52 protein-coding genes (2 of these 52 cut by a window edge) are annotated in these 56,376 nt (G+C 64.0%); 14 read left to right on the top strand and 38 right to left on the bottom strand.

Going from position 1 to position 56,376, the window contains the following annotated elements; translation table 11 throughout:
* Both argS and QQL28_RS24230 read right to left on the bottom strand, forming a co-directional pair.
* Window positions 1-968 carry the 5' portion of an arginine--tRNA ligase gene (gene argS, locus QQL28_RS24225; protein ID WP_284269286.1) on the bottom strand. It extends 823 nt beyond the left edge of the window, so the window shows 968 of its 1,791 coding nt (coding positions 1-968); it begins with the start codon at window positions 966-968; the stop codon falls past the left edge of the window.
* Window positions 969-977: 9 nt separating this feature from the next.
* The gene (locus QQL28_RS24230; protein ID WP_284269287.1) at window positions 978-2,186 is read right to left on the bottom strand and encodes a deoxyguanosinetriphosphate triphosphohydrolase; all 1,209 of its coding nucleotides are present in this window, start codon (window positions 2,184-2,186) and stop codon (window positions 978-980) included.
* A gap of 109 nt (window positions 2,187-2,295) precedes the next feature.
* Here QQL28_RS24230 and erpA point away from each other — a divergent pair, with 109 nt between their 5' ends.
* Window positions 2,296-2,625 carry an iron-sulfur cluster insertion protein ErpA gene (gene erpA, locus QQL28_RS24235; RefSeq protein WP_027527378.1) on the top strand — a complete coding sequence of 110 codons (330 nt, stop codon included), beginning with the start codon at window positions 2,296-2,298 and terminating at the stop codon, window positions 2,623-2,625.
* A gap of 150 nt (window positions 2,626-2,775) precedes the next feature.
* Here erpA and QQL28_RS24240 read toward each other — a convergent pair whose 3' ends face one another.
* Window positions 2,776-3,177: a type II toxin-antitoxin system RelE/ParE family toxin gene (locus tag QQL28_RS24240; protein ID WP_348522515.1), complete on the bottom strand. Its 402-nt coding sequence runs from the start codon at window positions 3,175-3,177 to the stop codon at window positions 2,776-2,778.
* The gene (locus tag QQL28_RS24245; RefSeq protein WP_284269432.1) at window positions 3,137-3,424 is read right to left on the bottom strand and encodes a type II toxin-antitoxin system ParD family antitoxin; all 288 of its coding nucleotides are present in this window, start codon (window positions 3,422-3,424) and stop codon (window positions 3,137-3,139) included. Before QQL28_RS24245 ends, QQL28_RS24240 begins: the two co-directional genes overlap by 41 nt.
* 480 nt (window positions 3,425-3,904) lie before the next feature.
* Here QQL28_RS24245 and QQL28_RS24250 point away from each other — a divergent pair, with 480 nt between their 5' ends.
* The 3 genes from QQL28_RS24250 (at window position 3,905) to QQL28_RS24260 (ending at window position 6,286) form a co-directional block, all read left to right on the top strand.
* Window positions 3,905-4,807 (top strand): hypothetical protein, encoded by a 903-nt coding sequence (locus QQL28_RS24250; RefSeq protein WP_284269289.1) that lies wholly within the window; start codon window positions 3,905-3,907, stop codon window positions 4,805-4,807.
* Window positions 4,808-4,963: 156 nt separating this feature from the next.
* Window positions 4,964-5,746, top strand: coding sequence for an alpha/beta fold hydrolase (locus QQL28_RS24255; protein ID WP_284269290.1), 783 nt, complete (start codon window positions 4,964-4,966; stop codon window positions 5,744-5,746).
* 165 nt (window positions 5,747-5,911) lie between these two features.
* Window positions 5,912-6,286 carry a hypothetical protein gene (locus tag QQL28_RS24260; protein ID WP_284269291.1) on the top strand — a complete coding sequence of 125 codons (375 nt, stop codon included), beginning with the start codon at window positions 5,912-5,914 and terminating at the stop codon, window positions 6,284-6,286.
* Between the two features lie 53 nt (window positions 6,287-6,339).
* Here the strand turns inward: QQL28_RS24260 and QQL28_RS24265 are convergent, their stop codons facing one another.
* Entirely contained in the window at window positions 6,340-8,718 is a 2,379-nt protein-coding gene (locus QQL28_RS24265; RefSeq protein WP_284269292.1) for an ATP-binding protein, read from the bottom strand.
* Between the two features lie 198 nt (window positions 8,719-8,916).
* Here QQL28_RS24265 and xth point away from each other — a divergent pair, with 198 nt between their 5' ends.
* On the top strand, window positions 8,917-9,714 hold the full coding sequence (gene xth, locus QQL28_RS24270; protein WP_284269293.1) for an exodeoxyribonuclease III: 798 nt from the start codon (window positions 8,917-8,919) through the stop codon (window positions 9,712-9,714).
* Between the two features lie 69 nt (window positions 9,715-9,783).
* Here xth and QQL28_RS24275 read toward each other — a convergent pair whose 3' ends face one another.
* Window positions 9,784-10,611, bottom strand: coding sequence for a tetratricopeptide repeat protein (locus tag QQL28_RS24275; RefSeq protein ID WP_284269294.1), 828 nt, complete (start codon window positions 10,609-10,611; stop codon window positions 9,784-9,786).
* On the bottom strand, window positions 10,598-12,322 hold the full coding sequence (ilvD, locus tag QQL28_RS24280; RefSeq protein WP_284269295.1) for a dihydroxy-acid dehydratase: 1,725 nt from the start codon (window positions 12,320-12,322) through the stop codon (window positions 10,598-10,600). The genes QQL28_RS24275 and ilvD overlap by 14 nt, the downstream gene beginning before the upstream one ends.
* 441 nt (window positions 12,323-12,763) lie before the next feature.
* On the opposite strand from ilvD, the gene QQL28_RS24285 reads away from it, so the two are divergent.
* On the top strand, window positions 12,764-13,951 hold the full coding sequence (locus QQL28_RS24285; RefSeq protein ID WP_284269296.1) for a DUF418 domain-containing protein: 1,188 nt from the start codon (window positions 12,764-12,766) through the stop codon (window positions 13,949-13,951).
* A gap of 40 nt (window positions 13,952-13,991) precedes the next feature.
* Here the strand turns inward: QQL28_RS24285 and QQL28_RS24290 are convergent, their stop codons facing one another.
* The 4 genes from QQL28_RS24290 to QQL28_RS24305 all read right to left on the bottom strand — a co-directional run bounded on the left by QQL28_RS24290 (window position 13,992) and on the right by QQL28_RS24305 (window position 16,743).
* The gene (locus QQL28_RS24290; RefSeq protein WP_284269297.1) at window positions 13,992-14,204 is read right to left on the bottom strand and encodes a hypothetical protein; all 213 of its coding nucleotides are present in this window, start codon (window positions 14,202-14,204) and stop codon (window positions 13,992-13,994) included.
* 146 nt (window positions 14,205-14,350) lie between these two features.
* Complete coding sequence (locus tag QQL28_RS24295; RefSeq protein WP_284269298.1) at window positions 14,351-14,527, bottom strand: hypothetical protein; 177 nt, start codon at window positions 14,525-14,527, stop codon at window positions 14,351-14,353.
* 197 nt (window positions 14,528-14,724) lie between these two features.
* Window positions 14,725-14,916: a hypothetical protein gene (locus QQL28_RS24300; RefSeq protein ID WP_284269299.1), complete on the bottom strand. Its 192-nt coding sequence runs from the start codon at window positions 14,914-14,916 to the stop codon at window positions 14,725-14,727.
* A gap of 90 nt (window positions 14,917-15,006) precedes the next feature.
* Window positions 15,007-16,743 carry an adenylate/guanylate cyclase domain-containing protein gene (locus QQL28_RS24305; RefSeq protein ID WP_284269300.1) on the bottom strand — a complete coding sequence of 579 codons (1,737 nt, stop codon included), beginning with the start codon at window positions 16,741-16,743 and terminating at the stop codon, window positions 15,007-15,009.
* A 349-nt stretch (window positions 16,744-17,092) separates the two neighbouring features.
* On the opposite strand from QQL28_RS24305, the gene QQL28_RS24310 reads away from it, so the two are divergent.
* Window positions 17,093-19,288 carry a lytic transglycosylase domain-containing protein gene (locus QQL28_RS24310; protein ID WP_284269301.1) on the top strand — a complete coding sequence of 732 codons (2,196 nt, stop codon included), beginning with the start codon at window positions 17,093-17,095 and terminating at the stop codon, window positions 19,286-19,288.
* A gap of 182 nt (window positions 19,289-19,470) precedes the next feature.
* Here QQL28_RS24310 and QQL28_RS24315 read toward each other — a convergent pair whose 3' ends face one another.
* Genes QQL28_RS24315 through QQL28_RS24325 form a run of 3 tightly spaced genes read right to left on the bottom strand, consistent with a single transcriptional unit; the run spans window position 19,471 to window position 20,431 of the window.
* Complete coding sequence (locus tag QQL28_RS24315; RefSeq protein WP_284269302.1) at window positions 19,471-19,848, bottom strand: hypothetical protein; 378 nt, start codon at window positions 19,846-19,848, stop codon at window positions 19,471-19,473.
* Window positions 19,845-20,039, bottom strand: a complete 195-nt coding sequence (locus QQL28_RS24320) for a hypothetical protein (RefSeq protein WP_284269303.1) — start codon at window positions 20,037-20,039, stop codon at window positions 19,845-19,847. The genes QQL28_RS24315 and QQL28_RS24320 overlap by 4 nt, the downstream gene beginning before the upstream one ends.
* Window positions 20,036-20,431, bottom strand: coding sequence for a hypothetical protein (locus QQL28_RS24325; RefSeq protein ID WP_284269305.1), 396 nt, complete (start codon window positions 20,429-20,431; stop codon window positions 20,036-20,038). The genes QQL28_RS24320 and QQL28_RS24325 overlap by 4 nt, the downstream gene beginning before the upstream one ends.
* Before the next feature lie 909 nt (window positions 20,432-21,340).
* Here QQL28_RS24325 and QQL28_RS24330 point away from each other — a divergent pair.
* The 3 genes from QQL28_RS24330 to QQL28_RS24340 all read left to right on the top strand — a co-directional run bounded on the left by QQL28_RS24330 (window position 21,341) and on the right by QQL28_RS24340 (window position 24,742).
* Window positions 21,341-23,605 (top strand): PAS domain S-box protein, encoded by a 2,265-nt coding sequence (locus QQL28_RS24330; protein WP_284269307.1) that lies wholly within the window; start codon window positions 21,341-21,343, stop codon window positions 23,603-23,605.
* Window positions 23,602-24,273, top strand: a complete 672-nt coding sequence (locus QQL28_RS24335; RefSeq protein ID WP_284269309.1) for a response regulator transcription factor — start codon at window positions 23,602-23,604, stop codon at window positions 24,271-24,273. Before QQL28_RS24330 ends, QQL28_RS24335 begins: the two co-directional genes overlap by 4 nt.
* A gap of 82 nt (window positions 24,274-24,355) precedes the next feature.
* Window positions 24,356-24,742 carry a response regulator transcription factor gene (locus QQL28_RS24340; RefSeq protein ID WP_284269310.1) on the top strand — a complete coding sequence of 129 codons (387 nt, stop codon included), beginning with the start codon at window positions 24,356-24,358 and terminating at the stop codon, window positions 24,740-24,742.
* 36 nt (window positions 24,743-24,778) lie between these two features.
* Here QQL28_RS24340 and QQL28_RS24345 read toward each other — a convergent pair whose 3' ends face one another.
* The 16 genes from QQL28_RS24345 to eno form a co-directional block, all read right to left on the bottom strand.
* Complete coding sequence (locus tag QQL28_RS24345) at window positions 24,779-25,750, bottom strand: tripartite tricarboxylate transporter substrate binding protein BugD (RefSeq protein WP_284269312.1); 972 nt, start codon at window positions 25,748-25,750, stop codon at window positions 24,779-24,781.
* Between the two features lie 205 nt (window positions 25,751-25,955).
* Window positions 25,956-27,197, bottom strand: a complete 1,242-nt coding sequence (locus QQL28_RS24350) for a threonine synthase (protein ID WP_284269314.1) — start codon at window positions 27,195-27,197, stop codon at window positions 25,956-25,958.
* A gap of 120 nt (window positions 27,198-27,317) precedes the next feature.
* Window positions 27,318-28,739, bottom strand: coding sequence for a dihydrolipoyl dehydrogenase (gene lpdA / locus QQL28_RS24355; protein WP_284269316.1), 1,422 nt, complete (start codon window positions 28,737-28,739; stop codon window positions 27,318-27,320).
* 145 nt (window positions 28,740-28,884) lie between these two features.
* On the bottom strand, window positions 28,885-30,225 hold the full coding sequence (locus tag QQL28_RS24360) for a pyruvate dehydrogenase complex dihydrolipoamide acetyltransferase (RefSeq protein ID WP_284269317.1): 1,341 nt from the start codon (window positions 30,223-30,225) through the stop codon (window positions 28,885-28,887).
* Window positions 30,226-30,291: 66 nt separating this feature from the next.
* Window positions 30,292-30,744: a nucleoside deaminase gene (locus tag QQL28_RS24365; RefSeq protein WP_284269318.1), complete on the bottom strand. Its 453-nt coding sequence runs from the start codon at window positions 30,742-30,744 to the stop codon at window positions 30,292-30,294.
* A gap of 2 nt (window positions 30,745-30,746) precedes the next feature.
* Window positions 30,747-31,052 (bottom strand): DUF5076 domain-containing protein, encoded by a 306-nt coding sequence (locus QQL28_RS24370; protein WP_284269320.1) that lies wholly within the window; start codon window positions 31,050-31,052, stop codon window positions 30,747-30,749.
* Between the two features lie 3 nt (window positions 31,053-31,055).
* Complete coding sequence (locus QQL28_RS24375; RefSeq protein WP_284269322.1) at window positions 31,056-32,435, bottom strand: pyruvate dehydrogenase complex E1 component subunit beta; 1,380 nt, start codon at window positions 32,433-32,435, stop codon at window positions 31,056-31,058.
* 29 nt (window positions 32,436-32,464) lie between these two features.
* On the bottom strand, window positions 32,465-33,487 hold the full coding sequence (gene pdhA, locus QQL28_RS24380; protein ID WP_284269323.1) for a pyruvate dehydrogenase (acetyl-transferring) E1 component subunit alpha: 1,023 nt from the start codon (window positions 33,485-33,487) through the stop codon (window positions 32,465-32,467).
* A gap of 168 nt (window positions 33,488-33,655) precedes the next feature.
* Window positions 33,656-35,041, bottom strand: coding sequence for a glycerophosphodiester phosphodiesterase family protein (locus QQL28_RS24385; protein WP_284269325.1), 1,386 nt, complete (start codon window positions 35,039-35,041; stop codon window positions 33,656-33,658).
* Between the two features lie 233 nt (window positions 35,042-35,274).
* The gene (gene adh / locus QQL28_RS24390; RefSeq protein WP_284269326.1) at window positions 35,275-36,792 is read right to left on the bottom strand and encodes an aldehyde dehydrogenase; all 1,518 of its coding nucleotides are present in this window, start codon (window positions 36,790-36,792) and stop codon (window positions 35,275-35,277) included.
* Window positions 36,793-37,102: 310 nt separating this feature from the next.
* Window positions 37,103-38,068: a helix-turn-helix domain-containing protein gene (locus tag QQL28_RS24395; RefSeq protein ID WP_284269327.1), complete on the bottom strand. Its 966-nt coding sequence runs from the start codon at window positions 38,066-38,068 to the stop codon at window positions 37,103-37,105.
* 212 nt (window positions 38,069-38,280) lie between these two features.
* Window positions 38,281-38,598: an FtsB family cell division protein gene (locus QQL28_RS24400; RefSeq protein WP_284269328.1), complete on the bottom strand. Its 318-nt coding sequence runs from the start codon at window positions 38,596-38,598 to the stop codon at window positions 38,281-38,283.
* A gap of 196 nt (window positions 38,599-38,794) precedes the next feature.
* Window positions 38,795-39,346, bottom strand: coding sequence for an NADPH-dependent FMN reductase (locus tag QQL28_RS24405; protein WP_284269329.1), 552 nt, complete (start codon window positions 39,344-39,346; stop codon window positions 38,795-38,797).
* A 183-nt stretch (window positions 39,347-39,529) separates the two neighbouring features.
* Window positions 39,530-40,525 carry an MBL fold metallo-hydrolase gene (locus QQL28_RS24410; protein WP_284269330.1) on the bottom strand — a complete coding sequence of 332 codons (996 nt, stop codon included), beginning with the start codon at window positions 40,523-40,525 and terminating at the stop codon, window positions 39,530-39,532.
* Window positions 40,526-40,636: 111 nt separating this feature from the next.
* Window positions 40,637-41,776 (bottom strand): zinc-binding dehydrogenase, encoded by a 1,140-nt coding sequence (locus QQL28_RS24415; protein WP_284269332.1) that lies wholly within the window; start codon window positions 41,774-41,776, stop codon window positions 40,637-40,639.
* 40 nt (window positions 41,777-41,816) lie between these two features.
* Window positions 41,817-43,100 carry a phosphopyruvate hydratase gene (eno, locus tag QQL28_RS24420; RefSeq protein ID WP_284269334.1) on the bottom strand — a complete coding sequence of 428 codons (1,284 nt, stop codon included), beginning with the start codon at window positions 43,098-43,100 and terminating at the stop codon, window positions 41,817-41,819.
* Window positions 43,101-43,275: 175 nt separating this feature from the next.
* On the opposite strand from eno, the gene QQL28_RS24425 reads away from it, so the two are divergent.
* Window positions 43,276-44,253 (top strand): Vgb family protein, encoded by a 978-nt coding sequence (locus tag QQL28_RS24425; RefSeq protein WP_284269336.1) that lies wholly within the window; start codon window positions 43,276-43,278, stop codon window positions 44,251-44,253.
* A gap of 126 nt (window positions 44,254-44,379) precedes the next feature.
* The gene (gene queF, locus QQL28_RS24430; RefSeq protein WP_284269337.1) at window positions 44,380-44,841 is read left to right on the top strand and encodes a preQ(1) synthase; all 462 of its coding nucleotides are present in this window, start codon (window positions 44,380-44,382) and stop codon (window positions 44,839-44,841) included.
* A 53-nt stretch (window positions 44,842-44,894) separates the two neighbouring features.
* On the opposite strand, the gene QQL28_RS24435 is transcribed toward queF, so the two are convergent.
* The 8 genes from QQL28_RS24435 to tpiA form a co-directional block, all read right to left on the bottom strand.
* Window positions 44,895-45,362 (bottom strand): GNAT family N-acetyltransferase, encoded by a 468-nt coding sequence (locus QQL28_RS24435; RefSeq protein WP_284269338.1) that lies wholly within the window; start codon window positions 45,360-45,362, stop codon window positions 44,895-44,897.
* 336 nt (window positions 45,363-45,698) lie between these two features.
* Window positions 45,699-47,792, bottom strand: coding sequence for a methyl-accepting chemotaxis protein (locus tag QQL28_RS24440; protein ID WP_284269340.1), 2,094 nt, complete (start codon window positions 47,790-47,792; stop codon window positions 45,699-45,701).
* 146 nt (window positions 47,793-47,938) lie between these two features.
* Window positions 47,939-49,147 (bottom strand): MFS transporter, encoded by a 1,209-nt coding sequence (locus QQL28_RS24445; RefSeq protein WP_284269341.1) that lies wholly within the window; start codon window positions 49,145-49,147, stop codon window positions 47,939-47,941.
* The gene (kdsA, locus tag QQL28_RS24450) at window positions 49,147-49,995 is read right to left on the bottom strand and encodes a 3-deoxy-8-phosphooctulonate synthase (RefSeq protein ID WP_284269342.1); all 849 of its coding nucleotides are present in this window, start codon (window positions 49,993-49,995) and stop codon (window positions 49,147-49,149) included. The genes QQL28_RS24445 and kdsA overlap by 1 nt, the downstream gene beginning before the upstream one ends.
* A 104-nt stretch (window positions 49,996-50,099) precedes the next feature.
* Window positions 50,100-50,426 (bottom strand): NIPSNAP family protein, encoded by a 327-nt coding sequence (locus QQL28_RS24455; protein ID WP_284269343.1) that lies wholly within the window; start codon window positions 50,424-50,426, stop codon window positions 50,100-50,102.
* Between the two features lie 82 nt (window positions 50,427-50,508).
* On the bottom strand, window positions 50,509-52,140 hold the full coding sequence (gene pyrG, locus QQL28_RS24460) for a CTP synthase (RefSeq protein ID WP_284269345.1): 1,632 nt from the start codon (window positions 52,138-52,140) through the stop codon (window positions 50,509-50,511).
* A gap of 166 nt (window positions 52,141-52,306) precedes the next feature.
* A complete protein-coding gene (secG, locus tag QQL28_RS24465) occupies window positions 52,307-52,696 on the bottom strand; it encodes a preprotein translocase subunit SecG (RefSeq protein ID WP_284269347.1) in 390 nt (129 codons plus the stop codon).
* Between the two features lie 175 nt (window positions 52,697-52,871).
* On the bottom strand, window positions 52,872-53,627 hold the full coding sequence (tpiA, locus tag QQL28_RS24470) for a triose-phosphate isomerase (protein WP_284269349.1): 756 nt from the start codon (window positions 53,625-53,627) through the stop codon (window positions 52,872-52,874).
* Window positions 53,628-53,838: 211 nt separating this feature from the next.
* Between tpiA and QQL28_RS24475 the strand changes: the two genes are divergently transcribed.
* Both QQL28_RS24475 and trpD read left to right on the top strand, forming a co-directional pair.
* Window positions 53,839-55,737 (top strand): peptidylprolyl isomerase, encoded by a 1,899-nt coding sequence (locus tag QQL28_RS24475; protein ID WP_284269351.1) that lies wholly within the window; start codon window positions 53,839-53,841, stop codon window positions 55,735-55,737.
* Window positions 55,738-55,754: 17 nt separating this feature from the next.
* Window positions 55,755-56,376 carry the 5' portion of an anthranilate phosphoribosyltransferase gene (gene trpD, locus QQL28_RS24480; protein ID WP_284269353.1) on the top strand. Its footprint extends 392 nt past the window's final position, so only the first 622 of its 1,014 coding nucleotides appear in the window; the start codon lies at window positions 55,755-55,757; its stop codon lies off the right edge, out of view.

The raw sequence follows: 56,376 nt of genomic DNA on the forward strand, positions 1-56,376 counted from the left end.
TCGCCGTAAGCCGTAGCCCTGAACAGAAGCTGCTCGCGGTCTTCCCAGTCCTCGACCGGCGCGCCCTTCGGCGGCGGCAGGCGGCCCTCGTAGATATCGCCCTTGGCGCGCAGAAAATCGATGGTCTCGGCGACCTTGTTGTTGCCGCTCTCGATCAGCGAGCGCTCGGAGAAGAATACGTCGTGGCGGATGTTGAGGGCGGCAAGATCGCCCTTGATCTCGTCCATCATCATCGCAATCGACTTTACGCGCACGGTCGGAAGCCATTCGGCCTCACTCATGGTGCGCAGCTTGTCGCCATGCTCCTTCGCCAGCGCCTCGCCGACCGGCTTGAGATAGTCGCCGGGATAGAGGCCGTCGGGGATCGGACCGATATCTTCGCCGAGCGCCTCGCGATACCTGAGGAACGCGGAGCGTGCGAGCACGTCGACCTGCGCGCCCGCGTCGTTGATGTAATATTCGCGGCAGACATCATGGCCGGCGAAATCGAGCAGGCTCGCCAGCGCATCGCCGAACACGGCGCCACGGCAATGGCCGACATGCATCGGCCCGGTCGGGTTCGCCGAGACGTATTCGACATTGACCTTCCCGCGCCCGCTCAGGCGGCCGTAGCTGGCCCCATCGCGCAGCAAGGTGCGGAGCGCTTCCGCCCAGGCGGACGGCTTGAGCGTCAGGTTGATGAAGCCGGGTCCGGCGACGTCGACCTTGGCGATCAGCGCGTCGGCACGCAGGCGCTCGGCGATCTGCTCGGCGAGATCGCGCGGCTTCGCCTTGGCCTCTTTCGCCAGCACCATCGCGGCGTTGGTCGCCATGTCGCCATGGGACGGATCGCGCGGCGGCTCGACCACCACGCGCGAAAAATCGATGCCTTCCGGCCAGTTGGCCTCCGCCGCGAGCGCGCGGCAGGCGGCGTGCACGCGCGCGAGCACGTCGGCGAAGAGATGCAGCGATGAGGGTGTGTCGGCCATGGCCGCCGCCTAACGCAAATCCGGGGTCGAGTCAAAGAGCCGCTGGTGCTCGGTCAGGGCGAAACGGTCGGTCATTCCGGCAATGAAATTGCCGATCCGGCGGCCCCTGTCGGCCTCGTCGTCAGCCTCCGCCCCGGCCAGCCATTCCGGCGGCAGCTCGCCGGGCGAGACCTGGTATTTCGCGAACAAGTCGAACAGGATCTGTTCCGCCTCCGCCATCACCCGCATCACCCGCTTGTGACGGTACATGTGCTGATAGAGGAAGGTCTTGATGGCGGCCTCCTCGCCCGCCATCGCCGGCGGGAACGCGATCATCGCGCGGCCCTGCTGGCGCACGTCCTGGGCGGATTGCGGCTGGACCGCCGCAAGGTTGGCCCTGGCCTCGGCGAAGACGGCGCCGATCAGATGCGAGATCAGCTCGCGGACCAGCTCGGCGCCGCGCCTGTCCTGATCGAGGTTCGGATAGTGCGCACCGATCTCGGCGATGATCTCGGCCATCAGCGGGATCGCCTTGAGATCATCGACCCCAAACAGCCCTGCCCGCAGGCCGTCATCGATGTCGTGGGCGTCATAGGCAATGTCGTCGGCGATCGCCGCGACCTGCGCCTCCAGCGAGGCAAAGCTCCAGAGCTCCAGATCGTATGTCTTGACATAGTCGGCGATGCCGACGGGAACGCCGTGCTCACGGTAGCGTCCGACCGGCGCGCCGCCGCGATCGGTCAGCGGGCCGTTGTGCTTGACGATGCCCTCTAGCGACTCCCAGGTCAGGTTGAGGCCATCGAACTCCGGATAGCGGTGCTCGACCGCCGTGACGACGCGCAAGGTCTGGGCGTTGTGGTCGAAGCCGCCACAATCCTTCAGGCAGGCATCCAGCGCCCGCTCCCCGGCATGACCGAACGGCGGATGGCCGAGATCGTGCGCGAGCGCCAGCGTCTCCGTGAGGTCCTCGTCGAGCCCCAGCTGCCGGGCCAGGGCGCGGGCGATCTGGGCGACCTCAAGAGAGTGGGTCAGGCGGGTGCGGTAATGATCGCCTTCGTGGAACACGAACACCTGGGTCTTGTACTTCAGGCGGCGGAAGGCGGTGGAATGGATCACCCGGTCGCAATCCCGCCGGAACGGGCTCCGGGTGCGGCTCGGGGGCTCGGCGACCAGCCGGCCGCGACTGCGATCGGGATCGCAGGCATAGGGCGCGCGGGGGGCAGCCATTCCGACGGACACGGCGAATTTAGTCCCTATCCATTTGATTCTGCGGACCCTTGCACTTAACTATGACGGACGCGGGATACCAAATGAATTGGATATGACGCGGGACTATCGGAGTGGAACGATGACGACTGCCGTGACCATCAGCGACCGGGCCGCGCGCCGGATTGGGGAGATCCTCAAGGGCGAAGGCACGGGCGCAATGCTGCGAATCTCGGTCGAGGGCGGCGGCTGCTCCGGCTTCCAGTACAAGTTCGACATCGAGCGTGATCGCACCGACGACGACCTCGTCATCGAGCGCGACAATGCGGTCGTGCTGGTGGACTCGGCGTCGCAACCGTTCCTGGCGGGCTCCGAGGTCGACTTCGTCGATGACCTGATCGGCGCCTCCTTCCGCGTCAACAATCCCAACGCCACCGCGTCCTGCGGCTGCGGCACCAGCTTCTCGATCTAGCCCGACTCAAAATCTGCAAAACAACCCCATGCAAAGGAGCCGGGGTGCCGGCGAGATGCACTTCTGTTTTTGCGAAAATATTTGACGCGTCGGACAAATCAGGGGTAAAAGTCGGTAGTCGCGAGGTCCGCAGGGAAGTTGCCCCTCGCTTTATTTGCCCTCGTCGGGGGTAGATGGAACGTGGCGCTGAAGATCCATCCTGTCATGAAGGATGCGGACGATTTCGATCGTGCTCCTTGGCGCGACCCGGTACATGAGGAAGTGGCTTCCGCGGCGACCACGTCGCGCAACGTGAAGCGTGCGAAGACCCGGCATGATCTCGTCTCGGGCCTTGGAGCCTGCAACATCGGGGCCGTCGGCAAGTTCGCCAATCGCCCGAACGAGCGTGTCCCGATAGACGCGCGATTGTCGCGCGCCAAAATTCTCAGTGGTCCATTTTAGGATGTTCGCAAAGTCGACTTCGGCGGCGGCGCCGAGGCGGACGCGCCATTTCTGCTCGACCATTAGGACTCTATTCGCCTGCTCCGGTGATGACCTTCTCCGCGAGGTCATTCAGGTAAGCTTGCAGGTCCTCGATATTCCTGAACTCTTTGAATTCGCCTCGGTCCAATGCGCCAACGCCGAGGCGGGCCGCTGCCCGCAGGGCCTTCAGCTTGCCGGCGTCTTCCGCCTCGCGTTGCTCGACCAGCCGCAACCCGTCACGCAGCACTTCGCTGGCGTTCTGGTAGCGGCCGGATTTGACGAGAGCGTCAATGAGTTCTTTCTGTCGCTCCGTGAGCACAACGTTTCTGGTCGGCATTGGCATCCTCTCGGGTCGTTCGAGAAACCTGGCGATTGGCATAATATGCCATCGCGGCCTAATCGCCTCAACCCCAATCTAGGTGTGGTCTTTCAGAGTCCGCGAGTGTCCTAATTCGCGATTTCAAGACTAATCTAGCCGCAACGTCCTCCCCTGTACGGGCGAGCCGACGCATTCGCGTGTCCTCCATCGCTGACGAAAGATCGAGGATCAGCTCCTTAAGCTCTGGCGCGAGGTGCACCGTATTCACGACCTTGATGACGTAAGGAGGCTTGAGGACGTTCATGCCGCCCCCAAAAATTGAATCCAAGAAAGCAGCCACTATATCGCCGTGCCATTCCGGTGCCCCTATTGCTGCCTTAAGGGCTGATCGAAAATCATAAGCAGTTTTCCAACTGCCGGCATCGAGTTCTATTGTCAAAATAGTCATTTGGTGCTGTCCGTATTTACGCCTCGGTACTAACGGTAGCAAATCATCCAATGCGCATTATCGATCGCCTGTTCTCTTGCCTCGTTCTATTTCTTGCAATCGCAGCCGTCCCGGTGCTTCCCGTGCACGCTGCCGAAACCTGCCCGTTCATCGGCGCCCAGGAGCTCGCCGGCGCGATGCCGGCGGTCAAATGGTCGCTGATCTCAAATCAGGACGGCCGCGGCTGCATCTACCAGGCCGGGCGCGGCGACACGATGATGCTGACCGTGTTCCGCAATCCCGACAAGGACCGCGCCAGGGAATTGTACACGACCTTCGTCAAGACGCTTGGCGAGCGCATGCCGATTAGCGCAGTGTCCGGGATCGGCGACGAAGGCCAGGGCGGAACGAGCGCCGTCGACGCGCAGCGCCAGGAGGCCTCGGTCGTCGCCCTGTCCGGCGACTACATTCTGCAGATCAGCGTCTATCCGATCGGCCGGCGTGCCGACAACACGCTGCTCGGACCTGTCACTGAAGCCGCGCGCGTTGCCATCGGTCATGTGAGCAAGACCAGCGAGCGGTTCGGCGATTGCGAATGGCTCACTGCCACGGATGCCGACGGCTTTCTCGACAAGAGCACACTGCAGGTCCAGCGGACCGGCGCGGGCAGCTGCATGATGTTCGATCGCGAGGCCAACACCATGGTCGTCGCGGTGATCGCGATTTCGCGCGACACCGTCATCAACATGATGAAACGCACTGGCCCGTGCAAACACGTGGCGATACCCGAGCTCGGGGGCGAAGCGTTCGGCGAGCATTCCTGCACCAAGGGCAACGGCAACGCCGTCAACATCTTTGTCTGGAAGAACGGCAGGCAGGCTTCGATCCTGTTCGCGCCGGTCAAGCCGCATCCGGAGTCCGGCTCGGTCGAGCGCCTGAAGGCGGTCGCCGGGCGAGTCTATGGAAAATTGTAACGGCGCCGCGTTACCCCCGCGAACAGGAGCAATGATGATAAATTGTCGCGACCAGTGGCGAACGAGTAGTGCCCATCTTCGTCGGCCATGGTGCGCCACTTAGATTAAGCACTCGCCAGAGACACCTGGACATGTCGGTGAATAGGGAGATGACCCATGAAAATCGCACATGACGGCATCCAGCTGTCCTTCGACATCGCCGGGGCGGGACCGCTTCAATTCCTGTTCGTCCATGGCCTGGGCGGGGATCGCACGCATTTCGCGCCGCAGATGGAGTATTTCGCCCGTCAAGGTCGGGCGTTGAATGCCGAGCTGCGGGGGCATGGGGAGAGCGACAAGCCGCAACAGGCGTATTCGATCGAAGGCTTCGCCGATGATCTCGTCTGGCTGTGCAACCGACAGCAGATCACAAAGCCGGTCATCGTGGGTCAAAGCATGGGTGGCAACATGGCGCTCGAAATCGCCGCCCGCTATCCGGACTTTCCTGCAGGCCTGGTGCTGCTCGATTCAGGGGTGCTCTTCCCTGCCTCAGCAGGGACGGTGTTCGCCGGGTATCTGGAGGGCTTAAGGGGCGCGGATTTTGCGGACGAGGTGCGGAAAATCGTGGCGGACTCCTGTCTGCCGACCGACAGATGCCGCGCCCATGTTGAACAGACCTTTCTGGCGACACCACAGCACGTGCTGGTGTCCACGTTTACAAGCCTGTTCCCCTGGGATGTGCATCGGGCGCGTGAGTGCGCCCAGGCGTGCCGGGTCCCGGTGCTCTACATCGAAGCGGCCCATCGGCTCGCGGATCTGGATCGTTTTACGGCGCTCTGCCCGCAACTGGTCACGGCCAAGGCCGTCGGCTCCGGGTATTTCCTGTCGCTGGAAGTGCCCGAGCAGATCAACCCGATGATCGACCGGTTCATCTCGCTCTACGTGCGAAGACCCGGGTAGCCGGGCAGGCTAGGCATCGCTGCGACCGGTCCCCATCGGAAGCCCACAAATCGCTGCCGGGCGAGGACGAAACCCTTTGCCGGCCCGGCGAAGCCGGTCGGAAACAAACCAGTCCTAAGATCCCCCAAGCTGCCGCGTCCAACCCGGCTTAAGGGAGAGGATCTTATGAAAGCAGCCCTTTTGGTACTGTCGCTGCTTGGCCAGCCCGCGATACCGATTTCAGACCGTGTGCCCGTCCTCAACGTGGAAGGCCTTTGCAGGGACGTTTCCGCTGATGACAAAGCGTCGGGGCTCGCCCTGGCGCAGGACGCCGGCGAATGCCTGCGTGACGAGAAGCTTGCGCAGCAGCAGCTCAGTTCGGCTTGGCTGACTGTTCCGGGTCCCGCGCGCGAAAGCTGCGAAGGCGAGGCTACGGCAGGAGGAATAGAAAGCTATGTCGATCTGCTCACCTGTCTGCAGATGGCAGGCTGGGCGAATCCGGCTCCCCCACCGGCGCCCCCGCTCAGGGGAGCGAGCAAGATGCGGAACGCCAAAAATTAGTTGCGCAAGTGCTATCGAGGACTGGACGATTGGCTGTCACTGCAAAATGACGGCTACGGAAGCCGGGTAAGCTGCACGCCATCGACCACCATCTTCCGCGTCCCCGCCTCCAACCCCGGATGCTCAAATGCTGGAAGCACCCGCGCGGCGGCCGGCTCCTGTTCCGGCTGTAGCGGCGCATCGCTTGCGGCCATGTGATCCAGCGCTCGCAACAGCGCCGCGACCAGGGCCGGCTTGCGCAATGGCTTGGCCAAAAAGTCCGACATCCCTGCCTCACGGCAGATCTTGACGTCCTCCGGGAAAGCGTTGGCGGTCAGCGCGACGATCGGCAGGGCCGCGAAGCGACCACCCGGCGCGCGGATCGCCCTCGTCGCGGCAAGGCCGTCCATCTCGGGCATGCGCACGTCCATCAGCACGACATCATAATCGCCGTCCGCGGCTGCCTCGACGGCCTCGGCGCCGTCGGTCACGACGCGCAAGTCGACGTCGAACTCGCCCAGCATCTTGCTCACGACCATGCGGTTGACGGCGTCATCTTCCGCCACCAGCACCTGCAGCGGCCGGTCGAGCGCCGCGATGCGGGCCTTGAGGTCATCGGCTTCGTTGCGATCAGCCTCGCGGTCGGACACCAGCGCCTGGCTCCACGGCAGCACCAGAGTGAAGCGGAAGGTCGAGCCCTCGCCCGGCACTGAGGTGACGCCGATCGTGCCGCCCATTTGCTCGATGATGCGCCGGGATATCGCAAGGCCCAGTCCGGTGCCGCCGAAGCGTCGGCTGATCGAGGCGTCGGCCTGCGCGAAATCGGCGAAGAGCTGACCGACCTTCTCGGGCGCGATGCCGATGCCGCTGTCGGTCACGGTCCACTCGACGGTCGCGAGCAGGTCGCGGCGCGCCTGGCAGGTAGCTGATATCGTCACCTCTCCCGCATCTGTGAACTTGACCGCGTTGGAGGCGAGATTGAGCAACACCTGCCTGATCCGTGCGACGTCGCCGCGCAGCGCCGGCGGCAGGTTCGGATCGAGCGCGACCTTCACCGCGAGGCCCTTGGCCTTGGCACTGGCGCGCACGACGGTGGCAACCGTCTCGACCAGCGCCTGCGGCGAGAAGTCGATCGCCTCGAACTCGAAACGGCCGGCCTCCAGCTTGGAGAGGTCGAGGATGTCGTTGAGGATGCGCTGGAGATTGTCGCCGGACTCGCGGATCGTGGTCACGGCCTCGCGCTGCTCCGGATCGAGCGAGGTCTCGAGCAGCATGCTCGCAAGCCCGAGCACCCCGTTCATGGGCGTGCGGATCTCGTGGCTCATCACGGCGAGGAAGTTCGATTTCGCCCGGTTTTCGGCCTCGGCCTTTTCTGCGCGCCAGCGTTCAGTGACGTCACGGCCGAAGCCGCGATAGCCGAGGAACTGGCCGTCACGATCGTATGACGGTTTTGCCGTCAGCGACCACAGCCGTGCCTCACCGCCGGCGACGACCTTGATGCTGATCTCGTGCAGCGGCTCACGCTGCTCCATCAGGCCGATGATGTTGTAGGCGGTGCTCATGTCCTCGGGACAGAGCATGTCGAGCACGTCGGCGAAATGCGCGCCTTGCAGCAGCTGCAACGGCATCTGCGCGACCGCCGCGAAACGCTCGGGCACGTGCACGAGGTGCCCCTCGGCATCGGTCTGCCACAGCCAGTCGCTGGCGTTCTCCTGGAACTCCTTCAGCAAGAGCGAGATGATCTCGGTCTGACGTTCGAGCGCGAGCTGCGCCTTGAGATTGCCGAGGAACAGATTGCCTTGCGAGACGATGTTGCGCGCCATGAAGAACGCGAACAGCAGCAGGAACACCGCGGTCAGCAGATACGGCCCGCTGCCGCTCAACAACAGCGCACCGGCGCAGGCGAGCGTAATGGTGGCGAGATAGACGAGGCCCGCGCGCGGAAAGGTCGAGAGCGTGACGGCACCGCCCGCGATCATCCCGACCATCAGGCAGGCCAGGATGAGCTGGCTGGTCGGCCCGACCTGGCTGAATAGCGCGAGCGGCAGCGTGCCCCAGATCGCCGCGATGAAAAATGCCTGCCGCGTCATCTGCCGCGTGGCGCGCGGTGAGATCTCCTGCGGCGGATTGACGTGAGAGCGCCGCCACGCGCGCAACGCCAGCTCGGCAACCGCCGTGATCGTCAGCCCCCAGAGGACGAGGAATCCGTTCCAGCCCCTGCCCCAGAACAGGATCAGCACGATCGCGACCGTAAGCATGTTCACGGCCATGGTCACCGGGATCAGTTGCGTGACCGCGTCGACCTGCTTGGCCCGGATCCGGCGCATCTCGCGCTCGCTGAGATCGGCCGTCAGGCCGTCCTCGATCTCGAAGCCGCCGAGCCAGTAGAGGAACGCGCCGATCAGGCCGTTGCGCGGCTCATTGGTGTCTGGGGAATTGCCGGGCCATCCCATGCATCAGGACCTTTTCCGGCATAAATGACCCAGCGCCCGCTTAAGCCGGGTTAATTTCTCAGGATATTTTCTTGGGAGATTTTCTTGGGAGATTTTTTTGGGAGATTTTTTTGGGAGATTCTGTACTTCCGGCTCGGCCGTTCTTGACTGCCGCGTTTGCAGTTTGTTCTAACGGTGCCCCAGCCTGGAGTCCCCCTCATGACGATCCGCATCGCCACCTGGAACGTGAACTCGGTCCGGCAGCGGATTGAGCATCTCATGACGTGGTTGAAGGAGTGCTCGCCCGACATCGTCTGCCTCCAGGAGATCAAATGCGTCGACGAGGCATTCCCGCGGCTCGAGATCGAGGCACTCGGCTACAACGTCGTCACCCATGGGCAGAAGACGTTCAACGGCGTGGCGCTGCTGTCCAAACTCAAGTTCGACGAGACCAAATCGGGGCTAGCCGGCGACGATGAGGACGCGCACGCCCGCTTTCTCGAGGGGGTGGTGACGCTGAAACAGGGCGTCCTGCGGATCGCCTGCCTCTATCTGCCCAATGGCAACCCGGTCGGGACCGAGAAATATCCCTATAAGCTCAAATGGATGTCGCGGCTTCTTGAATATTCGAAGGAGCGTCTCAAGGCCGAGGAGCCATTGATCCTCGCCGGCGACTTCAATGTGATCCCCGCCGCGCGCGACGTCCACAATCCCGCCGCCTGGACCGAGGACGCCCTGTTCAAGGCCGAGACGCGCGAAAGCTTTCAGTCCCTGCTAGGCCTTGGGCTCACCGACGCGCTGCGGGCGGTCACCGACGAGCCCGGGCTCTACACCTTCTGGGATTACCAGGCCGGCGCCTGGCAGAAGAACCAGGGCTTGCGGATCGACCATCTCCTGATGTCGCCGCAGGCGAGCGACAAGCTCGCCAATGTCGGCATCGACAGCTATGTGCGCGGCTGGGAGAAGCCGTCGGACCACGTGCCGGTGTGGGCGGATCTGGAGTTCGAGGCGGCCTAAAGCGGGCCGGGAAAAACATGGTGGGCACGGCGCTTACGCGCCTTTGCCCACCCTACCGATCAATCCCGATTATTCCCGGCGCCCCTGCACCCACTGCTCCAGCATCTGGAGGCACATGGCGCGGTCGTCGTCGGAGGCCTTGGCGACGGCGCGGTTGTAGCTTTCCTTGATCCAGGTCTCGTCCGTGCCGGCGCTGTCGCGGGCCAGCGTCAGCCACATCAGGCCGCGCGCGGCCTGCCGCGGCAGGCGATCGCCGTTGAACAGCATCTGCCCGAGCAGCGCCTGAGCCTCGTGCTGGCCCTTCTGTGCGGCGAGGCCCAGCCAGCGCGCGCCCTGCGTGAAGGCATCGCGAGAGGCGTCCGGCGACTTCAGATAGAGCCGGGCGAGATCGTACTGCGCATCGGCGTTGCCGAAATAGGCCGCCGCGTAGGAGAACAGTTCGCGCGCCCGCTCCGGATCCGGCTTCACCTTGGAGTTCGGGATACCGTTGAGATAATAGCGGCCGAGCGCGACGAAGGCGTTCGCCACCATCGGCGCCTGCGGCAGCGACGGGCTGTCGGTCGCATGCGCGTTCACCAGCCGGCTGAAATAGTCGAAGGCACGCAGATCGTCCTGGGCGACGCCGTCGCCATTGGCGTACATCCGCCCGAGCTTCCACTGCGCGATAGGGTGACCGCCCTCGGCGGCATATTGCAGCGCGGTGAAGGACGTGTCGGGATTGGTCGCAGCCGGCGGCACGGCCTTGCGCAGCGTTCCGGCCGCACCCGGTGCCGGCGAGACCACCGGGATGGTCGCATCCTGCGGATTGACCGGCGCACCGTCGAAGGCAAGCGCCGGCGCGGCCAGCGCGGAAGCCCCCAACACAAACGCAACTATGGTACGCCTAGATGTCCGCATAGCACTGTTTCTCGTGCGCGCCGCCCGGATGGGTCACTGCCCCACCGATCGCTGGTCCTACTTGCTGAGCGTATTTCCAGAGCGCACCCGACGTATGGTTAGTCGCGCGGGAACGCCATTTGGTCTTGCGTTGAGCCAGCTCATCGTCGCTCAACTTTACGTTAAGAGTGCCGGCGACCGCGTCGATCTCGATGATGTCGCCGTCCTCGAGCAGCCCGATCGGGCCGCCGATCGCCGCCTCCGGCCCGACATGGCCGATGCAGAAGCCGCGGGTGGCGCCGGAGAAGCGGCCGTCGGTAATGAGCGCGATCTTGCCGCCCATGCCCTGGCCGGTCAGCGCTGCGGTGGTCTGGAGCATTTCCCGCATGCCGGGACCGCCCTTCGGCCCCTCGTAGCGGATCACGATGACTTCGCCTTCGCGGTAGGTGCGCTTCTGGACCGCCTCGAACGCGTCCTCCTCCCGGTCGAAGCATCGCGCCGGACCGGTAAACCTGAGGTTGGACATTCCCGCGACTTTCACGATCGCACCTTCTGGCGCCAAATTTCCCTTCAGACCCACCACACCGCCGGTGACGGTGATTGGCTTGTCCGCCGGATGCACCACGTCCTGGTGCGGATTCCATTTCACGCTCTTGAGATTTTCGGCGATCGTGCGGCCCGTGACGGTGAGGCAATCACCGTGCAGGAAGCCGTTGTCGAGCAGCGTCTTCATCAGAAGCGGGATGCCACCAACTTCAAACATGTCTTTGGCGACATAACGGCCACCCGGCTTCAAATCCGCGACATATGGTGTCTTTTTGAAGATTTCGGCGACGTCGAATAAGTCAAACTTAATGCCCGCCTCATGCGCGATCGCAGGCAGGTGCAGCGCAGCATTGGTCGAGCCGCCGGAGGCCGCAACCACGGCCGCGGCATTTTCCAGGGCCTTGCGTGTGACGATGTCGCGCGGCCGGATGTTCTCGGCGATCAGGTCCATCACCTTCTCGCCCGCGGTCATGCAGAAGGCATCGCGGATCTCGTACGGTGCCGGGGCACCGGCCGAATACGGCAGCGCGAGCCCGATGGCTTCCGAGACCGTCGCCATGGTGTTGGCGGTGAACTGCGCGCCGCACGCGCCCGCCGAGGGGCACGCCACGCGCTCGATCTCGTCGAGATCCTCGTCCGACATGGCGCCGACCGAGTGCTTGCCGACCGCCTCGAACATGTCCTGGACGGTGACCTGCTGCCCGCGGAAATTGCCGGGCAGGATCGAGCCGCCATAGATGAAGATCGAAGGCACGTTGAGGCGGATCATTGCCATCATCATGCCCGGCAGCGACTTGTCGCAGCCGGCAAGGCCGACAAGGGCGTCATAGGCGTGGCCGCGCACGGTGAGCTCGACGGAGTCGGCAATGCATTCGCGCGACGGCAGCGAGGAGCGCATGCCGTCATGGCCCATCGCGATGCCGTCGGTGACGGTGATGGTGCAGAACTCGCGCGGCGTCCCGCCGGCCGATGCCACGCCCTTCTTCACCGCCTGCGCCTGGCGCATCAGGGCGATGTTGCAGGGAGCGGCTTCGTTCCAGCAGGAGGCGACGCCGACGAAGGGCTGGTGGATCTGCTCGGTGGTCAGACCCATGGCGTAGAAGTAGGAGCGATGGGGCGCGCGCGCAGGGCCTTCCGTCACGTGACGGCTCGGCAGCCTCTGCTTGATGTTCGTCTTGGCGTCCATCGCGAACCAGTTTCCTCGGTCAACCCTTGTCCAACTCGGAAAACGACACCCAAGATTTGAATGAACCCTGGGATTTTTTCCTTCGCTGTTGCGAGCGCCGCAGCCCTGAAGAATTTATGGAGATTTTATTCATGGAGGGGTGTGGCCAAAAAGCGGCGCGGATGAGAACGGACTGCAACGAAGGTTTAATCCGGAATGAGTGTTGCGCAGAGAGCACAATCGTGGCGCATGGGACACGGCCAGGGCCACCATGATACCGCTACGACGTCCCCTACTGACAACCTCTGATGCTAGGATGAACTGGGCGCATCCAGACTCACGCCGCCATGCCCAATATTCCTCTGGCTGAGTCGCAACTCATGACGGATGATCAGGATAGGACGAGCCTGCTCGTTCTCGCGGCGTGCTTCCTCCATCGCCGCTGGCCCCATCAACGCCGCCGTGGAATCCGCAACCAACCTCACAATGGCGAACGCGCCGACGGATCCCGCTCATCGGGTGGGGGCGATCGACGCGTTGCGCGGGCTGGCGCTGTTCGGCGTGCTGGCGATCAACCTGGAAATGGAGTTTCGCGTCTCGATTTTCCGGCAGCTTCTTCCCGCAAGCCCGGACCCGACACTGAACGGCGTCGTCGACGCCGCACTTGCGCTGTTCGTAGACATGAAGGCGTTCGCGCTGTTCTCGTTCCTGTTCGGCGTGGGCCTCGCCATCCAGTTCGACCGGCTCAGCACCTCGCCGCGGCGAACGCGCCTCCTCATCCGGCGGCTGCTCGCGCTGCTGCTGTTCGGCGTGATCCACCTCGTCCTGATCTGGAACGGCGACATCCTGACTGAATACGCACTGGCCGGCCTCGTCGTGCTGCCTTTTTTGTTCGCGCCGCGCTGGGTGGTCACGATCGCGGCGGCGGTCATCCTGACCTTCTATGTGCTGCAACCGGTGCTGCCGAGCTTCATCAGCTTTCCCAATCGGTACATGCTGGCGGCGTTCGTGGAGGCAGCGAACCAGACTTACGCAAATGGGAGCTTTGCAGAGGTGCTGGCGCTGCGGGTGAAGGAGCTCCCTGCCCTGCTGCCGCTGCATCTCTACGTGTTTCCGCGCACGATCGGCCTCTTCCTGGTGGGCGTTCTCTGCTGGCGAGGCGGGCTGTTCACTGAGCTGGCCGGACGATGCCGAAACCTGCTGGCGATCGCGGGCTTCGCGGCCGTCGCGGGCGGCGTGCTGCTGGCGCGCTTCACACACCCGTCCGCGGCTTTGGCAAACCCCATCATCCTGGCGTCAGGATATGCCGCCCTGGTGATCGCCATCGAACAGACGCCAGCCGGCGCAAGGCTGCTCCGCTTCGCCGAGCCGGTCGGACGCATGGCCTTCACCAACTACATCGTCCAGTCGGTCGTACTCGGCTTCATCTTCTACGGCTACGGCCTCGGGCTGTTCGGCAGGCTCGGCTCGGCGGCCGGCCTGCTTCTTGTCGTGGCGATCTACGCTGCACAGGTGGTGGTGAGCCGGCTTTGGCTCGCACGCTTCGCCTATGGTCCGATCGAATGGCTGTGGCGTAGCCTGATGTATGGACGCGCGCCGCTCTTCCGGATCGAAGGCTACCCTCGAAAAGCACCCTTCGCTCGTCTTTGATGAGGAGAGCTCTTGCCGGATCAGGTGTGCGCCGCGCCCCTTACCGCGCGCCCTTCAGCGTGCAGGAGGTGGTGCAGGTCACGGTCGTGCCGCGGTCGCACGACTTGCAGGCGGCGACGCACTGATTCATGTCCCTGGCATTGTAGGAGCTGTAGTTGCGCAGCGGGCAAGCGGCGGTCGTACCGGTGATGTCCTGCTCCGGCTCGCAGGCCGCCGTCATGAGTGAAAGCAATATGATCACGAGAGCCCGCATGGGATGACCTGCAAAGCGACAGTTCCTGGAGCCGTTGTACGGCAATGGCCTCCAGCATTCCCACCTGTGAGGAATCGCGGCACGCGACCAGCCCTCACATCCCAAGAGGATGCGCGCCAAGTGTTAAGAACGGCTTGCGGCTGGCGTCACGCCGCCGCTTTGGGCGAAATCGCCCGCCGCGCGTCGGCCGCCAGCTCGTAGTAGCGTTCCGCGAGCTTGAGATAAAACTCCCGCTTTGCACTGTCGGTCGCGAGCTTGGCGATCAGCTCGCACTCCGCGGTGAGCGTCTCAAACCGTTCCAACCTGTCCTGAAGTTCCGTCATCGGCGTGTCCCCATAAAACGCCTTCGAAGAAACACGAGGGTAAGCCCGCGAAATAGGTCACGGCGAACATCTTTATCTGACTAAATCAATTTTTTGCCCGACGCGGTCTCGCCAACCACGCGTCGGGACTTGCGGCATCTTGGGACGACGACGCAGGGCACCGGCACGACACGATTGTCAGCCGGAGGACGCGGATCTTACGCGCGGATCCCCTTCATCGAGGGCTGGATCGTCAGACGGTAGGCCACAAAGGCGAGACCATCGAACTTCTCCACGACCTCGTCGCAGGCCGGGCAGCGGTACTCCCCGGTCGTGGGCGGCTCCGTCGCCAGCTCAAGCCGCCGAAAGCCGGCCTTGCAATGCGGACAGGTCACATCGCCCTTCTTCATGGATCACCCTGTAATATTACGGGCGCATTCATAGCACAGCTTGAGCCGGAACTTGGACCGGCTCAGCTCATTCGGAGCAACGCGTTTGGATCATTTATGCTCCATCCGCCAGGCGCCATCCCAATCCGCGGCCGGCGGATTGGCCTGGAGCTGCTCGAGGCGGGTGAGCAGCGTGCGTGATGGACCATCGCCGGGAACCCTCTCCAGCGCAGCGTTGAAGGCGTTCCGCGCCTCGTCCCAGCGGCCAGCTCGATACGCGGCAAGCCCTTCGGCGTAGCGCGCCCGCAGGCTCACCTGCTCCTGTGGGAGCGCACCGGCCTTGCCCATCACCTCGAACACGGGCTGCGGCAGGCTCTGCCCTGCAACCGCGAGGCGGTCGATCTCGCGCAGCTCGAGGCTCGCGCCGAGGGCAGCGGCCGTCGCCTGCGAGATCAGGATGCGGGTGCCATAAAATTTGTTCGCCGCCTCCAGCCGCGAGGCGAGGTTCACCGCATCGCCCATGACGGTAAAGCTCATCATCAGCTCCGAGCCGATGCTGCCGGTCAGGACCTCGCCGGTGGCGATGCCGATCCGCAGGTCGCAAGGAGCGGGCATGGCGCGGATGCCGAGGAGATCGGGGAGCTGCTTCTGGAGCGCCGGCACCTGGTCGGCCATGTCGAGCGCGGCATGGCAGGCGAGCTGCGCCTGCTCGGCCTCCTCGATGAAGGGCGGGCCCCAATAGGACATGATGGCGTCGCCGATATATTTGTCGATGACGCCGCGATTGGCCCGAATGGGCTCCGACATGACCGTGAAATAGTGGTTCATGACCTTGACGAGACCGCGCGGCGTCATGCCCTCGCTCATCGAGGTGAAGCCGCTCATGTCGCAGAACATGATGGTCATCACGCGCCGCTGGCCGTCGACGGCGACCTCCGGCCGATCGATCAGCCCCTGCACCACCTTCGGATCGATGTAGCGGCCAAAGGTCTCGCGGATGCGCTCGTTGCGGCGCAGCTGCTCGATCATGCGGTTGAACGCGGCGGCGAGCTCGCCGATCTCGTCCTTCGTCGACACGCTGATGGTGTGGTCGAAGTGGCCCGCCTCGACCTCGCGCGTGCCGGCGAGCAACAGCCGCACCGGACGCGTGATGCCGCTGGAGACCAGGATCGCAAAGGCAAGCCCGACGATCGCCGCCAGCGCCGTCACGACGCCCGAGATCACGATCGCCTGGCGCTGGTGACGGATCACCTGCGCCGTGCTCGCGAACACCTGCGCCAGCATGTCGCTGCGAATTGCATCGACACGCTGGGTGAAGAGGTCGCGTAGCGCATCGACATGGACCATCGTATCGCGCGTCGCGGCAAAGTCCTTGGCTTCGAGCTGCCTGAGCAGCTTTGCGTCCGCCTCGGTGAGCTCGCGGCGCAACTCCGACAGCGCACTCTCGATCCTGGCATCGATGCGGCCGAGCGCCGCGTTGTCGGACGGCGTGCTCTCGTCCTCGATGATCGCGTTGATCAGTTTTCGCGCGCCTTCGGCCTCCTTGACGATGAGCGCGTCCGACTCCCGATATTCGCGCAAGCGGCTCGCATAGCCCTCCTCGTCCGGCGGCGTCTGCGTCTTGGCGATCACCATGCGCCGCATCGCCAGCGCCCGCTCCAGCGAGCGGACATTGGCGCGCGCCAGATCGCCATAGGCAGGAATGTACCGGTTGGTCAGCTCATCAAGGAGATGGCCGACCCGGCTCGACATCACCATCGACAGGATCGAGGTGATCACCATCAGCACGATCAGCCCGAGGGCGATGCCGACGATCTTGCGCCTGATCGATTGGTTGAAAATCGGCATGGCGAACTTGGGCAATTGGGATTGAGGAACCTTGCGACCTCCATACACCGGAACCGTTACCTGAAACACGCGCAATCTGGCCTGAAAGGCTGCTTCGCAGGGGTTTTTCGCGACAGTCGCCGGCACGCTCCACGAAGGTTAACGCATATTTACGATTCCATGGAGCGCCCGGTGTCATACGGAGTGTGAGTTGCAAAAGCCTTCCGGTTCGATTTCGGCGGCATTTTTGCCGCAATGTTGCCGGAGCGTGACGTCGATCAAACGAGGCGTGCTATCGTTTGAGTCGCTCAAGCCCGCATCACGTCGCGGATCTTGGTTTGTGCTGATGGTTTCGCAGGGGGACCATGGAATGAACCAGTGCCTACGCTCGCTTGCGTGTTTCCTCACCGTGGCTGCACTCGCACTCGTCTCGACAGAGGCGGCGGCGAAAGGCCATCACAAGCAATCAGGTCCGAAGAAGACGCATGAGGCGAAGGCCGGCAAGCAGCGCAGCGCTGCGGCCGGCAAGCATCGACACAGCAAGCATGCGGACGCGAAACGGAAATCGAAGACGCAGGACGAGGAGCCGTCGGAGAAGCCTTCGCGGCCGCCGCTGACCGGCGATCTCGCCGCGCTGAAGGATGCGATCGATCTGGCGCGCAAGGCCAAGACCGATGACGCCACCGCGGCCAGGAACCGGATCGCCGATCCCGCCGGGCAAAAGCTCGCCGAATGGTTCATCCTGCGGCACTCCGAGACGACCGCCGACTTCAATCGCTACGTCGCGTTCATTGCCGCCAATCCCGACTGGCCGAGCATCGCCTCGTTCCGCCGCCGCGCCGAGGCGCGGCTCTGGCAGGAGAAGAGCGATGCGACCACCGTGCACAAGTTCACCGCCGACCGGCCGCAGAGCGCCAAGGGAAAGTTCGCGCTCGCGCGCGTGCTGCTGGCCGAGGGCAATCGCGACGACGCCGCAAGGCTCGTGCGTTCCGTCTGGCGCAAGGAGGAATTGTCCGAGCGCACGGAGAGCGACGCTTACGAGGCGTTCCGCAATCTTTTGACCGCGGATGATCATCGCGCCCGCATGGACAAGTGGCTCGGCGCCAGGGAATACGGCGCGGCGCGCCGCGCCGCAAAGCGTCTCGGCAACGACGAGCTTGCGATCGTGAAGGCCTGTGCCGCGGTCACCGGCAAGGAGAACAAGGCCAAGGACTATCTGGAGGACGTGCCGGCGGATGCGCGCCGCGATCTCGGCTACACGCTGTGCCGCGCGCAATGGCATCTCCTGAAGGACCACATCGACGATGCGGCGCAGGTGATCCTCGCAGCCTCTGCCGACACCATGGCGCTCCAGGACACCGACGCCTGGTGGCGCGAGCGCCGGCTGCTGGCGCGCAAGCTGCTCGACCAGGGCAAATTCAGGACGGCCTACGACGTGGTGCGCACGGCCGCCGTGCCTGCGATGGAGGTCTACCGCGTCGACTATCACTTCATGTGCGGCTGGATTGCGCTGCGCTATCTCGACGATCCCAAGACGGCGCTGATGCATTTTGCCGCGATTGACGAAGGCTCGGTCAATCCGATCGCGCTGTCGCGAGGGCACTATTGGCGCGGCCGTGCGGCGGAAGTCCTCGGCGGAGCCGCCGACGCGCTTCGGAGCTACCAGGCGGCCGCCCGCTATTCGACCGCCTATTACGGCCAGCTCGCGCGCGCAAGGCTCGGCCTCGAGCGCATCGATCTGCGCGCGCCCTCGCCCGTGCTCGCCTCCGACGCCCAGCCCTCGGACGAGCGCGTGCGTGCGGCCGACATGCTCTACGAGGTCGGCGAGCGCGACGTCGCCTTCTCCTACGTCGCCGATTTTGCCGGAGAGAGCACCGACGTCGCCGCGCTCGAAGCGCTCGGTGAGCTCACGGGCCGGCGCAACGACGCGCACGCGATGCTGGAGATCGGCAAGCTGGCGCTCGCCCGCGGACTAGCGCTCGACCACTACGCCTTCCCGACCATCGGCATTCCCACGCACAAGCAGGTCGCGCCCGAGATCGAGACAAGCGTGATCTATTCGGTGGCGCGGACCGAAAGCGCGTTCGACCAGCGCGACAAGTCGCCGGCCAACGCGGTCGGGCTGATGCAGGTCACCCCGGAGGCCGGGCGCGACACCGCAAAGCGGTTCGGCGTCACCTACGACTGGGACCGCATGGTCTCCGATCCCGTCTACAATACCCAGATGGGTGCGGCCGAGCTCAGCGCGCTGTTGTCGGAATATCGCGGCAACCAGATCATGACCTTCGCCGGCTACAATGCCGGTCGCGGCCGGGTCAGGGACTGGGTGCAGGCGCACGGCGATCCCCGCGACCCCAAGGTCGATCCGGTCGACTGGGTCGAGCGCATCCCGCTGTCGGAGACGCGCAACTACGTCCAGCGCGTGATCGAGAACGTGCTGGTCTACCGCGCGCGGTTCGAGGGGGCCGGTGCCGTAGCGGCAAAATCCGACCAGCGCGTCGTGACGCAGGAGGTCCGCGCAAAGCCCGCGGCGGCAACGCCTGCGAGCTTCACGGGCGCGGATTGACCCTTGCGTATTGACCTTTGGAATTGACCCTTGGAGCCGTGGGTGGGTTAGCGAAACGTGACCCACCACGATGTGGAGGGGGCGTGGTGTGCTACGCCATCTGCTAACCCACCCTCGCTGGTCGACGCCTCCGGGGCTGGACGAGGCGCCTCTCAGGTCTGGTGATGCGGCTCCACGCGGGCTCAATTGCGTGGCTCGCTACCACCTCCTTCCGTAGCCATCAGGTCGTGAACGCCCAAACATGCGTCGGTCAATGCTCGCGAGAGAGCCCACATCTGTATCGTGGAGCTCCAGCACGACACCGCACCCAGGATCGCGAGGACTTCGATGGCGCGGCTGGCGGTGGTCGCGATATTCTCGCTGGCCCGTGTCCCGGTGAGGCCGGGCATCGCCCACTCCATCACCAGCGTCGTGAGCTCGTTTCGGCGGTAGCAATCATGGTCACAGTAGCGGCGCTGCGTCCGCGCATGCCGGATATAGCCGGATTGGAGCGGCTGCGAGCAGGTGCTGCAGGCGGCCTCGCGCGAGGGCGGCTCGTGATTGACCACCACGAACTTCATGACGCCGCCCTCGCGCGCTCCTGCCGCTCCGCCGAGGCTTCACGAAACAGCGCGTAACATTCATAGTCGCAATAGGGCAGATGCGTCCCGATCTCGCGCAGATAGCTGCCGTCGATGCGCTCCAGGCACTGCAAGCACCAGGTTTGCCGGAACGGCGTCCTGTCGTTCACCAAGACGAAGGCGAACCTCATGTGGCACCTCCTAATGCGAAGCAGTAGACGGTATCCAGCGGAGAGAGCGCAGGCGGCGGCGCGCAAAGATGATTGCGGCCATCGGGGTTGTCCCTGTTCCGCTCCACCTTCTGGGCGGGGACCGGGATGTATTTGCCGTCTTCCCTGCGCCGCGCGTAAAGCTTGCCGTCTTCGTACCTGATGTCGGTCGGGTAGCAGTCCGCGCTGTTGCAGCAGCTGAGCGCCGGGTTATCCGGCATGTGCCAGGTCGAATAGAACTTTTCGTGCAGAGCCTGATCCTGAGCAGGATGCTGCCGATGGGCAGCACCTTGCCCAACCTCCTCCGCCTGGACCGCCGCAGTGAGGCCAAGGAGGAGAACGCCTGACAAGAGAAGCTTGCACGATGGATTCACACGCAGCCTCCGGGATCAGAATTTCCGAACCGCCGGCCTCGCCGGCTAAATCTTACGCCACTTGAGCGCGAAACAACCAACGGCGGTCGTGTTCGCTGCGCGCACGGAAACGATCGAGGCACTTCTTGGAACAGAGCGCAGTTCGCCAGGAATAATATCGGATCAAGCCAAACTGCCTGTTACAAACGGCACAGCTATGGTCTGAAGGGCGGCGCTCAGACTGTTCGGACTTGTCGCACATCGTACTCTCCCTCGTTCCGTTGTCGGTTCTCTTCCTTCGAATTCACGTGCGTGCTGGATCGCGGAAATCGCCGTTTCGCCGTCGCAGCGCGCACACAGACGAAACGCGGCACAGGCGTCGTAATGGTCCGCCAGATCCTGCGGAACGTACGGGCAACGGGCGCAGAGCTTCACTCTCATCGCGACCTCCCGAGTAACGCAGCGGCTTGGTCTTTCTTCCTGCGTCTGTCGGTGAGATCGCTCGAACCGTACGCTTGAGACCCGGTTCTTTCGCGATCGCCGCCAGCGGCAGCACAATCGACCTTTCCCGATCGGTCATGAGGCTAGTCCGTCAGCAACGATTTGCTCAATTGTACGGAAGTAAATGACCGACATGACTAGGGATGGGCGAGCTATACCTAGGTTTGTCCCGTAGTTGCCCGGGGCCTTGGACTTGCATTTTCGCAACGAGACGGAGCACGATGTGCCGGTTGCACGGCTTCCGCGAACTCCTGGCCAGCATAGCCGGCGCTTGGTTCGCGGCGACGAGCAGCATGGCGAGCCGCAAGTTCGAAGGCGGCACGTCGTCCCGTCGCCATCGACCCGACTCTTTGGTCGGGGGGAATTGCCGATGCTGTTGCAACGTGGTCTACTTGGATTCACCGCAGAGATGAGCCGGGACCGTCTGCGATGAAGCCTGGCCAGATAGCAAAAATCTGGAAGTCAGCCGCGCAATTCGCCTTTGGTTGCGCTGTGCTCGCGCTGGTGACCGCGGCCTGTTTCTTCCTCCAGATCGGACTCGCCGCGACCGCGTTCTGCTATCTCGTGGTGATTCTGCTGTTCGCACTCCTGGACAGCTTCCTGGCCTCCGGTCTCCTCACTCTCCTCGCCGTTGCGGCGCTCGATTTCTTCGCTGCCCCGCCCCTCTTTGATTTCCGTATCTCCGATCCGCGGGACCACCTCGTGATCGTTCCCTTCCTTCTCGCATGCCTGATCGGGTCGGGGTTGATTCAGCAGGCCCGCAGCGAACGGCGAGTTGGCCCCATCAAGCCGAGCCTCAAATCCAACGATGCGGATTTGCGCGAGGCGGTGAAGCAATGGCAGCAGGTCTTCGAGCACAACCCGGTCATGTATTTCATGGTCGATCCTGCCGGAACTGTGGTGAACGTGAACACGTTCGGTGCCGCGCAACTGGGCTATGCGCCGGCAGAGTTGATCGGCCAATCGGTGCTGGGGGTGTTCTTCGAGGAAGACCGCGACTTCGTCCGCCAGTGCGTTGCGCTGTGCCTTGGGACTGTTGGAGAGGCACACACCTGGGAAATCCGGAAGGTGCGCAAGGACGGCTCGGTGCTGTGGGTGCGCGAGAACGCCAAGGCCATGCTGAGAGCCGATGGCAAGCCGATCGTGCTGGTCGCCTGCGAGAATATCACCGAGCGCAAGGAAACGGAGAATGCGCTGCGACAGAGCGAGGCTTACCTCGCCCAGGCGCAGGAATTGAGCCACACCGGCAGCTTCGGCTGGAAGGCCGCGACCGGCGAGATCACCTGGTCGAAGGAGACGTACCGCATCTTCCAATGCGACGAGTCTGAGAAGCCCACGATCCCATTCATGCTCGAGCGTATCCATCCGGACGACAGGCTCCCGGTGCGGCGAGCCACGGGGTACGCGATGCGCGAGGGTCGCGATTACGATCACGAATACCGGCTCCTGATGCCCGACGGCGCCGTGAAATATGTACGCGCGGTGGCCCGCGCCACGCGAGACGCCGGCGGTAGCGTCGAATTCGTTGGCTCGGTCAGTGATGTCACCCCGGCCAAAGAGGCAGAGCGGCGACTGCGCGAAAGCGAGCAGCGCTTCCGCGACTATGCCGAAACTGCGTCCGACTGGTTCTGGGAGACCGGGCCCGACCATCGCGTCACCCGTGTTTCCGAACACCCTGAAACGGCCGGCATGGCCCCTTCCTGGGCGGTCGGGCTCACACGCTGGGATATTGCTCCAGATGCCGCGCTCCAGCCTGAGAAGTGGCAACAGCATCGGGCGGCACTCGACGCCCACGTGCCGTTTCGCGACCTGGTGTACCGCAGCAAGGACCGGAACGGACACCCGACCTATGTTCGCACCAGCGGCAAACCGTTCTTCGACGCCAACGGCAATTTCCTCGGCTATCGTGGCGTCTGCTCCGATGTGACCGCGGACATCCGCGCCGACCAGGCCGAAGAGGCGTTGCGCAAAGCACAGACCGAGCTCGCCCACGTGACGCGCGTCACGACGCTCGGCGAGCTGACCGCCTCGATTGCTCACGAGATCAATCAGCCCCTCGCCGCCGTGATGGCCAATGCCGACGCGTGCATCGGCTGGCTGCAGCGCAGCCCCCCCGACCTGAAAGGGGCACGCCGGTCGGTGGAGTGGATCATCGAGGATGGCAACCGTGCCAGCGAGGTGATCCGTCACGTCCGGGCACTTGCCAAGAGAACCGACATCGAGATGGTTCCCCTCGACGTCAACCGGGTCGTTCGCGAGGCGGTCACGCTCGTTCAGCGCGAGATGGCCACCCACGCTGTATCGGTGCGAATGGAGTTGAAATCAGTACTGCCCAATATTTTCGGCGACCGAATCCAGCTACAGCAGGTGCTGATCAACCTGATCATGAATGGGATCGAAGCGATGGAAGGCGTCACGGACCGCCCGCGTGAGCTGGTGATCCGCTCCGATCCGGATACAAACGGATCAGTGCTGGTGAGTGTGACGGATCGCGGGATCGGCATTTCTGCCGATACGATTGATCGTATGTTCACACCGTTCTTCACCACCAAATCCAGCGGCCTCGGCATGGGACTCTCGATCTGCCGTTCCATCGTCGAGGCCCACGGCGGACGGCTTTCGGCCTCGCCAAATGAGGGACGCGGCGCGACGTTTCAGATCACACTGCCCTTGCATCAGGAGGAAGCGTCGTGACCGAGCGCCCCGCCCCCTCCTTGCCGCAGGCGGGCGACAATGAGCCGATCGTCCTGGTGGTCGACGACGACCCGTCGGTGCGGCGGGCGCTTACCAATCTCTTTGAATCGGTCGGCCTCAAGGTCGCGGCATTCGGCTCGGCGCAGGAGATCCTGCAAAGCAAGCCGCCGGAGGTCCCCAGCTGCCTGGTGCTCGACATCCGTCTGCCGGGACTGAGCGGCCTCGACCTGCAGGCCGATCTCGCCAAGGCAAACATCCACACACCCATCATCTTCATCACCGGCCACGGCGATATTCCCATGACCGTCCGGGCCATGAAGAGTGGCGCGGTCGACTTCCTGACCAAGCCGGTGCGCGACCAGGACATGCTGGACGCGGTCCAGGCCGCGATCGAGCGCGATCGCAAGCGCCGCGAGATCGAGAAAACCGTGTCGAACGTCAGGTCCCGCTTCGAGTCCCTCACCCCGCGGGAACGGGACGTGCTGTCCCTGGTCGCGTCCGGCAAGATGAACAAGCACGTGGCCGCCGAGCTGGGATTGGCCGAAATCACCGTCAAGATCTATCGTGGCCAGATCATGCGGAAGATGGGTGCCAAGTCGCTGGCCGAGCTGGTCAAAATGAACGAGGCCCTCGGGATTCAGCCCCCCAAGCGGGACGACCAAACCTAAGTATGAGTTCCAAATCTCGCTTGATGGGCCCACCTTGGTTCCTGGTCGCCGTGCGACGGCAAGCAGCTCGGGAGCGGACGTTTTGTCAGCGCCTTCAGTGATTTCGGTGCTCGACGATGATCCCTATGTGCGGGCCGCGATCGACAATCTTCTGGCGTCGCGCGGATACGTCGTCCACACATTCGCCTCGGCCGAAGAGTTCTTGGGCTCGACCGATCTCAACGGCGCCAGTTGCGTGATCGCGGACGTGCAGATGCCGGTCATCAGCGGGATCGACCTGTTGACGCAGATGCGCACCCAGGGCTCGGCCACGCCGTTCATATTCATTACGGCCTTTCCGGATGAGGGCGTGCGCACGCGTGCGCTAAGGGCCGGTGCACTCTGCTTCCTTGGCAAGCCGTTCGCCACCTCGGAGCTGATGCAGTGCCTGGAGATGGCGCTGGGAGGACGCGGGGACGCCACGGCGTGATGCCGTACGCATGAGCCCCGCCTCAATCCACCTTCCTCAATCCACCTTGATGTCCGCCGCCTTGATGATCGGCCACCACTTTGCGATCTCGGCCTTCTGCCGCGCGCCGAGCGCTTCGGGAGTGAGCTGGTCCTGCGGCGGCATTTCGAGGCCGAGATTTTCCATCTGCTTCTTCACGGCGGCATCGCCGAGCGCCTCCACCACCGCGGCGTTGAGCTTCTTCACGATCTCACGCGGCGTGCCCTTGGGCACCCACATGCCCGACCACAGCGTCATCTGAAAGCCCTTCAGTCCAGCCTCATCGGCGGTCGGAATCTCCGGCGCGGACGCGAGGCGCTTGTCGTCGCTGATCGCGTAGGCACGGATGGTGCCGGCGCGGACCTGATTGATGGAGTTGGAGGTCTGGTCGACGATGATGTCGATCTGGCCGGCGATCAGGTCGTTCAGCGCCGGCCCCGTGCCGCGATAGGGTACATATTGCAGCTTGATGCCGGAGGCGCTCTCGAAATAGACGCCGGCGATGTGGCTGCCGGAACCCGCACCGGCCGTGCCCGCGGTCGCGGGCGCCGGGCGCGACTTCAGCCAGGCGAGAAGCTCTTTCAGCGATGTCGCCGGCACTGCGTTCTTGCTGACGACGATCATGGGGTTGCTCGGCAGCAAGACCACCGGCTCGAGGTCGGCGACGAGATCGTAAGGGAGCTTGTAGACCGCGCCGTTGGCCACGTGCGTGCCGAGATGGCCGAAGGAGATCGTGTAGCCGTCTGGCGCCGAATGGACGGCGCGCCCCACCCCGATCGAGCCGCCGGCGCCGGTGACGTTCTCGACCACCACGGCCTGGCCCAGCGTCGCCCGCATGCGCTCGGCCAGCACGCGCGCCATCGCATCAGACGGCCCGCCGGCCGCGAACGGCACGATGATGGTGATGGGACGCGCGGGGTAGGCGCCGGCGCGCGCGGCGCCGGTCAATGCGAGAATACCGATCAGCCCGGCCCAGACGGCCTTCTTCATTGTTCTCTCCCCAGCGATTCCTGTTTTTCTTCACCTCGCCCCGCTTGTGGGGAGAGGTCGAATTGCGAAGCAATTCAGGTGAAGGGGAGCCTCCGCGAGTCCTTCTGCCACCGTGTTTGCGGGAAACAGGCCCCTCACCCCAACCCTCCCAGCGCGAGCGAAGCTCGTCGCGCCCCCGTAAGAACGGGGGAGAGGGAGAAGCAGGTCAGAACTGCGAAAAGTCGATCGGCTTGTGGCGGTCGAGCGTGCGGGTGACCGGCGGCAGCGGATATTTCAGGCCGGTCGCGCAGTTGAACAGCATCACGCGATCATTCTTGGTAACGCGGCCGTCAGCAAGGCTCTGCTTGTAGGCGGCGTAGGTCGCGGCCCCCTCGGGACACAAGAGCAGCCCCTCCTCGCGCGCGACCTCGTTCAGCGCCGACGAAATCTTGTCATCATCGACTGCAATGGCAAAGCCCTTGCTCTCGCGCACGGCACGCAGGATGAGGAAATCGCCGATCGCCTGCGGCACGCGGATGCCTGAGGCAATGGTGTGGGCGTCCTCCCAGCGCGCCGCATGCTCGGTGCCCTCCTCATAGGCCCGCACCATTGGCGCACAGCCGGACGCCTGCACTGCGACCATGCGCGGGCGCTTGGCTCCGATGAAGCCGATCTTCTCGAGCTCATCAAACGCCTTCCACATGCCGATGAGGCCGGTGCCGCCGCCGGTCGGATAGAAGATCACGTCGGGCACGTCCCAGCCGAGTTGCTCGGCGAGCTCAAGCCCCATCGTCTTCTTGCCCTCGATCCGGTACGGCTCCTTCAGCGTCGAGGTGTCGAACCAGCCGACCTTGGCCTTGCCCTCGCCGACGATCTTGCCGCAATCGTCGATATAGCCGTTGACGCGGTAGACGGTCGCGCCCTGCAGCTCGATCTCGCTGACATTCACCTCGGGCGTATCGGCCGGGCAGAAGATCGTGGTCTTGATGCCGCAGCTTGTTGCGTAAGCGGCAAGCGCCGCGCCGGCATTGCCGTTGGTCGGCATCGCCATGTGCTTGATACCGAGCCCCTTGCCCATCGACACCGCCATCACGAGGCCGCGCGCCTTGAACGAGCCGGTCGGCAGCCGCCCCTCGTCCTTGACAATGATCTCGCCGCCGCCGAGCTTTTGCGACAGTTTTGGCAGCCGGATCAGCGGCGTCGTGACCTCCCCGAGCGAAACGATGTCCCGGCATTTGCGCACCGGCAGCAGCTCGCGATAGCGCCACATGTCGCCAGGACGCTGGCTGAGCGCGTCCTTGGTCAGCGCCTTCTTCACCCCAGCGAGGTCATAGCGCACCAGCAATGGCTTGCCGGCCTTGGAGAGGTTGTGGACCTGGTCGGCCGGATAATGATCGCCTTCCATCGCGCATTCGAGATGCGTGACGAAGGTCGGGCGCTCGATGGTGAGGTTGTCGTTGTCGCGCACGGGTTGGTTTCCTTCTTATTCTGTAAACGGCTCTTTCAGCTCGTCATTGCGAGCGAAGCAATCCAGACTGCCTCTGCGGGAAGACTCTGGATTGCTTCGCTTCGCTCGCATTGACGGCGGTCAAATATTCAGCACCCGCCCGTAGGCATCCAGCACGGCTTCCTTCATCATCTCCGACAGGGTCGGATGCGGGAAGACCGTGTGCATAAGCTCTTCTTCCGTGGTCTCCAGATTCATCGCGACCACGTAGCCCTGGATCAGCTCGGTGACCTCCGCGCCGATCATGTGGGCGCCCAGCAACTGCCCGGTCTTCTTGTCGAAGATCACCTTGACGAGGCCCTGGTCCTCGCCAAGCGCAATCGCCTTACCGTTGCCGACAAAGGGGAAGCGGCCGACGCGGATCTCGCGGCCGTTCTCTTTCGCCTTCGCCTCCGTGAGGCCAACGGACGCGACCTGCGGATGGCAATAGGTGCAGCCCGGGATCATGTTCTTGTCCATGGCGTGCGGATGCAGGCCCTTGATCGCTTCCACGCAGATCACGCCCTCATGCTCGGCCTTGTGAGCGAGCATAGGCGGACCGGCGACGTCGCCGATGGCGTAGATGCCGGGGACGTTGGTCTTGCCGTAGCCGTCGATGACGATGCAGCCGCGATCGGTTTTGACGCCGAGCTTTTCGAGGCCGAGATTCTCGATATTGCCGACGACGCCGACGGCGGAGATCACCCGCTCGAACTCGGTCGTGACAGGCTTGCCCTTGCCATCATCGATGGTGGCGACGACGCTGTCGGCCTTTTTCTCGAGCTTCGTCACCTTGGTCGAGGACATGATCTTGATGCCCATCTTCTCGAAGCGTTTTCGCGCGAGACCCGCGATCTCGGCGTCCTCGACGGGCAGGATCTGCGGCAGCACCTCGACCACGGTGACGTCGGAGCCCATGGTGTGGAAGAAGGAGGCGAACTCGATGCCGATGGCGCCCGAGCCGACCACCAGCAGCGACTTCGGAATCCGCTCCGGGATCATGGCCTCGAAATAGGTCCAGACCAGCTTCTTGTCGGGCTCCAGTCCCGGCAGCACGCGCGGCCGTGCGCCGGTCGCAATGATGATGTGCTTGGCCTGATAGGTCCCCTCGCCCAGCGAGCCCTTCGGCCCTTCGACGTCGGACTTCTTCACCGTGACCTTGCCGGGCGCGTCGATCGAGGCCGCGCCCCAGATCACGCTGACCTTGTTCTTCTTCATCAGGAAGCCGACGCCGTCGTTCAGCCGCTTCGAGACGCCGCGCGAACGCTGCACCACCGCCTTCGGATCGAACGAGACCTTCTCCGCCGACAGGCCGTAGTCCTTGGCGTGCTGCATGTAGTGGTAGATCTCGGCCGAGCGCAGCAGCGCCTTGGTCGGGATGCAGCCCCAGTTCAGGCAGATGCCACCGAGATAGGATTTTTCGACGATCGCGGTCTTGAGGCCGAGCTGCGCGGCGCGAATCGCGGTGACGTAGCCGCCGGGACCGGAGCCGATGATGATGACGTCGAAGGATGTGTCGGCCATGCTGTACGCTCGTTCCCATCGTTCAACCGGTTTGATTGTTCCGGTTCGTCATTGCGAGGAGCTCTTGCGACGAAGCAATCCAGTCTGCCGGTCACGTCCTGGACTGCTTCGCTTCGCTCGCAATGACGACGCAAATTCGGGTTCGTCACACCATCATCATGACGGGGTTTTCGATCAGCTGCTTGAACGCGCCGATCAGCTCGGCGCCGAGCGCGCCGTCGATGGCGCGGTGATCGCAGGACAGCGTCACGCTCATCATCTGCGCGATCTCGATCTTGCCACTCCGCACCACCGGCCGCTCCTCACTGGTACCAACTGCGAGGATCGTCGCATGCGGCGGGTTGATCACCGCGGTGAAGTCCTTGATGCCGAACATGCCGAGGTTGGAGACGGCCGTGGTGCCGCCCTGGTACTCCTCGGGCTTCAGCTTGCGCGAGCGCGCACGTGTTGCGAAATCCTTCATCTCGTTGGAGATGGTCGACAGCGTCTTGGTCTCAGCCTTGCGAATGATCGGGGTGATCAGGCCGCCCGGCATCGCCACGGCGACGCCGACGTCGGAATGGTGGTGCTTGACCATGCCGGACTCGGTCCAGCTCACATTGCAGTTCGGGATCTTCTGGAGCGCGACCGCCATCGCCTTGATGACGAAGTCGTTGACCGAGATCTTGTAGAGCGGCTTCTTCTCCTTGTCCTTTGGAGCTGCCGCATTGATCTCCTCGCGCGCGACGAGCAGCTTGCCGATGTCGCAGTCAATGGTGAGATAGAAATGCGGGACGTTCTGGATCGACGCGGTCAGGCGCTGCGCGATGGTGCGGCGCATGCCGTCATGCGGGACGATGTCATAGGAGCCTGGTTCGAACAGCGCCAGAATCTGCTTGTCCGACATGGTCGGCGCGATCGAGGGCGCGGCTGACGGCGCTGCCGCCGGTGCCTTGAGGCCCTTGCCCGACTTGGCCTGCTCGACGTCGCGTGCAACGACGCGGCCGTGCGGGCCGGTGCCGGTGACCATTGAAATCTGGATGCCCGCGTCCTTGGCGAGGCGGCGCGCCAGCGGCGACGAGAACACGCGGCCGCCCTGCCCGTTGGTCTGAGCGGCCGGCGCTGCGGGAGCAGCCGCCGGTGCCGGAGCGGCCTGCGGCGCAGCCGGAGCGGGGGCTGGCGCAGCGGCCGCCGGGGCCTCAGCAGCCTTCGGAGGTGCGGCGGAGGCGCTCGGCTTGGCAGCGCCCGCGGCCTTCACGTCCTCGCCCTCGCCGGCAAGCACGGCGATGACATCGTTCACCGGCACGTCCTGGGTGCCCTCGGGCACCAGGATCTTGGCGATCGTGCCTTCGTCGATCGCCTCGACCTCCATGGTGGCCTTGTCGGTCTCGATCTCGGCGATGACGTCGCCGGATTTGACCTTGTCGCCCTCTTTCTTCAGCCACTTGGCGAGGTTGCCCTTCTCCATCGTCGGCGAGAGAGCGGGCATCAGGATGTTGATGGGCATGCTGACCTCACGAAGAACTTCTCAAAATGTCGTCTCCCGACCCACCGGAAGACGAACAGACCAGGATTAGTTGCCGATGTCGCCCTGCCACAGGCGCTCATTGGCGGGATTGGAACGCCACGTCTTCATCATGGCGATGGAGCGGTCGTCGGCAAGATCGATCCAGGGGATGCCGAACTTGTCGAGAATGTCCTTGGAGCCCGGGAAGGTGACGGACTCGCCGATCACCGCCAGCGAGACCTTGAACAGTCCGAGCGCGCCCGCACACATCGAGCATGGCGACAACGTGGTGTACATGACGGTGTCGTGGAACGAGATTAAGCCCGCATCGCGCAGGCAGCTCATCTCGCCGTGCAGGATGACGTTCTTCTCCTGCACGCGGTTGTTGTGGCCGCGGGCGATGATCTTCCTGTCGCGCGTCAGCACGGCGCCGATCGGCAGGCCGCCTTGCGCAATGGAGGCCTCGGCCTCGCGGATCGCCTCCAGCATGAGATCGTAGTGAAAGGGTTCGATCGCCACGCTCAGTGCCCCTTCTGCCCGCGCGGCGTCGTGGTACCGAGGTCGGTCGGACGCTCGATCTCGGCCTCGAACATGTCGAGGATCCGGCCAAGCGCCTCCTCCTCGCTCATATCGCTCTCACGCGCATAGGCGCGCGCGGCGTGGCGGGCGAGATCGACGAGCAGAAGGCCCCACATGTCGGGCTCCTCGAAGGCACGTTGGAACGCCATCGACAGCCCGCCGTCGAGCACGAACACGCGCAGAATCTCGATCGCGTCCTCGCGTCCAATCACGTCAGGCGGAAGTGGCTGTTCCTTGGGCCCTGCCATGGTCTACCTGTAGCAGACGGCTTTGGCGGCCTCGACCACTTCGGCTGCCGAGGGCAGCGCCAGCTTCTCCAGGTTCGCGGCATAGGGCATCGGCACGTCCTTGCCGGACACGCGCGTGACCGGCGCGTCCAGATAGTCGAAGGCATGCTCCATGATGCGCGCGGCGATCTCGGCGCCGACGCCGCTCTGGGCCCAGCCCTCCTCCACCGTGACGGCACGTCCGGTCTTCTTCACGGAGTTGATGATGGTCTCGGTGTCCATCGGCCGCAGCGTGCGCAGGTCGATCACCTCGGCCTCGATGCCGTCCTTGGCGAGCTCATCGGCAGCCTTGAGCGCATAGGTCATGCCGTTCGACCACGAGATGATCGTGACGTGGCTGCCCGAGCGCACGATGCGCGCCTTGCCGATCGGGATCACATAGTCGTCGAGCTTCGGCACTTCGCCGGTGTGGCCATAGAGAACTTCGTTCTCGAGGAAGATCACCGGATTGGGATCGCGGATCGCGGCCTTGAGCAGGCCCTTGGCATCCGCGGCCGAGTACGGCGCGATCACCTTGAGGCCCGGAATGTGCGAGTACCAGGACGAGTAATCCTGGCTGTGCTGGGCGGCGACGCGCGCAGCGGCGCCGTTGGGGCCGCGGAACACGATCGAGCAGCCCATCTGGCCGCCGGACATATAGAGCGTCTTGGCGGCGGAGTTGATGATCTGGTCCATCGCCTGCATGGCGAAGTTGAAGGTCATGAACTCGACGATCGGCTTCAGGCCGGCCATCGCCGCACCGACGCCGATGCCGGCGAAGCCATGCTCGGTAATCGGCGTATCGATGACGCGCTTGGCGCCGAATTCCTGGAGCAGGCCCTGCGTAACCTTGTAGGCGCCCTGATATTCGGCGACCTCCTCGCCCATGACGAAGACGTCCGCATCGCGGCGCATCTCTTCGGCCATGGCATCGCGCAGCGCGTCGCGGACGGTCTGCTTCACCATCTCGGTGCCGGCAGGCACTTCGGGATCGGGCTCGGCGACGGCCTGCGGAGCGGAAGGCGCAGCGGACTTCGGCGCGGGAGCCTCGGCCTTGGCGGGCGGGGCTTCTGCGGCCGGCTTCGCAGGCGCTGGCGCTTTCGCAAGATCAGCGGCGCTCTCGCCGTCGGCGAGAATCGTCGCGATCGGCGTATTCACGGCAACGTCGGCGGTGCCTTCGGGGATCAGGATCTTGCCGAGCGTGCCCTCATCGGTCGCCTCGACCTCCATGGTCGCCTTGTCGGTCTCGATCTCGGCGATCACGTCGCCCGACTTGATCGTCTCGCCCTCTTTTTTCAGCCATTTGGCGAGGTTGCCCTTTTCCATCGTGGGCGACAGCGCGGGCATCAGCACTTGAATTGGCATATCGGCTCCAAAAAAAAGCTTGCGCGCTTTTAGCGGTAAACGTCGGTCCAGAGCTCGGCAGCATCCGGCTCGGGATCATGCTGGGCAAAGTCGGCGGAGGCGTTGACGATGTCGCGAACCTCGGCGTCGATCGCCTTCAGATCCTGCTCGCTCACCTTGGCGGCCAGGAGGCGGTTGCGCACCTGCTCGATCGGGTCCTGATCGTGGCGGACCTTCTCGACCTCCTCGCGCGTGCGGTATTTTGCAGGGTCCGACATCGAGTGGCCGCGGTAGCGGTAGGTCTGCATCTCCAGGATCACCGGCCCTTTGCCGGCGCGGCACCAGGCGACCGCTTCATCGGCCGCGGCCTTCACCGCGCGGACGTCCATGCCGTCGACCTGATGACCGGGGATGTTGAAGGACAGGCCGCGCTTGGAGAAGTCCTGCTGCGCCGAGGCGCGCGACACTGCCGTGCCCATGGCGTAGCGGTTGTTCTCGATGACGAAGATCACCGGCAGCTTCCAGAGCTCTGCCATGTTGAAGCTCTCATAGACCTGGCCCTGGTTCGCCGCACCGTCGCCGAAATAGGTGACGGCGACGTTGTCGTTGCCGCGATAATGGTTGGCGAAGGCGAGACCCGCGCCGAGCGAGACCTGGGCGCCGACGATGCCGTGGCCGCCGTAAAACTTCTTCTCCACGCTGAACATGTGCATGGAGCCGCCCTTGCCCTTGGAATAGCCGCCGCGACGCCCGGTGAGTTCGGCCATGACGCCGTTGGCCTCCATGCCGGTGGCGAGCATGTGGCCGTGGTCACGATAGCCGGTGATGACCTGGTCGCCGTCCTTCAGCGCCATCTGCATGCCGACCACCACGGCCTCCTGGCCGATATAGAGGTGGCAGAAGCCGCCGATCGCACCCATGCCGTAGAGCTGACCGGCCTTCTCCTCGAACCGCCGGATCAGGAGCATGTCGCGGAGCGCCTTGAGCTCCTGCTCTCTCGTGAATTCCGGGGGCGAACCGCCATTGGTCTTGTCTTGGGGAGCGCTTGCGGCGGCTTTCTTGGGTGCGGCCATTGGAATTCCGGGTCAGAGAAAACTAAGCCCTCTCTAACCTAACTCAATCGCGTGTGAAAGCACCGCAGCGACATGGCGTGACATTCATTATGCCGCACTGCAACGTGACCGAAATATTGCAAAATCTTTGGCACCGATCGGGCAACAATTGCTCCCCCGAAGCTGGGCTCACCAGCCCAGCTCTCGCAGATAGGCTGCGCGGGCGGCAACTCCGGTATGCGTGAAGTCGGTAAATACCCCATCCACGCCGAGACGGAAGAATTTTAGATATTCAAGGCTTGGATCGCCGTGATAGTCGGCCGCCAGATACTTCTTCTCGTTTCGGAACGTGAAGACGTGCACGAACAGGCCGAGCTTGTGCGCGTCGGCAACGAGGCTGGTTGCTTCCTGTGTCGAAGCCTGCGGCGTCGATCCCTTGTAGGGCGTGCCATCGGCGTTGCTGTCCTTCCATGGCGAGATCTTGAGCGGAACGATGTAAGGCTTCCACGGACCAATGCCGTCGGCATAGGTCTTGATCTCCGCAAGGCCCTCAGGGGTCAGCATCGCATCGTACAGGCGCGCATCACCCGAAGTCGTCCAGTCGAACGGACGCGAATTGGTGATGTTGTCATTGAGGACCTTGCCGGCCTTGAAGTCGACGCCGTTGCCATCGATGAGCTGGACCTGCCGCGTCTCCAGGCCGTGGCTGCGCATATATTTCAGGCTGCCGGGCTCGAAGCTCTGAACGAGGATAGGAGCTTCCTTCGAGTTGAGGCCGTTGTCCTTGATGATCTTGATCAGGGCATCCTCGAGCGGGTGGCTGCCGGGCGCGCCGCAGCCATTGGCGATCGCCTGGGCATTGTTCCAGGTCGGATTCTTGGTTTCCGGATAGACGAGGATGGGACGCCCCGTTTCCTTGCTCTTGGCCTTGGCGATGTCGATGATGTCCTGGAAACTGATGACCGGGAGCTTGCCGTTGAACACCTTCGGCCGTTCGTTGGCCGCGTCATAGGTGGTGCCGGCGATCCAGTCCTTCAGCTCGGCCATGGTGAAGTCGGTGATCGACCAATCATTGCTGTGGTCCTCGCCGTCCACGATCAGCGATTTAAGGACCGATTTGGGGTCGGACGGATTGGTGAGATCCGTGAGATAATCAGCAGGCGTGCTGGCGGAAGATGGGGCCTTGACGCGCACACCGGTCACCGTGCGCTTGCGGGCCGCGACCGCCGCATTGGTCTTCGCTACCTCGGCCACGTTGGTATTGTCGGCCAGCCAAGGGTTGTGACGTGCGACGAGTACACAATCCTTGGTGAGGTGCAGGTCCTCTTCGAGCGCGTCGGTTCCGAGGGCTGCGGCAAGGTCATACGAGGCCTCGGTCTCTTCAGGAACCAGCCCCGGCAGGCCGCGATGCCCGAGGATCAGTGGCGGCTTTCCGTCAAGGGTCAGGAAGTTCTTGGCGCCGGCTGGCGCCGAGCCGGTCTGTGCGAAGGCCATCGATGGCGGGAGGAACGCCAAAGCCGCGCCGAACAGCACCGCTCCAGCACGCAGATTCCGTCCTGAACGAGAGTTCTTCATGGCCGAGCCTCCGTCTTTTGCCTGGCATCGCTTCGAATGCCACTAGCGCCAAGCTGAATGGATCGGCGCTCTCGTCTTCTTGTCTCAATTTTCTGACAGACGGATGACGGCGGGCTGGGTCGACAAAAGCTGCTGTGATGCACAGGGCATGCGCGGATCGGCGATCCAGAAGCGTTGGCATTTATCGCATAGTTCGGAGCGGGCGGCGCAAGGTCGCGCCGCCCTTCCGACGATCAGAAGAAGCCGAGCTTCTTCGGGCTGTAGCTGACCAGGAGGTTCTTGGTCTGCTGATAGTGATCGAGCATCATCTTGTGGGTCTCGCGGCCGACCCCCGATTGCTTGTAGCCGCCGAATGCCGCATGCGCGGGATAGGCGTGGTAGCAGTTGGTCCACACCCGGCCTGCCTGGATGGCGCGGCCGAAGCGGTAGCAGCGGTTGGCATCGCGGCTCCAGACACCCGCTCCCAAGCCATAGAGCGTGTCGTTGGCGATCGCGAGCGCCTCCTCATCGGTCTTGAAGGTCGTGACCGACACGACGGGCCCGAAGATCTCCTCCTGGAAGATCCGCATCTTGTTGTGGCCCTGGAACACGGTCGGCTGGACGTAGTAGCCGCTGGCGAGATCACCACCGAGGCTGGCGCGGCCACCGCCGGCCAGGACCTTCGCCCCTTCCTTCTTGCCGATGTCGATATAGGAAAGAATTTTCTCCAACTGCTCGCCGGAGGCCTGGGCGCCAATCATCGTGTCGCCATCGCGCGGGTCGCCCTGCTTGATCGCGCCGACGCGCTTGAGCGCCCGTTCCATGAAACGATCGTAGATGTCCTCGTGCACCAGCGCCCGGCTCGGACAGGTGCAGACCTCGCCCTGGTTCAGCGCGAACATCACAAAACCTTCGATCGCCTTGTCGAAGAAGTCGTCGTCTTCGGCGGTGACGTCCTTGAAGAAGATGTTGGGCGATTTGCCGCCAAGCTCGAGCGTGACGGGAATAAGGTTCTGGCTGGCATATTGCATGATCAGCCGGCCCGTCGTGGTCTCGCCGGTGAAGGCGATCTTGGCAATACGCGGGCTGGACGCGAGCGGCTTGCCGGCCTCCACGCCAAAACCGTTGACGATGTTGAGGACGCCGGGCGGCAGGAGGTCGCCGACGATCTCGGCCCAGACCATGATCGAGGCCGGCGTCTGCTCTGCGGGCTTGAGCACCACGCAATTGCCCGCGGCGAGCGCGGGCGCGAGCTTCCAGCACGCCATCAGCAGCGGGAAGTTCCAGGGGATGATCTGGCCGACGACGCCGAGCGGCTCATGGAAATGATAGGCGATGGTGTCGTGGTCGATCTCGCCGATCGAGCCTTCCTGGGCCCGCACGACGCCGGCGAAGTAGCGGAAGTGATCGATCGCGAGCGGCAGGTCGGCGGCGCGGGTCTCGCGGATCGGCTTGCCGTTGTCCCAGGTCTCGGCGATCGCGAGCCGCTCGAGATTCTCTTCCATCCGGTCGGCGATCTTGTTCAGGATCGCGGCGCGCTCGGCGACGCTGGTGCGTCCCCAGGCGGCCTTGGCGGCGTGCGCGGCGTCGAGCGCGGCTTCGACGTCCTGGTGATCGGAGCGCGCGATCTTGCAGACGACCTGACCGTTCACAGGCGAGGCGTTGTCAAAATACTTGCCGGAGTGTGGGGCGACGAATTTGCCGCCGATGAAATTGTCGTAGCGAGCGGCGAAGGGAACTTGTGTGACGTTGAGAAATTCGACCTTATTCATGTTCACTCCCGATGTTGCTGTTTGCGCGATCGTCGTGTGTTCACGACTTGCGCAGACGATGAAGCGGGAGGCGTTTTCTGTCAGCCCATGCGGAAACGATGGTCGCGCCGACCTGTCGCAGTTCTGCGACAAGTGATGCAGCCGCACATGATGCGGCCACACATACCGACCTCATCCTAAGGAGCGCGCCTTAGCGCGCGTCTCGAAGGATGGACGCGGGCAATAGCCGGGCCTGCATGGTTCGAGACGGCCGCTTCGCGGCCTCCTCACCATGAGGGTCTGAAAGGGAGCGCGGGAGAAGAGCGAGCGCTCAGTGCTTCAGCTCGAAGCGCTTGAGCTTTCGGTGCAGCGTGGCGCGGCTGACGCCGAGGGCCTTGGCGGCGGCGGAAACATTGCCGCCCGCGCGCAACAGCGCCCGCTGTAAGACCGCGCGCTGGCCACCTGCGAGATGGTCGCGCGCCGTATCGCCACCGAGAAGATCGGCTGCGGGCACCGGCTGCAGCGGGCGGCCGGGCGCGATTCCAAGTCCGACCCGGGCGGACCTTGTCGCACCTATCACGAGATCATCGCCATCGACCGCGACGAGGCCGCCGCAATGGCCGTCGGCTGGCGGCGTCAGCACGATGCGGGCATCGGCAAAGGCGTTGCGGAACAGATCGGCCTCGATGCGTTTTGCGGCTTCGCCCGCGGCGAGCGCGATCAGATTGGCGAAGGCGTCGGTGCGGTCGGCGCGGCAGGAGGAGACGTCGAGCACGCCGGCCAGCATCCCGTCATGATCGTAGATCGGGACAGCGGTGCAGCTCAGAAGCGTGTTGCGGGTGAAGAAATGCTGGTCGCGGTCGATGGTCAGCGGCCGCTGCTCGACGAGGCACGTGCCGATGCCGTTGGTGCCCTCATGCTCCTCGCTCCAGAGCGCGCCGGTCCACAGGCCCCAGGATTGAAACGTGGGATCGTCAGCCGGCGTGCCGCGACGATCGACCGGAATGCCCTCGCGATCGGCGAGCAGCACACAGCAGCCGGCAGCGCCGACCGCTTGATAAAGCCGGTCCATTGCGCCCTGGGCAGCACTGAGCAATGGCGCGATCCGCTGGCGTGCATGGTGCAGCTCGGCGTCGCTGAGCCGGACCGGCGGCCTGCGGCCCGCCGGATCGAGATGATGCAATCGGGAGGAACGGCACCACGACGCCACGAGCGCGGAGCGTGCCGCCTGGCCTGACGCGATGGCGGCCTCGACGCGGGCCGCGTGATGTCCAAGCGCTTGCGCTTGCCCATTCATCACTGTTTCCTCCGGATGGCAGTCTAGATCCTGCCGGCGCTGCCCGATTGATCTCTGTCAATCCTCAAATGCAGCGCGCAGGAAGGCATGTACCCGTGGCAGTGGCGCCGTCAAGACGAGAGCACGCCCCACAATTACGACCTTCGACATAGGCGGAGCCGGCCCTGCTGACGATCAGCAGATGCTTCGATTTCTGAGAATGTGCGGACTGACTAGTTCGAAGTATTCATCCGCACGAGGTCGTGCGGATTGACGAACTGGAGCTGGAAGCGCGCCCGCTCGTCCAGCATGTCGGGGTCGATCTTTTCGGAACGCAACAGCGACACGCGCTGCTCGCCCTCGGCGCGCTCGCGCTTCAACCGCGCGAGCTCGCTCGTCAGCGCGATGATTTCCTGGTCGAGCTCCTGGCGGGCGTTGAGGCCGTATTTGCCGGTATAGGCATTGATGCCGAAATAGCCGACGATCGCGGCCGCCATGGCGTAGAGGGCAAGGCCGGTCAGGATAGATTTCAGGCGCGCACGGGTGACCATGTCCGGCAAGATGGGACAGGTTGGTTAAGGGAGTGCTAATTCCCCGCCGGGCCGCCAGACCCTCATGGTGAGGAGGCGCGAAGCGCCGTCTCGAACCATGAAGGCCCGGCTATTCTCTACGCGGCCATCCTTCGAGACGCTTGCTTCGCAAACTCCTCAGGATGAGGACTTTCGACGTGGCCGCGGGGACTGAACGTCAGCCCTGGTTCTTCGCGACGTGCGCGGCGAAGGCGTCGATGTATTGCTGAAGGACCGTCTTCAGCGAGTCCTTGGTCAGGTTGCCCGCGGCGTCAAAGGCGTCGCCGACGCCGTTCAGGTAGATCTCCGGCTGCTGGAGGATCGAGCCGGCGATGCCGGGCAGGATGTTCTGAAGGTGCTTTGCGGCGCTGACGCCACCGAGCGGGCCCGGCGAGTTGGAGATGATGCCGACCGGCTTGCCGTTGAACGAGCTCTTGCCATAGGGGCGCGAGGCGACGTCGATGGCGTTCTTGAGGACACCCGGGATCGAACGATTGTACTCGGGCGTAATGAACAGCACGCCGTTCGACTTCTGGAGCTTTTCGCGGAAGGCGAGCCAGTCGGCCGGGGGAGCTGCTTCCAGGTCCTGGTTGAAGAACGAGACGCCGGCGGGCGTGACCACCTCGAGCGAAAGCGAGGCAGGGGCGAGCTTTGCGAGCGCGTTGGCGATCTTGAGCGAAAAGCTCTCCTTGCGCAGGCTGCCGACGAGAGTGACGATCTGATGGGCCATGGGTTGTCCTTGAACCTTAAGCGGGAAACAGGCCCGCGCACTTAATCCACCTCCGCGAGAGGATGCAAGTGCATGAACCGTTTCGATTTGGAAACGCAGCGTTTCGCGAAAGCAACCGTTCGCCCAAAATAATCGAGCCGCCAAGCGGCGGCCCGATCAACTGACGCGACAAACCGAAGCCGATCAGATCGTCGGATTCCAGGCCGACGGGATCAGGCGATATTTGGCGCCGTCCTTCTCGACATGGCCGACCGACGGGAAGGTGAAGTGGAAGCCGACCACCGTCGCCTTCTCCGCCGCCGCCATGTCGTAGAACTTGTGGCGGGTCTCCTGCGCCATCGCGGCGTCGGTGTCGAACACCACATGCCAATCCGGATTGCGCAGGAAGAATTCCGGGATGTTGGTGACGTCGGACTGGATCAGGACCTTGGCATTGCCCGAGGCAACCGCGAACGACGTGTGACCGGGGGTATGGCCCGGCGTCGCGATCGAGGTGATGCCCGGCGCGACCTCCTTGCCCCACTCGTACTTCGTCACCTTGGACTCGATGCCGGCAAAAGTCTTCTTCACGTTGGCGAAGTAGTTCTTCATCATGTCGTTGGACGCCTTGGCGGCGTTGTCGTCGCTCGCCCAGAACTCCCAATCCTTGGCCGGCACCATGATCTCGGCGTTCGGGAACGCGATCGAGCCGTCCGCCGCACGGATGCCGTTGGTGTGATCGGGGTGCAGATGCGAGAGCAGGACGACGTCGATGCTCTTGGGATCGACGCCGGCAGCCGCGAGGTTTTGCAGCGTACGACCGACCGCGCCCTTGCTCGGCTCGAGATTGGCAACGCCGTTGCCGGTGTCGATCAGCACGAGCTTGGAGCCGGTGTTGATGAGCTGCGGGTTGAAGGGAACCGTCACCATGCCCTTCGGCATGTAGGCCGCATCGCCCGCGGCCAGTGCCTCCTCCTTCGGCACGTTGGTGACGAACTTGTCGGGCATCGGGAAGGTGCGCGCCCCGTCGTTGATCGAGGTGCATTCGAAGGAGCCGACCTTGTAGCGGTAGAAGCCCGGCGCCTGGGTGCCGGCTTGCGGCACCGCGGCATTAGCGGGCGTCGTGCCCAGGCGCGAAAAGCTGGCCGCACCGAGGGCGGCGGCGCCGGCAAGCAGGTGACGGCGGTTGAGTTCGGTCATGGGAATGTCCCCTTCTGAGCGTTGCGGTTTTTCCGCTTTCAATTGCGGCGCGAATGTTCTCCCGCTTCGCTCAGAAGGCAAGACCTTCTTTGGTCACGCGCGCTTTCCAGATCACGCAAATTTATTTGGGTTGATGAGGAATTTTTCGCCGGTCGCGCGTTTGGCATACACCGCAATATTGGCCGGATCGAGCACCTCGGGGAGCGACACGACCTTGGTGTAGTGGCTGGCGAACGTCGTCTTCAATTCGCTCGCGACGCGCTGGCGCAGCCGTCCGATCTCGGCCGGCCCGATCTTCTGGAGGAACGGGGTCAACAGCCAGCCGCCGACTCCCCAGGCCATGCCGAAGCCGGGCGGCAGCTCGATCGGCCGCGTGTCGAGCATGCCGTAGACATAGACCTGCTTGTGCACGCTGGAGCCGTAGCGGCTGTACTCCTTGGCGGTCTTGTTGATCGCGACTTCCATGCACCTGAGGATGTTGCCGGCAAGCCTGCCGCCACTGATGGCATCGAAGGCGATGGTGGCGCCGGTCTCGACCAGCGCATTGGTGAGATCGTCGAGGAAGCTCGGCGCGGTGGAATCGACGACGTATTTGGCGCCGATCTTGTGCAGGATGTCGGCCTGCTCCTTGCTGCGCACGATGTTGACGAGCGGGATGCCGTCCTTGATGCAGATCTTGTTCAGCATCTGCCCGAGATTGGAAGCGGCCGCCGTGTGCACCAGCGCCTTGTGGCCCTCGCGCTTCATCGTCTCGGTCATGCCGAGCGCGGTGAGCGGATTGACGAACCAGGACGCGCCCTCCGCCGCAGTCGTACCCTCGGGCAACGGCTGGCAGTCCCTCGCCTTCAGGGTTCGGTACTGCGCGTACATCGCGCCGCCGATCATCGAGACCGTCTTGCCCAGCAGCGCTTTTGCAGCATCGGACGAGCCGGTCCTCATGACGACACCGGCGCCTTCATTGCCGACCGGCAGGGACTGGTCGAGCCGGGCGCCCATCGCCTGCATCGCGCCCTCCGGCACCTTCGCGGTGATGACGGGGGCATCCTTGGTGCCCGACGCCTTCGCGGTGCTCATGTCGGCGGCACCAACCAAAAGCCCGAGGTCGGACGGATTGATCGGCGTCGCCTCGACGCGGACGACGACCTCGTCCGCGGCAGGCTCGGGGGTCGGCACATCGACGAGCGAGATTTCAAGCTCGCCGCTCTTCTTGATCAGAGAACGCAACTGAAGTCCGTTTCTGCCATCGCTCATGTCGACCTCCCCTTTTTCTGCTCGTTGGTCTGTTCGTTGCTTACGCCAGCGCCTTCAGCGCCGCCTTGCCGGGATAGACGGCCTGCTTGCCGAGCTGCTGCTCGATGCGCAGGAGCTGGTTGTATTTGGCAGTGCGATCGGAACGCGCAAGGGAGCCGGTTTTGATCTGGCCGCAATTGGTGGCGACCGCGAGATCGGCGATGGTGGAATCTTCGGTCTCGCCGGAGCGGTGCGACATGACGGAGGTGTAGCCGGCCTTGTGCGCCATCTCGACGGCGGCGAGCGTCTCGGTCAGCGTGCCGATCTGGTTGACCTTGATCAGGATCGAATTGGCCCGGCCCGCCTTGATGCCCTCTGACAGGCGCTTGACGTTGGTGACGAAGAGATCGTCGCCGACGAGCTGGCACTTCTTGCCGATCAGATCGGTCAGCTCCTTCCAGCCGTCCATGTCGTCCTCCGACATGCCGTCCTCGATCGTCACGATCGGATAGCGCGCAACGAGATCGGCGAGATACTTGGCCTGCTCGGAGATCGAGCGGGTCTTGCCCTCGCCTTCATAGACGTATTTGCCGCCCTTGAAGAACTCGGTCGAGGCGCAGTCGAGCCCGAGCACCACGTCGGAGCCCGCCTTGAAGCCGGCCTTGCCGATCGCGTTCATGACGAATTCGAGCGCGGCATCGGCCGACGGCAGGTTCGGCGCAAAGCCGCCTTCATCACCGACATTGGTGTTGTGGCCGGCCTTCTTCAGTTCGGACTTCAGCGTGTGGAAGACTTCCGCGCCATAGCGCAGGCCTTCGGCGAAGCTCGTGGCGCCGACCGGCAGGATCATGAACTCCTGGAAGTCGATCGGGTTGTCGGCGTGCACGCCGCCATTGATGATGTTCATCATCGGCACCGGCAGGACCCGCGCCGAAGTGCCGCCGACATAGCGATAGAGCGGCATGTCGAGCGATTGCGCGGCCGCCTTGGCGCAGGCCAGCGACACGCCGAGAATGGCGTTGGCGCCAAGACGGCTCTTGTTCGGCGTGCCGTCGAGATCGATCATGATCTGGTCGATCTGGACCTGGTGCTCGACGTCCATGCCGCTGAGCGCCTCATAGATCTCGCCGTTGACGGCGCCGACGGCCTTCGAGACGCCCTTGCCGAGATAGCGGGTCTTGTCGGCGTCGCGCAGTTCCACCGCCTCATGGGCGCCGGTCGAGGCGCCCGAGGGCACCGCGGCGCGGCCGAGCGAGCCGTCTTCCAGCACGACGTCGACCTCGACGGTGGGATTGCCGCGGCTATCGAGAATTTCGCGGCCGATGATGTCGACAATAGCGGTCATGATTGCGCTTCCGTTCGTTAGAGCTGGGTCGTTGCGGGGGCGTCATACACGGAGCGCAAGCAAATGTGAACGCTTGGGCCACCGCCTTCGACTGACGCCTGAGGAGCCTCAGACTAAGCTTGAGGCCACTGGGTCTGCGCGTCCATCCTCCATCCTAGACAGTCGGGGTAACGCCATGAATCGCCGCCAGTTTCTCGCCTCCAGCGCCGTCCTCATCGCCGCCCGCCCAAGTTTTGCGCAGGAAGGCCCGTTCCGGACAAAATATTTCCCGATCAGCCCCGGTATCGGCCTGCACGACCTCACGCCTGCCCCCGACGGCACGATCTGGTTCACCGCGCAAGGCAAGGGCATGCTGGGCAAGCTCGATCCGAAGGAAGGCTCGTTCAAGACCGTCAGCCTCGGCCAGGGCGCCGCGCCGCATGGCGTGACGATCGGCCCCGATGGCGCGCCCTGGATCACCGAGGGCGGCCAGAACGCGATCGCTCGGGTCGATCCCGGCGACCTCAAGGTCACCCTGTTCCGTCTCCCTGAAAAATTCGCCCAGGCCAATCTCAACACCGGTGTATTCGACAAGGCCGGCATCTACTGGTTCACCGGGCAGTCCGGCTACTACGGCCGGCTCGAGCCAAAGTCTGGCGAGATGACGGTGTTCAAGGCGCCGAAGGGCATCGGGCCCTATGGCATCACCGTGACGCCCAAAGGCGACATCTGGTACGCCTCGCTCGCCGGCAGCTATATCGCCAGGATCGATCTTGCGACCGGCAACGCCGGCGTCGTGCAGCCAACGACACCGAATGCCGGTTCACGTCGGGTGTGGTCGGATTCAAAGAGCCGGATCTGGGTCAGCGAGTGGAACAGCGGGCACGTGTCGGTGCACGATCCCGCCGACGGTTCGTGGAAAACCTGGAAGTTGCCGGGCGAGCATCCCCGCGCCTATGCGGTTTTCGTCGACGACAAGGACAAGGTGTGGCTGACCGATTTTTCCGCCAACGCCATCGTCCGCTTCGATCCCCTGACCGAGAAGTTCAACGTCGTCGCCAGCGACAAGCCGAATGCGAATGTCCGCCAGCTTGATGGCAGGCCGGGCGAGCTCTGGGGCTGCGAGTCCGGCAACGACCGCGTCGTCATGATCCAGACGCTCGCAACCGGTTGACGGCAGCCGCAATTACGTCCATCCCGGCATCCTCTAGAGCGCGATGTTGATCGCGCTCTAGCTTTTCGATTGAGCATGATCCTTTCGGAAAACCGGTGCCCACTTTTCCGGATCATGCTCCAAAGGATGCAAGCGATGGCGAAAAAACCTCTCCAGCTCGGCCGCGCGGTCGAATGGCCGCACACGCCGGAAGAAGCCCAGCTCGACCGCGTGCCCAATCCGCAAAAGGGCTCGGATTACCTGGTGCGTTTCACCGTGCCGGAATTCACCTCGATCTGCCCGGTCACGGGCCAGCCGGATTTCGCGCATCTCGTCATCGACTACGCACCAGCTGCGTGGCTGCTCGAGTCCAAGTCGCTCAAGCTCTATGTTGCGAGCTTCCGCAATCACGGCGCCTTCCACGAGGACTGCACCGTGATGATCGGCAAGCGCATCGCCTCTGAGATCAAGCCGAAATGGATCCGGATCGGCGGCTACTGGTATCCGCGCGGCGGCATCCCGATCGACGTGTTCTGGCAGACCGGCCGCGTGCCGAAGGGATTGTGGGTGCCGGAGCAAGGCGTGGCGCCGTATCGCGGGCGGGGTTAGCAGGATTATTGGCAGCGGGTATCGTCCGTCGCGAGTTGCGCTGCTTGATCCTCTCAGGCCTCTCTCAGGGCGGGATCCGGCAAGGTCCAGACAGCTGTTGGAACATGATCGCCAGTGTCCGTTCGAGAACTTGTCGTCGATCCACGAACGAAGCCGGTCGAACGAAATAGAGCGTTTCCTGCCTCATTGCGCTCCTTTACCCTGGCGGAGGCGTGAGGAAAGCGCTGCATGAGCTCAGTAATCAGAAAGCGCCCAATGCCACGTCGCCAGTGGTCAGGATGGACACACACTCTGATATCGTTATCGATGCTTCCGACGAAGCCGACAGGCCGTGCTTCCAGAATAGCGATGAAATAGTTGCGCCAGTGCAACTTCATATAGGTCCGCTGTTGCTGCGAAGTGATTTGAGCCTGTTGAAGGAACCACTTGCCGGTCTCTGGACCAGTACGCAAATCGCGCACAAATTCCCAATAGTCTTCAGTGCAAGGGACGAATTGCATTTGTCGTTGAGACAGGCGCATGACGAGAAGCGAAAGCTTGGACGAGCTCTTCAGAAAAAAGGAAGGTCAACTCGAGATTTAATATTCTTGCCGTGTCAGCGAGGCGGCCCCGGCGGCATTCTGGAATTAGCGATGGATTTTGTCGCATAACCGAAAACACTTCAAGCAAATTCAGTTTGACCATCACGCCAAAGGGACGAAAGACCTCGCCGCAGCTACGCCGCGACTGGCTCGTCTCAACGGGCCATTAGAGCATGATCCGGAAAAGTGTGAAGCGGTTTTCCGAAAAGATCATGCTCAAACAACAACCTAAAGCGCGATGATGATTCATCCCAATCTCATCGCGCTTTAGGCGACTTAGGCCACCGCCCGCACCCTGCTGATGAAGCTGTCGACCTCCGTCGTGAGCAAGGTCGACTGGCTCGACAGGTTGGCGGCGGCCTGGAGCACACCCGCTGCGGCGCGGCCGGTCTCGTTGGCTGATGAGGAGACGCTAGCGATGTTGCGCGTCACGGTGGAGGTCGCTTCCGCGGTGTGCTGCACCGTGCTCGCGATCTCCGCCGTCGCCTTGTTCTGCTCCTCGACGGCGGAGGCGATGACGCGGTTGATGCTCGATACCTCCTCGATGGTCTTGACGATGCCGTCGATCGCGGAGACCGCCTTCTGCGTCGCTTCCTGGATCTGGGTGATCTGGGTGCTGATCTCTTCGGTCGCCTTCGCGGTCTGCGAGGCCAGGTTCTTCACCTCACTCGCCACCACCGCAAAGCCCTTGCCGGATTCGCCGGCGCGCGCGGCTTCGATGGTCGCGTTGAGCGCGAGCAGGTTGGTCTGGCCCGCGATCGAGGTGATCAGGCCGATCACCTCGCCGATGCGGTCGGCGCCCTCGACGAGCGCGCGCACCGTGGTGTCGGTCTCCTTCACAGTATCGACCGCCTGCTCGGTGGCGCGCGTCGCCTGCTCGACCTGGCGGTTGATCTCGCGAATGGAGGCGTTGAGCTCCTCGGCCGCCGCGGCGACGGTCTGCACGCCGCCGCCGACCTGGTCGGCGAGGTTCGAGGCCGAGCCGGCCTGATCCTGCGCCTGCGCCGCGGTGCCCGACATCGAGCGCGCGGTGGTCTCGAGTTCGTTCGAGGCTTCCGACAGCGTCTGCACCATTTGGCCGATGCGGCTCTCGAACTGCCTGACGAGGCCTGCGAGCTCCGAGGCCCGCTTCTCCTTGTCGGCGCGCTCGGCGGCCTGATCGCCCGAGAGGCGCTCGGCGTTGATCATGGCCTCCTTGAACACTTGCAAGGCGGCAGCCATGCGGCCGATCTCGTCGTTGCGGTCGAGGCCTGGAACTTCATTCGCGAAGTCGTGCGCTGCAAAGCGGGTCATGACGCCGGTGATGGCGCTCAGCGGACGCGTCACGCGGTTGCGTACCATGAGCAACCCGCCAATCATGAGTGCGATCGACACCGGCAGCAGCAGCCCGTACAGAATCAAGCCGAGCCGCGCCTGCGCGGCCCCCTCCTCGGCGCGCGCGATCATATCGACGAGCGCGGATTGGGTCACGCGGACGAGCTTCTCGGCACCGACGAGCTGGCGATCTCGATGTTCGATGCCGGTGACGCCGGCAGGCTCGCCCTTCAGAAGGCGCCCGGCCATCGTGTTGCGATCGTCGTAGAGTTGACCGGACATATCGGGTTCAGCGTCGCGGATTGCCTGCAACAGCGAGGGCGAGGCTGCGTTTGCACTGAGATCGCGGACGGTGCGCCAGGCCTGCTGTGAGCGGCCGCGCTGGTCAGCAAAATCGAACCCCTCGGAGATGGTCCAGGTCTTGCCCGCCATGATCGAGCTGAATTGCGACAGAATGGTTTGACCGACCGTATCGCGGGCAAGCCAGGAGGATTGCTTGATCAGCAGCAGTCGGTCCACCATGGGATCAATCAATATCATCGAAGCGTCAAGGTGAGCCGCGGCCTCGCTGACTGCATCCATATAGGCGGTGCTTGCCTTCGCCCAGCTCGGAAGAAGATCAGCGTCGCGCGCGGCCTTCTCCTGACGCAGGGCCCCCAGGACGCGCAGCCGCAGCCCCTCCAGCTGCTCCCAAATGGCGCGCATCTTTTGCAGGCGCTCCGACAGGCCGGACAGATCCACCTGTTCGGAGGTCTGCAAGGCCTGCGCGTGGGTCTTGACGGCAGCGCCCCGCCATTCCTGGATCTGGTTGACGATGCTGTCCGAAGCGACGGTGGCAGACGACAGGTTGCCCAACGTATCGCCGCGCTCGAGACGAAACGCCACGAGTGCATTCGTCATGTCGCGGCTGGCGACTGCAAGTGAAACGATGCGGTTGCCATCGGCAAAGCGGCCGACGGCCTGCTTCAGCCCGTGGGCGCAGATAACAACAAGCACGACACCGAGGGAGCCGACCACGGCCCCCAGCACCCGGGCGACCGAACGTTGCTTTTGCATCGAATGTTCCAGCGTGGTGATGCCGCAACCGGGCGGCTTGCCGGGACAATGGAACCTAAAAATGAGATTTGATTTAAATTTGAAAATCCATCACCCCCGTAATTCTACGAGGGAAAGGGACGTTGCGGCAACGAATTGCTAAGCCGTCAGGCCCGCGCATCCGCCGGCGCGCGCTGCCTGAGCAGCCGCGCACAGACCAGCCCCAGCACCACCATGATGCCAGCACTAGCGAACAGCGTCGGTCCCTTGCCGCCATGCGCAAGCCCGAAGCCATAGGCGAGCGGGCCGACGGTCTGGCCCATGAAGAAGAAGAACGAGTGCAGCGACAGCGCGGTGGCGCGCGCTTCGACCGACAGCTCGCTGGCAAAGACCTGAAGGCAGCCATGGGCCATGTAGAAGCCCCAACCCATCACCACGAGGTTGAGCGTCTGGATTTCCCAGCGCGGACCGAAGGCGACCGCGACGAGTTGCGAGGCCACCAGCACGGTGCCCGCGATCATCATGCCCTTGACGCCAAGCCACGGCAGAAGGCGCGACACCGTCATGGTGTAAAACAGCCCGCCGACCGCAAAGCCGGCGATGACGATGCCGGCAACGGACAGCGAGGTCTCGCCGAGGTCGAACAGGAACGAGGCGATGTAGGGAAACAGGCCGAGCACGCAGCAGCCTTCGATGAACACGGCCGAGTAGCACACCGGCGCGTTCGGATTGGTGAAGATGGTGCGATAGCCGGTCCTCAGCGCCGAAAGGCTCGTCTTCGGCGGATGTTTGATCTTGGCGCCGCGGAAGCCGGCCGCGACTGCAATCGAGGCCACGATGACCAGCACGCCGAGCACGGCCAGCACGCCGCGCCAGCCCAGGAAGTCGCCGATCAGGCCGGACGCAGATGCGCCCAGGAGGTTGCCGGTCATGGCGCCCGCGAGCGTGCGGCCGATCGCGATCTGCCGCTTCTCAGGTCCGACGAGATCGCTGGTCAGGCTCAGCGCAATCGGAAACACGCCGCCCGAGCCGACGCCGGCCAGGATACGGGTAGCAAACAGCAGCGGGAACGAGGTCGAGAGCGCGCCGAGGATGCTCGCGACGCCGAGCACCGCAAGGCAGCCAATCATCAATCGTGGCTTGCCGAAGAGATCGGCGGCGGCGCCGATCAGCGGCTGGATGACCGCGAAGGTGAAAGCAAAGACTGCGGAGAAGCCTGCGGCGGTCGCGATGCTGACGCTGAAATCCTCGGCGATGTGCGGCAGCACCGGGTCGAGCGCCCGGGCCGAGAGCGCCGCCGCAAAGCTCGCGCCGGAGATGACGTAGAGAGCCGGCGGCAAGCCGTGATCGTGCGGCCGCGCCTCTCCTTGCGACATCAGCGCGGAGTCTTTGCGAGCGCGTCGAACGCCATCAGCCTGCGGATGAGACCTTCGAACTCGCGCAACGGCACCATGTTGGGTCCGTCCGACGGCGCGTTGTCGGGATCGGGATGAGTCTCGATGAAGATGCCGGCAACGCCGACGGCGACGGCCGCGCGCGCCAGCACCGGTACGAATTCGCGCTCGCCGCCGGACGACGTCCCCTTTCCGCCCGGCTGCTGCACCGAATGCGTGGCGTCGAAGACCACGGGCGCGCCGGTGGTGCGCGCCAGGATAGGCAGCGCGCGCATGTCGGAGACAAGCGTGTTGTAGCCGAAGGATGCGCCACGCTCTGTGACGAGCACATTGGGATTGTTGGCGCTGGTGACCTTGGTCACGACGTTGGCCATGTCCCAGGGCGCCAGAAACTGTCCCTTCTTGACGTTGACGACCTTGCCGGTTGCAGCGGCGGCCAGCAGGAGATCCGTCTGCCGGCACAGGAAGGCCGGAATTTGCAGGACGTCCACGGCCTGCGCGACCTCGGCGCATTGGCTGGCGTCATGCACGTCGGTGAGCACGGGCAAGCCGATCGACGATCGGATCTCGGCGAAGATCGGAAGCGACTGCGCAAGCCCCAGCCCGCGTGTGGCAGAAGCGCTGGTGCGGTTGGCCTTGTCGAAGGAGGTCTTGTAGACGAGCCCGATCTTCAGGCGCGCAGCGATCTCCTTCAGCGCGGACGCAACCTCCAGCGCATGCTGGCGGCTTTCAAGCTGGCACGGGCCGGCAATGATCGCGATCGGCAGATCGTTGCCGAACCTGACCGAGCCGACCGTGACGACCGGCGCTGCAGAATTGGTGGCGCTCAAGACCAAATCCCCTGTTTCGGCGCGACCATAGCGGCGATGAGGGGCGGATCAACCCTATTCGGCCTGCCCCCTCGAATATCAGGGTTGCAGCGGCGGCCCGGCGGTTATTTCACCGCGGAGAAAGCGGTCGGCGCCAGGATCTGGCTGACGATATTGGCGACGATCTGGCCATCCGCTTCCGTCTTGGCGCGCGCCTCGAGCCACTCCGGATCGGTCATGAAGGCGGTCCATTTCGTCTCGCGCTCGGCAAGCGATTGCCAGGCCAGGAAATAGGTCAGCTCCTGGTTGGATTCGCCGATCAGCGTGGTGAAGAACCCGGCCTGCTTGATGCCGTGCTTCTCCCAGAGCTTCAGCGTGATCGTGTCGAAGCGCTTGAGCAGCGCCGGCAGCCGGCCCGGCACGCAACGATACTGGCGCATCTCGTAGATCATTGGAGCTTACTCCCTGCATTGTTGTTCTTGTGGCAGGGAGTTGTCGCAACAATTTGTGCGCGCGTCAAAGGCCGGCGGGCGCTTACACCAACCGCGACTGCACCACCGCCGCCTGGATGAACGAGGCAAACAGCGGATGCGGCTCAAAGGGCCGCGACTTCAGCTCGGGGTGGAACTGCACGCCGATGAACCACGGATGGTCCTCGTATTCGACGATCTCCGGCAGCACGCCGTCGGGCGAGAGGCCTGAGAACTTCAGGCCGTGCTGCTCGAGGCGGTCCTTGTAGGCGGTGTTGACCTCGTAGCGGTGGCGATGGCGCTCGGAAATCTCGGTCGCGCCGCCATACACTTGCGAGACGCGGCTGCCGCGCTTGAGCGCCGCGGGATACGCACCAAGCCGCATCGTGCCGCCGAGGTCGCCGGCCTGCGAGCGCTTCTCGAGCTCATTGCCGCGCAGCCATTCGGTCATCAGACCAACCAGCGGCTCGCTGGTCGGGCCGAACTCGGTGGAGTTGGCCTCCTCGATGCCTACGAGGTTTCGCGCCGCTTCAATCACCGCCATCTGCATGCCGAAGCAGATGCCGAAATACGGCACGTCACGCTCGCGCGCGAACTGCGCCGCGCGGATCTTGCCTTCGGCGCCGCGCTGGCCGAAGCCGCCGGGCACCAGGATGCCGTTGACGTGCTCGAGGAACGGCGCGGGATCTTCCTTCTCGAAGATCTCGCTCTCGATCCAGTCGAGATTGACCTTCACCTTGTTGGCGATGCCGCCATGCGACAGCGCTTCGATCAGCGATTTGTATGCATCCTTCATGCCGGTATATTTGCCGACGATGGCGATGGTGACGTTGCCCTCGGGATTGCGGACGCGCTCGTTGATCTGCTGCCAGCTCCGCAGCTCCGGTGGAATCCGCGAGCCGATGCCGAAGGCGGCGAGCACCTCGTCGTCGAGGCCCGCGGCGTGATAGGCCTCGGGCACGGCATAGATGTTGTCGACGTCGCGCGCCTCGATCACGGCGCTTTCGCGCACGTTGCAGAACAGCCCGAGCTTGCGGCGCTCTTCCTTCGGAATCTCGCGGTCGGTGCGGCAGAGCAGGATGTCCGGCTGGATGCCGATCGAGCGCAGCTCCTTCACCGAATGCTGCGTCGGCTTGGTCTTCAGCTCGCCCGCGCTCGGGATATACGGCAACAACGTGAGATGGATGTAGACGGCGTGATCGCGCGGCAGCTCGTTCTTGAGCTGGCGGATCGCCTCGAAGAACGGCAGGCCCTCGATGTCGCCGACGGTGCCGCCGATCTCGACCAGCACGAAGTCGTAGCCGTCATTGCCTGACAGCACGAACTCCTTGATGGCGTTGGTGACGTGCGGCACGACCTGGATCGTCGCGCCGAGATAATCGCCACGGCGCTCCTTGGAGATGATGTCCTGGTAGATGCGTCCCGTCGTGATGTTGTCCTGCTTGGTCGCAGGCCGTCCGGTGAAACGCTCGTAGTGACCGAGATCGAGATCGGTCTCCGCGCCGTCATCGGTCACGAACACTTCGCCGTGCTGATACGGCGACATCGTTCCGGGATCGAGATTGAGATAGGGGTCGAGCTTGCGGAGGCGGACCTTGTAGCCCCGGGCTTGCAACAGAGCACCCAGTGCCGCTGAAGCCAGACCCTTGCCGAGCGAAGAAACCACGCCGCCGGTGATGAATATGTACCGCGCCATGGGACTTAACCTTTAATCCCCCGAACTCGATTCGCCAAAGCGATTCGCGTCCCGCCCCAAACAATTTGCGGGCCTGTGGGTGAGCCAGAACTGAGTGTGTTGCCAGAACCTTGATGGGGATTGTTGATGCAGGACGCTAGGCGTCGTCCTGCATGGCCCCTCTGCTTTATTGCGAGCGTGGCGCCTGTGGACCGCTCGGCGCCTGATTCTGCTGCTGCTCGTCCGCCTTCTTCAGCGTATCCAGGACGCCACCCGAGGTCGGCGGCGCCACCGGAGCCGCGCCACTGGCAGGCTGGCTCTGTGACGCAGGCTGGCCGATGATGGACGAGGGCTTGCGGTCGTAGCCGGCATACCAGGACAGGAACAGGCTGGTGAGGAAGAACCCGGCGGCCAGGATCGCAGTCGTCCGTGACAGAAGATTCGCGGTGCCGCGGCTCGACATGAAGCCTGCGCCTCCACCCATGCCGAGGCCGCCGCCTTCCGACTTCTGCAGCAGCACGGCGCCGATCATCACGGCGACGATCATGAGATGGATAACGATCACAACGGTCTGCATGGTACCCTTCCGTCACAAGCCGACAGCGCCGGTGCCGGCAGCCATCGCGCTTTGCGGGTTTTCCTGAAGTTGCGCGGTGTTACACGATCAGGACTGGCATTGCCACCCCCGATCGGTCCGGACTCCGCTTTGAGCCGCCTGCGCTTTGCCGCTTAGCTAAGGGCAGTCCTTTTAGCTAGGGGCAGCCCTTGGCAATCGCAAGGAAATCGGCCGCCTTGAGGCTGGCGCCGCCGACCAGCGCGCCGTTGACGTTCTTGACCGCCATCAGTTCGGCCGCGTTCGACGGCTTGACCGAGCCGCCATAGAGGATGCGCATCTTCGCTCCCTCGTCGCTGAAGCGAGAGATCAGCAGTTCCCGGATAAAGCCATGAATCTGCTCGACATCCTTGGCCGTGGGGGTCAGGCCGGTGCCAATTGCCCAGACCGGCTCATAGGCCACGACCAGATTGTCGGCCTTTGAGCCGCCCGGGAGCGACAGGCTGAGCTGGCCGCGCAGGATATCCAGGGTCTGGCCGGCATCCCGCTGGCCCTGCGTCTCGCCGACGCAGACGATCGCGATCACACCTGCCCGCCACGCGGCCTCGGCCTTCTGCCGCACCAAGTCATCGCTCTCGCCGTGGTCGGCCCGGCGCTCGGAATGGCCGACGATGATGGCGGATGCGCCCGCATCCGCCAGCATTTCCGCCGCGATATCCCCGGTATGGGCGCCGGAGGCCTTGGGGTGACAATCCTGGGCGCCGACGGCGACCGTCTTGCCGGCCGCCTTGGCAGCAAAGGCCGCGATCAGCGTCGCCGGCGGACACACCAGGAGATCGGCCTTTGCGGCGACCGCTGCCGCGCCCGTGAGCATGGCGTCGAATTCGGCAGCGGAGGCCTTCAGGCCGTTCATCTTCCAGTTTCCGGCGATCAGCGGTCGGATGGCGTCTGTCATGTCCAAATTCCAGCGAAATGAGGTCTGGCATGCGCTAGCAGACCGGGCGCCGCAGTTCCAGAGACCCGGCCCTGTTAACACAGCTTAAGGGAGCGGCAGGTTGCGGGGGGAAAGCCGCCACTTTATGATGCCATATCAATTCGGTGATGCGCTTTTGCGGAATCCGCTTTAAGACGCGCCCGGTTCCCTCCTGCCAAACAAGTTGGACGCAATGCTTCGAGGAATGCGCAAGGCCTCATCAAACTGGCTCGGCAAAACGATTATGGCCGTGGTGATGGGCGTGTTGATCATCAGTTTCGGCATTTGGGGCATCGCCGACATTTTCCGCGGCTTTGGGCAGTCGACCGTGGCCAAGGTCGGCCACACCGAGATTTCGCTGAACGAATTCCGCCAGATCTATACCGACCGCATGCAGCAGATCGGCCGCCAGTTCGGCCGCCCGCTGACGCCTGAGCAGGCGCGCGCCTTCGGCCTTGACCGCCAGGTGCTCCAGCAGACCATCGCGGAAGCCGCCCTCGATGAAGAGGCTCGCCGGCTCGGGCTCGGCGTGTCGGACGACCAGATCCGCCGCATGATCATGAACGACCCGAACTTCAAGGGCGCCGCCGGCAATTTCGATGCGCAGCGCTTCCAGGCCATGATCCGCAATTTCGGTTACACCGAGCAGCGCTACACCGCCGAGCAGCGCAAGGTGTCGGTGCGCCGGCAGATCACCGGCACGATCGGCGCAGGCCTCGAGCCGTCCAAGACCATGATCGACGCGCTGAGCCGCTATCAGAACGAGCAGCGCTCGATCGAATTCGTCAAGCTCGACGCGGCGCAGGCCGGCACGATCGATCCGCCCTCGCCCGAGGCGCTTGCCGCCTATTTCGAGGACCACAAGGTCCAGTTCCGCGCGCCCGAATACCGCAAGATCTCCTTCGTCGTGATCTCGCCGGAGGAGATCGGCAAGTGGACGGAGGTCTCCGATGACGACGCCAAGAAGGTGTTCGAGCAGCGCAAGGACCGGCTCGGCACGCCGGAGAAGCGCCAGGTGCACCAGCTCGTGTTTCCCACGGTCGAGGAAGCGCAAGCTGCGCGTACCCGACTCGCGGGCGGAATGTCGTTCGAGGACCTCGCCAAGGAGCGCGGGCTCAGCGCGGCGGACGCCGATCTCGGCCTCGTGACAAAATCCGCGATCCTCGATCCGGCCGTGGCGGACGCCGCATTCGCGCTGCCCGCGGGTGAGATCAGCCAGCCCGTCCAGGGCCGCTTCGGCGTCGCGCTCGTCAAGGTCGACAAGATCGAGCCCGGCGCGGAGGCCAACTACGCCAACCTTGCCGGCGACATCAAACGGGAGATCGCGGCCGAGCGCGCTCGCGCCAAGGTCGCCGAATTGCGCGACAAGATGGAAGACGAGCGCGGCGGCGGCTCCAGCGTCGTCGACGCGGCGCAGAAGCTCGGCCTTGCTGCCGTGACCATCGAGGCCGTCGACCGCTCCGGCCGGACGCCCAGCGGCCAACCGGTCGCGGGAATCCCGCAAGGGCTCGACGTGGTGTCGCAAGCCTTCAACAGCGACGTCGGCGTCGACAACGATCCGATCTCCTTCCGCGGCGGCTATGTCTGGTACGACGTGCTCGGCGTGACGCAGTCGCGCGAACGCAGCCTCGACGAGGTCCGCGACCAGGTCGAGGCGCGCTGGCGTCAGGATCAGATCACGACCAAGCTCCGCGCCAAGGCCACCGAGATCGTGCAGAAGCTCGAACAGGGCGGCAAGCTTGCAGACGAAGCCGCCGCCATCAACGCCAAGGTCGAGACCGCCGCGGGCTTCAAGCGCGAGGATACGCCCGCCGGCGTGCCGTCGAGCCTGGTCGCGGCCGCATTCCGCGCCGCCAAGGACGGCGTCGGCCAGAGCCCTGGTGCGGGCGGCGAGGTCATCATCTTCCGCGTGACCGACATCGTCGATCCGCCGGTCGATCTCGCTTCCGACGCGATCGCCAAGCTGAAGGAGAGCCTCGACCGGTCGCTCACCGACGAGCAGGTCGCGTCCTACGTCAACAAGCTTGAAACCGACATCGGAACCACCATTAATCAGGCCGCCTTCGCGCAGGTGACGGGCGCGAACCAGTAATCAGTTGAAAGCACGCGATGGACGACCTGAAATCGATCATTGGAAAAGTGGCGACCGGCGCCAGCCTGTCGCGTGACGAAGCGGCCTCCGCCTTCGATGCCATGATGTCCGGCGAGGCCACGCCCTCGCAGATGGGCGGGCTTTTGATGGCGCTGCGCGTGCGCGGCGAGACCGTGGACGAGATCACCGGCGCGGTCTTGGCGATGCGCTCCAAGATGCTGCGCGTTAGCGCGCCGGCGGATGCCGTCGACATCGTCGGCACCGGCGGCGACGGCTCGGGCTCGGTCAACGTCTCGACCTGCGCGTCGTTCATCGTCTCGGGCGCCGGCGTGCCGGTCGCAAAGCATGGCAACCGCGCACTGTCGTCGCGCTCGGGCGCAGCCGACGTGTTGGCCTCGCTCGGCGTGAAGATCGATCTCAAGCCCGAGGACGTCGGCCGCTGCGTGCGCGAATGCGGCATCGGCTTCATGTTCGCGCCCGCGCATCATCCCGCGATGAAGAACGTCGGCCCGACCCGCGTCGAGCTCGCCACCCGCACCATCTTCAACCTGCTCGGACCTCTGTCCAATCCGGCCGGCGTGAAGCGGCAGATGGTCGGCGTGTTCTCCCGGCAATGGGTGCAGCCGCTGGCGCAGGTGC

The organism is Bradyrhizobium iriomotense (assembly GCF_030160715.1).
Taxonomy (GTDB): Bacteria; Pseudomonadota; Alphaproteobacteria; order Rhizobiales; family Xanthobacteraceae; genus Bradyrhizobium; species Bradyrhizobium iriomotense.

What these genes read in the sequence shown, in the direction of transcription:
- erpA (WP_027527378.1), top strand. Translation starts at nt 2,296, where the DNA reads ATGACGACTGCCGTGACCATCAGCGACCGGGCCGCGCGCCGGATTGGG.
- QQL28_RS24240 (WP_348522515.1), bottom strand. Translation starts at nt 3,177, where the DNA reads ATGACCTCGCGGAGAAGGTCATCACCGGAGCAGGCGAATAGAGTCCTA.
- QQL28_RS24245 (WP_284269432.1), bottom strand. Translation starts at nt 3,424, where the DNA reads ATGCCGACCAGAAACGTTGTGCTCACGGAGCGACAGAAAGAACTCATT.
- QQL28_RS24250 (WP_284269289.1), top strand. Translation starts at nt 3,905, where the DNA reads ATGCGCATTATCGATCGCCTGTTCTCTTGCCTCGTTCTATTTCTTGCA.
- QQL28_RS24255 (WP_284269290.1), top strand. Translation starts at nt 4,964, where the DNA reads ATGAAAATCGCACATGACGGCATCCAGCTGTCCTTCGACATCGCCGGG.
- QQL28_RS24260 (WP_284269291.1), top strand. Translation starts at nt 5,912, where the DNA reads ATGAAAGCAGCCCTTTTGGTACTGTCGCTGCTTGGCCAGCCCGCGATA.
- QQL28_RS24265 (WP_284269292.1), bottom strand. Translation starts at nt 8,718, where the DNA reads ATGGGATGGCCCGGCAATTCCCCAGACACCAATGAGCCGCGCAACGGC.
- xth (WP_284269293.1), top strand. Translation starts at nt 8,917, where the DNA reads ATGACGATCCGCATCGCCACCTGGAACGTGAACTCGGTCCGGCAGCGG.
- QQL28_RS24275 (WP_284269294.1), bottom strand. Translation starts at nt 10,611, where the DNA reads ATGCGGACATCTAGGCGTACCATAGTTGCGTTTGTGTTGGGGGCTTCC.
- ilvD (WP_284269295.1), bottom strand. Translation starts at nt 12,322, where the DNA reads ATGGACGCCAAGACGAACATCAAGCAGAGGCTGCCGAGCCGTCACGTG.
- QQL28_RS24290 (WP_284269297.1), bottom strand. Translation starts at nt 14,204, where the DNA reads ATGCGGGCTCTCGTGATCATATTGCTTTCACTCATGACGGCGGCCTGC.
- QQL28_RS24295 (WP_284269298.1), bottom strand. Translation starts at nt 14,527, where the DNA reads ATGACGGAACTTCAGGACAGGTTGGAACGGTTTGAGACGCTCACCGCG.
- QQL28_RS24300 (WP_284269299.1), bottom strand. Translation starts at nt 14,916, where the DNA reads ATGAAGAAGGGCGATGTGACCTGTCCGCATTGCAAGGCCGGCTTTCGG.
- QQL28_RS24305 (WP_284269300.1), bottom strand. Translation starts at nt 16,743, where the DNA reads ATGCCGATTTTCAACCAATCGATCAGGCGCAAGATCGTCGGCATCGCC.
- QQL28_RS24310 (WP_284269301.1), top strand. Translation starts at nt 17,093, where the DNA reads ATGAACCAGTGCCTACGCTCGCTTGCGTGTTTCCTCACCGTGGCTGCA.
- QQL28_RS24315 (WP_284269302.1), bottom strand. Translation starts at nt 19,848, where the DNA reads ATGAAGTTCGTGGTGGTCAATCACGAGCCGCCCTCGCGCGAGGCCGCC.
- QQL28_RS24320 (WP_284269303.1), bottom strand. Translation starts at nt 20,039, where the DNA reads ATGAGGTTCGCCTTCGTCTTGGTGAACGACAGGACGCCGTTCCGGCAA.
- QQL28_RS24330 (WP_284269307.1), top strand. Translation starts at nt 21,341, where the DNA reads ATGAAGCCTGGCCAGATAGCAAAAATCTGGAAGTCAGCCGCGCAATTC.
- QQL28_RS24345 (WP_284269312.1), bottom strand. Translation starts at nt 25,750, where the DNA reads ATGAAGAAGGCCGTCTGGGCCGGGCTGATCGGTATTCTCGCATTGACC.
- lpdA (WP_284269316.1), bottom strand. Translation starts at nt 28,739, where the DNA reads ATGGCCGACACATCCTTCGACGTCATCATCATCGGCTCCGGTCCCGGC.
- QQL28_RS24360 (WP_284269317.1), bottom strand. Translation starts at nt 30,225, where the DNA reads ATGCCCATCAACATCCTGATGCCCGCTCTCTCGCCGACGATGGAGAAG.
- QQL28_RS24370 (WP_284269320.1), bottom strand. Translation starts at nt 31,052, where the DNA reads ATGGCAGGGCCCAAGGAACAGCCACTTCCGCCTGACGTGATTGGACGC.
- QQL28_RS24375 (WP_284269322.1), bottom strand. Translation starts at nt 32,435, where the DNA reads ATGCCAATTCAAGTGCTGATGCCCGCGCTGTCGCCCACGATGGAAAAG.
- pdhA (WP_284269323.1), bottom strand. Translation starts at nt 33,487, where the DNA reads ATGGCCGCACCCAAGAAAGCCGCCGCAAGCGCTCCCCAAGACAAGACC.
- QQL28_RS24385 (WP_284269325.1), bottom strand. Translation starts at nt 35,041, where the DNA reads ATGAAGAACTCTCGTTCAGGACGGAATCTGCGTGCTGGAGCGGTGCTG.
- adh (WP_284269326.1), bottom strand. Translation starts at nt 36,792, where the DNA reads ATGAATAAGGTCGAATTTCTCAACGTCACACAAGTTCCCTTCGCCGCT.
- QQL28_RS24395 (WP_284269327.1), bottom strand. Translation starts at nt 38,068, where the DNA reads ATGAATGGGCAAGCGCAAGCGCTTGGACATCACGCGGCCCGCGTCGAG.
- QQL28_RS24400 (WP_284269328.1), bottom strand. Translation starts at nt 38,598, where the DNA reads ATGGTCACCCGTGCGCGCCTGAAATCTATCCTGACCGGCCTTGCCCTC.
- QQL28_RS24405 (WP_284269329.1), bottom strand. Translation starts at nt 39,346, where the DNA reads ATGGCCCATCAGATCGTCACTCTCGTCGGCAGCCTGCGCAAGGAGAGC.
- QQL28_RS24410 (WP_284269330.1), bottom strand. Translation starts at nt 40,525, where the DNA reads ATGACCGAACTCAACCGCCGTCACCTGCTTGCCGGCGCCGCCGCCCTC.
- QQL28_RS24415 (WP_284269332.1), bottom strand. Translation starts at nt 41,776, where the DNA reads ATGAGCGATGGCAGAAACGGACTTCAGTTGCGTTCTCTGATCAAGAAG.
- eno (WP_284269334.1), bottom strand. Translation starts at nt 43,100, where the DNA reads ATGACCGCTATTGTCGACATCATCGGCCGCGAAATTCTCGATAGCCGC.
- QQL28_RS24425 (WP_284269336.1), top strand. Translation starts at nt 43,276, where the DNA reads ATGAATCGCCGCCAGTTTCTCGCCTCCAGCGCCGTCCTCATCGCCGCC.
- queF (WP_284269337.1), top strand. Translation starts at nt 44,380, where the DNA reads ATGCAAGCGATGGCGAAAAAACCTCTCCAGCTCGGCCGCGCGGTCGAA.
- QQL28_RS24435 (WP_284269338.1), bottom strand. Translation starts at nt 45,362, where the DNA reads ATGCGCCTGTCTCAACGACAAATGCAATTCGTCCCTTGCACTGAAGAC.
- QQL28_RS24440 (WP_284269340.1), bottom strand. Translation starts at nt 47,792, where the DNA reads ATGCAAAAGCAACGTTCGGTCGCCCGGGTGCTGGGGGCCGTGGTCGGC.
- QQL28_RS24445 (WP_284269341.1), bottom strand. Translation starts at nt 49,147, where the DNA reads ATGTCGCAAGGAGAGGCGCGGCCGCACGATCACGGCTTGCCGCCGGCT.
- QQL28_RS24455 (WP_284269343.1), bottom strand. Translation starts at nt 50,426, where the DNA reads ATGATCTACGAGATGCGCCAGTATCGTTGCGTGCCGGGCCGGCTGCCG.
- pyrG (WP_284269345.1), bottom strand. Translation starts at nt 52,140, where the DNA reads ATGGCGCGGTACATATTCATCACCGGCGGCGTGGTTTCTTCGCTCGGC.
- secG (WP_284269347.1), bottom strand. Translation starts at nt 52,696, where the DNA reads ATGCAGACCGTTGTGATCGTTATCCATCTCATGATCGTCGCCGTGATG.
- tpiA (WP_284269349.1), bottom strand. Translation starts at nt 53,627, where the DNA reads ATGACAGACGCCATCCGACCGCTGATCGCCGGAAACTGGAAGATGAAC.
- QQL28_RS24475 (WP_284269351.1), top strand. Translation starts at nt 53,839, where the DNA reads ATGCTTCGAGGAATGCGCAAGGCCTCATCAAACTGGCTCGGCAAAACG.